Below are 56,848 nucleotides of genomic sequence, written 5' to 3'. Positions count from 1 at the left end.
GCTCGCCGGACGGCTCACCGGGTGCCCGCCGAGGGCCGAGGAGGCCGTCGCGGCGGCCGAGGAACTGCGCCGGGACCTGCCCGGCCGCCGGCTGGAGGAGCACCCGGAGCTGACCGCTCTGCTGCTGACCCACGTGGGTTCGGTCCGGCTGTGGGAGGGGCGCTTCGAGGACGCGCGTGCCGTGCTGACCCGCGCGGCGGGCGCGCCGGGCGGATCCGCCACCGTCCTGCCCCGGGTGGAGTCGATGGGGCACCTGGCCCTGCTCGACTACCTGAACGGCTGGCTGGGCCGGGCGGAGCGCAGGGCTCTGGCCGCGGTGGCGGAGGCGGAACGTGCGGGTCTGCCCCGGCCACCGGGCGCGGGCCTCGGCCGGCTGGTCCTGGCCGCGGTGGCCGTGGACCGGCAGGAACTGGGCCGGGCGCGGGTCCTGCTCGACGAGACGGCGCGGCTCCCGGCACGGGAACACGATCCGGTGCCGACGGCGGGGCGGGCCCTGGCCCTGTCGCGTCTGCTCCTCGACGACGGTGAACCGGACGCCGCCGCACGGGCGGCGGAGCCCTCCGTGGCCGCGGCGGTGGCCTCCCCGTGGGCGCGGAGTCACGCGGCGGTGGTCCGCTCCGCCGCGTGCCTCGCCGACGACCGTCCGGACGACGCCGCGCGCCTCCTCCGTGACGTCCGTGGCGACCAGTCGCTGTGCGCCGTGGAAGCGGCGGCGCTCCAGCTCGCGGCCGGGCGCCCCCGGGACGCGGCCGATCTGCTCGGCGCCGTCCGTGCCGAAGGGCGCCGGCGCACCGGTCCGGCGGTGGGCGTGGGGGCGGCACTGGTGCGGGCGCGGGTGGCGCAGGAGTCGGGGGACACGGCCACCGCCCGCCGACTCGTCGCCCGTGCGCTGCTCGACGCCCGGCGCGAGCGGCTGCGGCGACCGTTCCTCCGGGCGGGGGACTGGATCGAGCCGCTGCTCACCGCCGCCCCGCTGCGCGAACTCGCCGAGGGCTGGCTCCTGCCGGGACCGGGCCGTCCGGGTGCGCACGACGGGTCGGGGCGGGCCGGTCTCGGGTCCGGTCTCGAACCGGGTGCCGGTCGCGGGTCCGGTCTCGAACCGGGTGCCGGTCGCGGGTCCCATGCCGGTCTCGGGTCCGGCCTGGGCTCCGGTGCCGGTCTCGGGTCCGGTGCCGGCCGCGGGTCCCGCCTCGGCCCCGGTGCCGGTCTCGGGTCCGGTGCCGGCCCCCGGCCCGGCGGCGGCAGGCGGCCCGGTGCCGGAGCCGGTGCCGCACGTCGGTCCGGTGGCGCCGTGGCCGGTGCCGGTCCCCGGTCCCATGCCGCCGGGGCCGGTCCCGCGCCCCTGGTCCCGGTGGAGCTGAGCGGACGCGAACGGGACGTCCTGCGGCGGCTGGCCCGGATGATGTCCACGGAGGAGATCGCCGCCGACCTCTACGTGTCGGTCAACACGGTGAAGACCCACCTCAAGAGCGCCTACCGGAAGCTGGCGGTGAACCGGCGCGGTGACGCGGTGCGCCGGGCGCGGGAGCTCGGTCTCCTGTGACCTCCTCCCCCGGCCTCCCCCGCTCGGGGTGAGGCACGCGGCGCCGCCGCCGGGTGGGATGGGAACGACGTGCCGCAGCGCACCGGCCCGACTCGGTGAGGTGGGACGACGTGAAGCACTGGCGGGCGCTTGCCGTCCTGGCCACGGCCCAGTTCCTGATGGTCCTGGACACCTCGGTGATGAACGTGTCGATCAGCCGGCTGGTCGAGGACTTCGACACGGAGGTCACCGCCATCCAGGCCGTCATCACCCTGTACGCGCTGGTCATGGCCGCGTTCATGCTCATCGGCGGCCGGCTCGGGGACATCCTGGGACGGCGTCGCATGTTCCTCGCGGGACTGGCCGTCTACGGCGCCGGTTCCGCCGTGACCGCCGTGGCGCCCACCCTGTGGGTCCTCACCCTGGGCTGGTCCGTCGTCGAGGGGCTGGGGGCGGCCATGGTGCTGCCGGCCATGGCGGCGCTGGTCGCGGAGGCGTACCGCGGACGGGACCGGGCCGTCGCCTACGCGGTCGTCGGCGGCGTCGCCGGCGCCGGGATCGCGGTCGGGCCCCTGCTGGGCGGCTGGATGACGACCTACCTCACCTGGCGGCTGGTGTTCGCCGGCGAGGTCGTCGTCGTGGTGGCGGTGCTGCTGTGCCGGCGGGTGATCCCGATGCCCGCTCCGGCCGCGTGGCGCCCCCGGCTGGACGGGGTCGGCGCGGTGCTGTCCGCCGCCGGACTGGCTCTGGGCGTGCTCGGGGTGCTGCAGAGCAGCGCGTGGGGCTGGGTCGAGCCGCGCGACCCGCCCTTCACCGTCCTGGGCTTCGCCCCCACCCTCTTCGTGGTCGGCGCGGGCATCGCCGTACTGGCGCTGTTCCGGGCCTGGGAGCGGCGGCGGGAGGCCCGGGGCGCGGACCCTCTGGTGCATCTGGCCCTGCTGGGCAGGCCGGTGCTGCGGGCCGGGCTGACGACCCTGCTGAGCCAGAACCTCATCCTGCTCGGCCTGTTCTTCGCCATTCCGCTCTACCTCCAGGTGGTGCAGGGCTTCGACGCCTTCCAGACGGGGCTGCGGCTGCTGCCGGTGTCGGTCACCATGCTGGTGACGTCGCTGTGCGGGTCCGTGCTGGGACGCTGGGCGGGACCGCGCCGGGTGGTGCGGCTGGCCCTGGTGATCCTGGCGGTGGCCGTGGTGTGGCTGCTGGCCACGATCGACCCGGTCATCGACGACGCGCAGTTCGCCGGGGCGATGGCGGTGCTGGGCGTGGGCGTCGGTCTGCTCGCCTCGCAGCTCGGCAACGTCGTCCAGTCGGGCGTCGGCGAGGGGGCGCGCAGCGAGGCCGGCGGGCTTCAGTTCACCGCGCAGAACCTGGGCTCCGCCCTCGGGACCGCGCTCATCGGCTCGATCCTGGTCGGCGCGCTGGCCGGCGCCTTCACCACCCGGGTCGAGGACGACCCCCGGCTCTCCCCGGCGGTCCGGGACGAGGTCGGGGTCCGTCTGGAGGCCGGCGTCACCTTCGTCCCGACCGACCAGGTGCGTTCGGCGGCCGAGGCGGCCGGACTCCCGCCGTCCGAGGTCGACGCCGTGACGGACTCCTACGCCTCCGCCCAGCTGGGCGGGCTGAAGGCGGCGATCCTCGCCACCGGCGGCGTCGCGCTCGCGAGTCTGCTGGTCACCGCGCACCTGCCGACCGCCCGGACGGACCGCTCGCCCGGAACGGAACCCACATCCGGCCGCGGCGACGGACGCGGCGACGGACGCGACCCCGGCTCCGGCCCCGGGCCCGGCCCCGGGCCAGGCTCCAGGCCTGAGGTCGGCACGGAGGGCCGCACCACCGGGCCCCCGGAGGGGACCGGGCCCATGGAGCCCACGGAGTCCACGGAGCCCACTGAACCGACGGGGCCCACCGAACAGACGGGACCCACGGGACCCACGGAGGCCACGGGACCGGCGGGGTCCGCGCAACCCACGTGACCGACGGGGTTCAGGCCACCCACGAGCCCCGGGCCGGACGCGGAGAGGAGACGCAGGTGACGGCCGAGGAAACCGGCGAGAGCCGGCCCGCGAACCGGCGGAAACGGCCGGACCGGCAGGAACGGCCGGACCCGCGGGAACAGTCGCGCCCCCGGGAACGGCCGGGTCGGCGGGAGCGGCGGGCCGTGCACCGGGCCCACGCGGACTACACCGGGGGTGTCTACGGCTCCATGCTCGCCGCCTCCGTCGTACTCGGCGCCGGCACGCTGGGGTCGTTCCCCCGCGTCGAACTCGTGGTCCTGCTGCTGCTCACGAGCCTGGTGTTCTGGGTGGCCCACGTGCACGCCGAACTGTTCGGGGCACGTCTCGCGCGGCGCGCCCCGGACCGGCGGGTGATCCTGCGCGTGTGCCGCGAGGAGTGGCCGATCGTCAAGGCCGCCGCGCCTCCGGCCGCGGCGATCGCGGTCAGCCCCGTGCTGGGACTGGGCGTCCAGGGCGCCCTGTGGCTGGCGCTGTCCGTCGCCGTCGCCGGACAGGTCGGCTGGTCCGTGGCCGCGGCCCACCGCGCGGGCGCCTCGGGGCGGCTGACGGCCGTCACCGCGACGGTCAACGTCCTGCTCGGCCTGGTGATCGTCGTCATCAAGATCACCGTGGCGCACTGACCCGACGGCCTCCGCGAGCGACGGCACCGGCGAAGCGGCCGGGTCACCTGTACCGGGTGAGGGCGCTGGCGGCGACGGGGCGCAGGATCGTCCCAGAGAGGACCGTCCGCCCCGGAGCTCCGGACGGTGTCCCGAGCCCGTGGCCCGTCCGGCTGGAAGGACCGTTCGTGCGCTACGAGATCCGTATCGACGGCCGACTGTCGCAGACGCTGGCCGACGCGTTCCCGGAGTTGGACCACGTCGTCATGTCCGGCCAGACCGTCCTGTTCGGCACGGTGCTCGACGAGGCCCACCTGTACGGGCTGCTCACCCGCTGCCAGTCACTGGGCCTGCGCGTCCTGGAGATGCGGCAGCTGCCGGAGTGACGCCGGGGCCGGAGGTCAGGACGGCACGGGATGACGCCGGAGGGACACCGGAGTGACGACGGGGGGACGCAGGGGCGAGGACGGGGGGACGCAGGGGCGAGGACGGGGGACGGGGCGGCGGAAGTGGCTGACGGCGGCTCGCCGGTTCCGGCGCGCGTGGCGACTGCGCCCGCACGCACGTCTCCGCGTCACCCCCGCCTCCCGCGCGCGTCACCCCGGCCCTCGCTGCTCCCGCTCCCTCGTCGCGTCCGGGCAGCGGTCGGCCCGGTCGGCTCGGTCAGCTCGGTCAGCTCGGTCGGCTGAGTGGCTGGATCGGCGGGGTGACTGGGTCGGCTGGGTGGCTCGGTCGGCTCACGTCCCGGCGGCCGTGATCCGGCCCTCGCGGGAGGCCGCCGCCAGGGCTGCGTGATCGCGGCCGTTCTGGTCGGCGTAGGCCTGGGCGAACTCGGCGAGCGCGCGGTCGAAGCGGTCGCCGCGGCCCAGGTAGGCGGCGAGTGCGACCGGGTCGCCGGAACGGGCGTGGGCCCTCGCCAGGCAGGCCCCGCACAGCCGGGCGAAGAGGGCGAGCAGGTCCGGCCCCATGGTCTCCGGCCGGGCGATGCCCTTCCAGTCCCACAGCTGGCGCACGTAGAAGTCGCGGCCCTTCCCGTCGAGGCCGGTGACGTGGGTCCAGCCCAGGAAGATGTCACTGGTGGTCTGGATGAGGCGTTGGCCGGTCACGACCCTGCGCCCCTGGTTGTCGTGGCGTTCCCCGCCCGTGTGGGCGGCCAGCACCGACTCGGAGGCCTCCTTGGCCTGGAGCAGCAGGGGGTCGTCGTCGTCCCTGCCGAGCAGGAGCAGGACCCAGCAGCGGGTGCCGACGCTGCCGACGCCGACCACTTTGCGGGCCATGTCGACGAGCCGGTAGTGGCGCAGCAGGTGCCGGCGCTCGGGCGGCAGGGTGCGTGCGTAGCCGTCCACGACCGACCGCAGTTCCTCCTCCCGGCCCGCTTCGGCCGGGTCGGTGAGCAGATCGCGGAGCGGGGTGATCAGCGGCGGGTCGGCGGTGATGCGCCGGCCTTCGGCCGTGACCCGGGTGAGCTTCGCGAACGCCCTCGCGTGGGTCCTCGTGCGGGCCCTGGCGGCAGCGTCCCCGAGGCGGTGCTCCACGTCCCCCCGGCCCTGCGCCGCCAGCAGGTGCCGCAGGTGGTCGGCGTCCTCCTGGGCGTACCAGATGTCCAGGGTCCGCATGCCGGCGAACTCGCGCATCCGCTCCCGGTAGGCCCGCACGCAGGCCCGCACGGTGCGGTTCTGCTCGTCGAGCGTGAAGCCGTTGGCCCGGGCCGCGATGACGAATCCGGCCGCCAGCCGTTTGACGTCCCACTCGAAGGGCCCGGGCAGTGTCTCGTCGAAGTCGTTGATGTCGAAGACCAGGCGGCGCTCCGGTGAGGCCAGGAGCCGGAAGTTCAGCGGGTGCGCGTCCCCGCACAGCTGCACCTGGAGTCCGCTGGTGGGCAGGGGCGCCAGGTCCGCCGCCATGATCGCCGCCGCGCCCCGGTAGAAGCGGAACGGCGACTCCAGCATGCGGCCGTAGCGGATCGGCACCAGCTCGGGGACGCGTTCACCGGACTGGCGCTCCAGCAGGTCGACCGGGTCGGCCCGCCGGTCCGCCGCCCGGTACCGGCCGTGGCCCGAACGGGGCGCCCGCCGCCGGGCCTTCCTGCCGTACGCGGCACGCTCCGCCGGCGACAGGGCGGCGGTGAGAACGCTGGGTGTCGTCATGGTCCGGCCTCCGGTTCCGGCACAGCAGGCACCGGCACAGGCCGGGGGGCCTGGTGGGCCGCCGGTGGGCGCTGTGCACAGTGGGCCCCGGTGGGCCCCGGTGGAGCCGATGCCCGGGGGCCGCTGGGCCCGCATCCCACCTCATCGTCCCGCCGCCCCGCCGGGATCACCCGTGGCGGGTGACCCGGCCCGACGGGGCCGGCTCCGATCCTGGGACGGACAACGTACGGACGCTCACGGATACGCGCAGACACGTACAGATGTCTGCAGCCACGTGCAGATGCGCACGGATACGTGCGGCCACGTGACGTGTCCACCCGTCCTCCGGCGCTCCCCCGAACGCCCCCACCGGGCGGTCCGGCGGCGGCCCGGGCGGTCCACGAGGAGGCCCCATGACCGTGCCCCGTGAAACGACTGGAACGGCGGGGCCCGTCGACCGGCCGGAGGGGTCCGGCACGACGGGTCCGGGAGCGGTGGACGACCCCGCGCAGGTGCTCGGCAGGCTCGGCCGGTCCTGGACCTGGCTCATGGGTTCGGCCGTCGCCACGCTGGTCCCCGGCGTCCTGGTCCTCGTGTGGCCGGAGGCGACCCTGCACGTCGTGGCCGTTCTCATCGGTCTGTATCTGCTGCTGACCGGTGGGTTCCGGTTCGTCGCCGTCTTCGCGCGGGAGGGACACGAGCGGCTTCCCGGGCTGCTCCTGGCGGTGCTGTACGTGCTGGCCGGGGTGCTGTGCCTGCGCAATCCGCTGCAGACCGTGGCCGCGCTCTCGCTGATCGTCGGCATGGTGTGGCTGGTGTCCGGCGTCCTCACCCTCTACGCCGCCCTCGCCACCGGGACCCTGCCGCACCGCGGCCTCCTCATGGCCGTGGCGGTCCTCGCCGTCGTCGCGGGGATCGTCGTCCTCGCCCTGCCCGCGGAATCGGCCCGCGCCCTGACCCGGCTGCTCGGCCTGTGGCTGGTGCTGCTCGGCCTGGCCGAGGCGGTGGTCGCCGTGGGGGTGCGGTCCGCGGTGCGCGGGACACGCACCCCACGCCCGGGCAGGCCCGCCGCCACGGCTTGACCACCCCGGACCGTTCCCCCGGCCGGTGGGCGAGCGGCGTCCCTGCCGGTGAGCGGGAGGCGCGTCGCCATCGGTGATCGGGAGGCACGTCCCCCGCCTGTGCTCAAGGGGGTCCGGCCGTGCGCCGTCGTTCGGACGGCGTCGGAGCGCCGGGGCTCCGGGGCTCCGACGCCCGCCCGCGCGGCGGCCTCTCTCACCCGTGCCGGGTGATGCCGGACGGTGGGCCCCGGGACCACCCTGAGGTCCGTACGCGACGACGGCCGGGCACGCCCGGGACGGAGGACGGACATGAGCGCACAGACCTACCTGGCGTACGACTATCCGTTGCTGGGAGCTTTCTGGACCATGCTGATGATCTTCCTGTGGATCATGTGGTTCATCCTGCTCTTCCGCATCATCACCGACATCTTCCGGGACGACGGTCTGAGCGGCTGGGCGAAGACCGGCTGGCTGGTGTTCTGCATCCTCCTGCCCTTCCTGGGCGTGTTCGTCTACGTGATCGCCCGCGGCAAGGACATGGGGCGGCGCGAGACGAACCGGGCACGTGCGCAGCTGGACGAGTTCGACGCCTACGTCAGGAAGACGGCGGCCGGCGGGACGAGCAGCGTCGACGAACTGACCCGGCTCACCGAGATCCGGGACCGGGGTGCCCTCACGGACGAGGAGTTCAACAGGGCGAAGGAACTGGTGCTGTCGGGTCAGGGCTCCACCTCACCCGCGGGCACCGGCGCCGCCGCACGCTGACGCACCCGCTTCGTCCGGACCGCCCCCGAAGCCGGCCGAGCGAGCCCCGAACAGCGCACCACGAGCCTCGCCTTCCGGCCCCAGGCCCCATGCCCCGGCCCCGGCCCCATGCCGAGGCCCCGGCCCCCGCCCATCCTCTCTGCTCTGCCCTCCGACCCCCGCCCCCGCCGCCCCTCCCCACCCCCCACCCCCCACCTGCCACGAAACGAGACCCGAGATGACCGCGACACACACCCGGCCACACACCGCACGGCAGGACTGGGCGACCGGCCTGACCGCCTTCGCCGCCGTGATGCTGTTCCTCGCCGGGCTGCTCTCCCTCTTCCGGGGCATCATGGCCATCGCCGCGGACGACGTCTTCGTCACGACGCCCGACTACGTCTTCCAGTTCGACCTCACCGGCTGGGGCTGGATCCACCTCGCCCTGGGCGTGCTCGCCATGGCCGTCAGCCTCGGACTGTTCGTGACCGCGACATGGGCCCGGATCACCGGGATCGCCATCGCCGGCCTGGTGATCATCGCCAACTTCCTGTCCCTGCCGTACTACCCGGTGTGGTCCGTCGTCGTGCTCATCATCTCGGGCTTCATCATCTGGGCCCTGTGCGTGGTGCAGCGCGACGGCGACTCGTACGGCGGTGCCGGTTCCCGCTGACACGTCACCGATGGCCGGGGCCGGTCACCGGTGACCCCGGGGGAGCACCCGCGAGGGGGGCGAGAGGCACCGAGAGGCAACCCCATGACCCGGACCGACACGGACACGGCGCACGGTTCGTTCCTGTCCCGCCCCGTCGTCCGCCGCCTGACACCGTTCGTCCTGATCACCGCGGTCGCGCTGGTCTTCATCTTCGAGAACCGGACGAGCGTCGAGATCCGCCTGCTCGTCCCGATGGTGACGATGCCCCTGTGGGGGGCTCTCCTGATCGCCTGGGCCCTGGGCCTGCTCGCCTGCGTCTTCACGGTGCGCCGGCGGTCGAACCGGCTTTCACACCCTCGGAGTTGACGCCCCGGCGCCGCGCCCCGGCCCCGCGCCCCGGCCGGGCGACGCGACGGAACCGGCGGTCCGCCGACCCGCACGCCTGCCAACCCGCCTGCCAACCCGCCTGCGGGGCCGCTCGCCGGGAGGTGAGCGGCCCCGTCGCGGACCGGGCGCGTAGAGGACGGGTGCGGGCCTGCGGCCGTGGGGCCCTCATGGCCCGTGGCCAGCACACACGTATGGTGCTATCTTCATTAGCACCATGTTGCTGAAGCTGAACACCGCGGACACCCGCCCGCTGCACGAACAGGTGGCCGGAGCGATCCGGCGCGCCATCGCCGAAGGGGAGTGCGCGCCGGGCGACCGGCTGCCCCCGGCGCGCGACCTCTCCCAGGCGCTGGGAGTGAACGTGAACACCGTGCTGCGCGGACTCAGGGCGTTGCGCGACGAAGGACTACTGGAGTTCCGGCGGGGTCGGGGCGTGACCGTGGCTCAGGGTGCCGGGGCACGCTCGGCGCTCCTCGACCGCGTCCGGGACGTGGTGGCCGATGCCGCGCGCCTCGGCTACAGCAGGAACGACGTCATCGAGATGATCAGGGGGATTCCGTGACCGACACAGCGGGGCGCAGGAGTGCGGCGGTGTGGGCCGCCGGAGGCTGGATCGCGGGAGTCCTGGTGCTGCTGGTGACTCTGCCGCTCGCGGCAGGCGACCGACTGCCGGACCGGCTGGCGACGCACTGGAGTGCCGGATCCGGTGAGCCGGACTCGTCCATGCCCCTGTGGGCCGCGACGTTCTTCCCGGCGCTGGTCTGGGTGCTGTTGGCGGCCGTCGTCGTGCTGGCCCTGTGGAGGACCCGGGGCAGTGGCGGCGGGGCCGGCGGCTGGGTGGGCGCGACGCTGGGGTTCAGCGGCGTGACGCTCCTCGGCACGCAGGTGGCGATCGTGCAGGCGAACCTGGACCACGCCCACTGGCGCGAGGCCGACTCGGTGACGGGCTGGGTGATCGCGACCCTGGTGGCGGCGGTGGCCGTGGGCGTGGCCGCCCTGCTGGCCGGCGGCCGGGCACCCGCCCCGGTGCCGGCGGCGGCCGGGCCGACGATGGAGATCCCGGCGGGGCAGCGGTTCGTGTGGCTGTCGCGCACCTCCAACCGGTGGCTCCTGGCCACGGCCGCCGTCTCCGGTGTCGTCGCGGTGGCCGCGGTGGTGGCGGCGGTGGGGGGCCTGGTGGGGTCCGGGGCCGCTGGGATCGCCGCGCCGTTCGCCCTCACCTCCGTGCTGGTGCTCGGCTGCTCCTCGGTCCAGGCCCGCGTCACGGAGAAGGGCCTGGAAGTCGGCCTCGGTCCGTGGCGCTGGCCGGCCCGGCGGTGGTCGGCGGAGAGCCTCGACTCCGCCCGCGTCGAGACGCGGACGGCGGCCCAGGTCGGCGGCTGGGGGTACCGGCTGAGCGGGCTGGGCACGACGGTCATGCTGCGCGCCGGCGAGTGCCTGGTGATCCGCACCCGGAACGGCAAGGACTTCGCCGTGAGCGTGGACGACGCCGAGCGGGGGGCCGCCCTCCTGAACTCCCTGATCCGCGACTCCCTGACCCGCCAGAGCGCGTCGGGCTGAGCAGCGGGCGGGGCGGCCCGGTTTCGGCCGCCCCTGACCCGGCTGGCGGGGCGCCTGCCCTGTAGGCGGTCCGGATAAGGGCCATACGAAGCGCCGCCTCGGCGGAGTCACGGCCCTGTGGGCGGTCCGGCCGGGGGGCCGTACGGACGCGCCGCCTCGGCGAGGTCCCGGCCCGGGCGAGGCGGTCCGGCCTGCGCTCTCCCCGGCCGGGCCGCCTCGCCCTGCGCCCTACGGGCCTGCCGGCCCCTGGGCCGCCCGGTCGTCGCGGGCGGGGAGGGCGGCGCAGGCCGGGGTGCCGCCCGGCAGGCGGGTGCGGTTGTTCGCGACGATCCGGTAGACGCCGTGGGCGACCCAGCTGACGGGCGGGAGGGTGAGCAGTGCGCCGAGCACGGCCCACCCCCTGCCCGCCCGCAGCAGGAGCCGGGCGACCGCCTGGGCACCGCCGTACACGGTCCCGGCCGGGGTGATCCACAGGACCTCGGACTCGGCCCGCCGCCGGGTCGTCCCGAGGGCGGCCAGGTCGGCGAACTGCCACGGGGTGATCGAGCAGTCGGGGTGCAGCAGGCGCTGGAGGACGGTGACCGACGAGGTGCAGAACCCGCAGTCGCCGTCGTAGACCAGTACGGGTCGGGTCGGCATGCCCTCCAGCCTGCCTCACCCGGGGCCCGGAGCGGAGCCGGCGAGGGCGTGCGCGGCCCATGAGGGCCCACGAGAGCCCTGACACGCCCCCCGCGCGGCCGGGGGCGGCGCCGCCCCCGCCCCGGGGGTTGCCCCCGTCCCGAGGGTCGCCCCGGCCTCGGGCGACCCCGCTGTGCTGTGAGCCCTGCCCGGTGGGCCTGTCCGTCCGGGCCTGTCCTTCTGGGCCTGTCCGTCAACGGGGCGGACGGCGGCTCCTTCCCGCGTGTGTGACCTTCGTCGCCCGGGACGAGGAGCACACGCGGGCGGTGGCCGGACGGCCGACGGCGGTGCCCCGCGCAGGGTCCCGGGCGCTCCCGCGCCGGTCAGGGAGTCGCCGGCGGGCTCGCGCGGGAGCGACGGCGGGACGCACGGCGGGCGATATCTGTGTCCGCGGCACCAGAAAGAGGGTGGGGGCCAGGGCGGGTATTTCCCGGCCGTCCACAGGACCGGGTCAACGCCCGCCCGGGGCCGATCGCACCGTGCTACGGTCGGTGGAAGTTGCAGGTGGGGTTGGCCGGAAGGTTTTTCCGACGGGGTAATCATCACGGCGACCAGGAATGCACACTCGGTGAATTCCTGACACCGTCTCCGAAGGAGAAACAGAATATGGCTACTGGCACCGTGAAGTGGTTCAACTCGGAAAAGGGCTTCGGCTTCATCGAGCAGGACGGCGGCGGCCCCGACGTCTTCGCCCACTACTCGAACATCGCCGCCCAGGGCTTCCGCGAACTGCTGGAGGGCCAGAAGGTGTCCTTCGACATCGCCCAGGGCCAGAAGGGCCCGACGGCCGAGAACATCGTTCCGGCCTGACACCCGCGCTCACGCGTTCTCGCGACCGGGACCCGCACCTCCGGGTGCGGGTCCCGGCTCGCTGATTTCCGGGGCGTGTGACGGCAGGAGTTCCGTCACACCACCGTCCGGCGCACGTCGACACGTGCCCGGCCGGCCGTCCGCCCCCCTCATCGAATCCGGCTCGTCTCGAGATTCTCTGCGCTGCTCGTCTGCTGCGGGAATTCCTTGGTGCGCGCCGCATCAAGGAAGGTTTCACGTCCATGAACCGTACTCGCACGTCCCGCGCGAACGCCCGCTCCGGAGGGGCCTCCGGCGCCGGCCGCTCCGACGGCGGCTCCCCCACCGAGCGCTCCGGCGCACAGCGCGGCGGCGCCCAGCGCTCCGGTGCCAACCGTTCCGGCGGCGGCTCCGGTGCCAACCGCTCGGGTGCCGGCCGCTCCGGGGGCCCGCGTCGTTCGAAGGGCGGCGGCAAGCCGCAGGCGGGGCGCGCCGGCGGGGAGTTCGCGCTGCCGAAGACCGTCACCCCGGGTCTGCCCGCCGTCGCGTCGTTCGCCGACCTCGACATGCCCGCGCCGCTGGCCGCCACGCTCGGCCGTGAGGGCGTGACCGTGCCCTTCCCGATCCAGGCGGCGACCCTGCCGAACTCCCTGGCCGGCCGGGACGTGCTCGGCCGCGGGCGCACCGGTTCGGGCAAGACCCTGGCCTTCGGTCTCGCGCTCCTCGCCCGCACCGCGGGCCGGCGCGCCGAGTCCCGGCAGCCGCTCGCCCTGGTCCTCGTCCCCACCCGCGAACTCGCCCAGCAGGTCACCGACGCGCTCACCCCGTACGCCCGGGCCGTGAGCCTGCGGATGGCCACCGTCGTCGGCGGGATGTCCCTCGGCCGGCAGGCCGGCACGCTGCGGGCCGGGGCCGAGGTCGTCGTCGCCACGCCCGGGCGGCTGCGGGACCTCATCGACCGGGGTGACTGCCGGCTCGACGAGGTCGCCGTCACCGTCCTCGACGAGGCCGACCAGATGGCCGACATGGGCTTCATGCCGCAGGTCACCGCGCTGCTGGACCAGGTGCGTCCCGACGGGCAGCGGATGCTGTTCTCGGCCACCCTGGACCGCAACGTCGACCTGCTGGTCCGCCGCTACCTCACGGACCCCGTGGTCCACTCCGTCGATCCGTCGGCGGGCGCGGTGACCACGATGGAGCACCACCTGCTCCACGTCCACGACGAGGACAAGCGCCGGACGACGACCGAGATCGCGGCCCGGGACGGCCGGGTGATCATGTTCCTGGACACCAAGCACGCGGTGGACCGGCTGACCAAGCACCTGTTGAACAACGGTGTGCGCGCCGCGGCCCTGCACGGCGGCAAGTCCCAGCCCCAACGCACCCGCACGCTGACCCAGTTCAAGACCGGACTGGTCAACGTCCTGGTGGCGACCAACGTCGCCGCCCGCGGCATCCACGTCGACCAACTCGACCTGGTCGTCAACGTGGACCCGCCCACCGACCACAAGGACTACCTGCACCGCGGCGGTCGCACGGCCCGCGCCGGTGAGTCCGGCAGCGTGGTCACCCTGGTGACGCCCGACCAGCGCCGGGACATGAACCGCCTGATGAACGCGGCCGGCATCACCCCCCAGGTCGCCCAGGTGCGGTCCGGCGAGGCGGAGTTGAGCCGTATCACGGGCGCCCGGGTCCCCTCGGGCGTGCCGGTCGTCATCGCCGCGCCGCCCGCGGAGCGCCCCCGCGCCGCGTCGCCGTCCCGTCGCCGTCGCGGTCGCCGCGGCAGTGCCGGTCAGGGCCGCACCGCCGGCCAGGCCGCACGGCGCGGATCGTCGCCGCGAGACGGCCTGGGCTCGGCCGCGTAACCACGCGAGGACGGGGACGGGCGGAGCAGCCCGACCGGGGCGGACGGACCGGGATTCCCGGCCGCCGCCCCTCTCCCTCTCCCCGACTCCGCACCCCTCGCACACCGGACCCCCTCGCACACCGGACCCCCTCGCACCGGTGACGGCAGCGTGCGCGGTGCCGAGGCGCCGGGGCACCACTGCGCACCGCACACCTGCCGGTACTTCTGTAACGCACCTATGACACAAGCACCTTGAGCCGTGTCCCCGCCGACGGCGATCATGGAGCGCCGCTGGCGGACCGGGTACCGAACCGAGGCCGGACCGAGGTCGGGCAGAAGCCGGGCGGAAGCCGGGCCGGTGATGGCAGACCGGTGTTGGTGAACCGGTGTTGGTGAACCGCTGGTGCCGGACCGGTGGTGCCGGGCCGGTGGTGGTACGCCACGCGCGGAGCGACCGGCCGGGGTGAGGTCGGCTACAGGAGAAGAGCGGGGGCCCAGCGTGGGCAAGGGCGGGGAGTCCATACCGGACGAGGAGTGGGAGCGTTTCCTCCGGGAGGCGGAGACGGGGTCCGGGAGTGCGCCCAAGGAGCCGTCGGCACGCGCCCGGATGGTGGCGCGACGGCTGCGGGAGGAACCCGCCCCGCCGCCCTGGCGCAGTTACCAGGCGCCCCCGCCCCGGAGGCGCACGCGCACGGCCTGGTACGTGGGCGGTCTGGTGCTGGCGATCGCCCTGCTGGTCGTGGCCCTGGCGCCGGGCCGGATGGCCGAGTGGTTCGGGGTCGGCGGCGGCAGCGGGGACGGCACGCCTCTGGCCGCCGAGTCGCAGCGCCCGGACGGTCCCCCGCCGACGGAGCCGGCGTCCCGGCGCCCCACTCTGGACGAGCCGTTCCGGGGATCGCCGGCGGCCCGGTGGGCCGACGGGGCGGCCGGGATCACCGTCCCCGAGGCGCGGGCCACCGGCTGGATGAGCAAGGGCGAGGTCGCGAAGGCGCTGAAGAAGACCCGGGACTTCCTGGTCGCGTCCAGTCTGGACCCGGACGTGCTGCGCGGGGAGCGTCCGCGCGAGGCGATCGCGATGCTCAACCCCCACCAGAAGGACGTGCGGGAGTTCGTGACGGCCGCGTTCCGCGCACCGAGCCGGGAGAACGACCCGCTGCTGCTGTTCAGCCGGTTCGAGGGATCGAAGGTGCGGCTCGTCGGCGACGTGGTCAAGGCACGGGGGCGGATCACGTTCGAGGAGGGCGAGCGCGGTGCGGTCGAGGTGACCACCGACGTCACCTACGTGTACCCGGTCGCGCCTGCCGCCGGCGGGGGCGACGAGGTCGTACGCACCATCGTGCGCCGCGAGGTCGTGATGAGCTGGGACGACCCGGAGAAGGTGGTCATCGAACCGGGCACGTTCTCCCTCGTCTCGTACAAGGTGGACAGCACCAACGGCGGGTGCGACACCTTCACCGGTTATCTGACCCCGCCGTTCGGCGCCGAGCGCGCGGGCTCCCCGCCGCGTGACGGCGCGGTGGTCGACCCGTACGACCGCAGCACGTCGATGGACGCGCGCATGCGGGAGGGCGACGACGCGGGCTGCGGAACCGCCACGCGTTCGTGAGCGCGGCGGCGCTCCCCGCGCGGCGACCGGCCCTCGGGCGGGGGAGCACGCGCTGAGCGCGCGACCGCCCCGGACGAGCCCGAGTCCGGGGCGGTCGCGCGCTCACTCTCCCCTCAGCTCCGCTCCCGCCTCAGTTCTGCTCCCGCCTCAGTTCTGCTCCCGCCTCAGCTCCGCTCCTGCCTCAGCTCCGCTCCCACTCGACCGGCAGCCACAGTTCGGCGTCGGCCTCCGTGCCGTCCGGGGACAGGCGGGTGCGCAGGATCTCCGGGCCGGGGCGGGCCCGGTACGGGTTGGAGGGGAACCACTGAGCGTACACGTCCCGCCACAGCTCTTGGATCGCCCGGGGCGCCGGGCCGGAGGTGGTGAACACGGCCCAGGTGCCGGCCGGGACCGGCAGGACGGTGGTGCCCTCCGGGGGGTCCGCCGACGTGATCACCCCGTGGAGGTAGTCCAGTTCGGTGCCCTCGGCGCGACTCGGGTCCAGGTCGTCGCAGACCGCGACGATGCCCCGCGGCTCCTGGTCCGACAGTTTCTCCAGGCGCTCCGACACCTGCGGGTCGATGCCGCGGACGAAGTCGATGATCGCCTGGTTGGGTCCCGCGTGCACCAGGGGTACCCGGGCCTTGAGCCCGACCACGGTGAAGTCCGGCCGGTCCACTACGCGGTAGCGCATGCTGCTGCTCCCTTCGACGGTGAGGCGGAAGGACAGCCGGGGCTGCGAGACGAGCGGGGCGCCGGTGCGCCGGGCCTCGCCCGGGCCGACGCCGTGCATGGACCGGAACGCCCGGGCGAACGCCTCGCCCGAGCCGTAGCCGTAGCGCACCGCGATGTCCAGCAACGACTCCCGGCCCGCGAGCACTTCTGCCCCCGCGACCGTGAGCCTGCGGCGCCGTACGTACTCCGACAGCGGCATGCCGGCCAGCGCGGAGAACATCCGGCGCAGGTGGTACTCCGACGTCGCCGCCAGCCGGGCCAGCTCGGCCACGTCGACGGATCCGTCGAGCCGGTGCTCGATGTGCTCCAGGGTCTGGTTGAGACGGTCCAGCACGGTGGTGTCCTTCCTTGTGACGACCACCACGCTAGGGAGCGGAGCCGCCCTCGGACCCGACATGTGGTGCCCGATCCGGTCGGGTCGGGTGGAGCGGCGGGCCGGCCCTGTCCCGACCCGGAGGCCGCGCGGACGTCACGCGGTCCTGTCCTCCGCCAGGGTGTGGGCGACCAGGGCGTTGGCGTGGCCGTGACCGAGGCCGTGTTCCGTCTTGAGCCAGGTGACGAGCTCCATGTGCCGGGTGAGCGGAGACGTGCGGATGAGGTCCTTCCACTCGGCGATCGGGCGGCCGTACTTCTTCTCGATGGCGGGGAAGTAGCTGGCGGGGCCCTTCACGGCGTCGGTCATGGGGTGCCTCGTTTCCTGTGGACGGAGGAGCGGGGTCGGTCGCCCGGTGGGCGTCGTTCTCGGGGGGAAGACCCTTCGAGGCGGGAGAAGTGGTCGGTTCCGGAGCGTGACTCCGGTCACATTGGCAGGGGTCGCCCCTCGCGCCCGTCACGAGGGACGACTGGGCGGGGGTCGGCCGGGGTCGTCGCGGCATCGCCGGTTGCCCCGCGTCGCCTCGGGGCCACCGGTCGGATCGGCACCGCGGACGGGGTCGGAGGCCACAGCCGGCGTCCGCCTGCTCCACCAAGCGGACGGCGCCACCGGTACCGGGCTCGGCAGCGGGGAGGCTCGGACGCGCGTGGCTCGGCAGGGGGGACGGTCCGGCCGCACGGGGCTCGGGCGCGGGGCGGTTCGGCCGCACCGGCTCGGCAGCGGGGAGGCTCGGACGCACGGGCTCGGCCGCGCGTGGCTCGACAGGGGGGGACGGTCCGGCCGCGCGTGGCTCGGCCGCGGGATGAAAATGCATTGACGTGCGCCGAGAGGGCTTGGTTGGCTTGCGGCTCCTGGCTTCGCTTCGTTCCGCGTCCCGCGGAGACCCCGGAAAGGGTGTTTTATGACCCGGCTCGTGCCGAGTGCGCCTCGCCGCACCGCATAGTCGTCCGACGTCCCTGTCGGACCGTGCGGTGGCGCGTCCCCGTACTCGGTTCCGCGCACGTCCGCCGTTCCACGGCTCCCGCGGCTCCCACGAGCCGTCCTGAGTGCGCGGTCCCCGCTCGGCGAGGCCGCTCGGCCTGCTCTTGCTGTCGTGACCCATTCCCAGCAAGGAGCACTCCGGGTGTCCCACACCTCTCACACCAACCGTCCTGACCACCCCCACGGCACCACCGACGGCAGCACCCGCGGCGACGCCCACAACACGCTGAAGGTCTCCACCTTCGCGTGCGCGTGGTGCGGTCTGACCGTGTCCGTCGCCGCCTCCGACGGTCAGCGGCGCAACCACTGCCCGTCGTGCCTGCACTCCCGTCACGTCCTCGACCACGTCGAGGGCGGGGCGAGCGAGTGCCACGGGCGGATGTCACCGATCGCCATCGCCGTGCTGCGCACCGGCGACTGGCGCGTCGTGCACCGGTGCGTACGCTGCGACGAGCTGACCTCGAACCCCGTCTGTGCGGACGACAACCAGCTCATCCTGATGCGGATGGCGGTACGGCCGCTCGCCCAGCCGCCGTTCCCGCTCGAAGCGTTCGGCACCCTCTGACGGCGCGGGAAGAGGGACGACGACATGCCACGACGTACCCACTCCGGCACCCCGGACCGCGACCGGCGCCGCCCGCAGCGACCCAAGCGCCTCCCCCACCTTCGGGACGGGCAGGCCGGGCGGGAGGGCCGGCGCAAGGGCCGACCGGACGTCTTCCGCTGCGCGGGCTGCCGCCTGGACGTCCCCGGCGACGCGCCGGGCACCGCTCATCGCAACCACTGTCCGAGCTGCCTGGTCAGCCTCCACGTCGACCGCAGGGTGCCCGGTGACCGGGCGTCCGACTGCCGCGGCCGGATGGAGGCCCTGGGGATATCGACGCGGCCGGACGGTGAGTGGATGCTCGTCCACCAGTGCCGGTCCTGCGGTGAGCTGAGCGTCAACCGCATCGCCGGGGACGACAACGCGCTGGCCCTCGTCCGTCTGGCCCTCCGGCCGCTGGCGGACGCCGGGATGGCGCACCGGGCCCTGCTCACGCTGTGACCGAGCGCCCGACGCGGTGAGGGCTCCCGGGTGCCGGGCACTCGGGAGCCCTGACCGGCCGGGACGGCCGTTCCTCCGGCAGGGCCTGAGCCGTTCGCTCCCCGGCACGGCCTCCGCGGACGGCTGTGGGGGGACACGGGCTCGGAGGGACGGACCCGGGGGCGCCGGCACGGCCTTCGCCGACGGCCTCCGGACGGACGTCACCGAACCACCGGAAAAGTTCCGCGGGGATGTCGAGAACGCGTGGCCCGCTCCGTCCCAGGGGTGAACGCGCCCCACGCGACCCACAATGGGCGCACCGGAACGAGGAGAGACCCACCATGGCCAAGTACCTGCTGCTGAAGCACTACCGGGGAGCCCCGGCCGCGGCCAACGACGTGCCCATGGAGCAGTGGACGCCGGAGGAGATCTCGGCGCACGTCCAGTACATGAACGACTTCGCGGCCCGGCTGGAAGGGACCGGGGAGTTCGTCGACGGCCAGGCGCTGGCCCCCGAGGGCACCTGGGTCCGGTACGACGGCGAGGGACGTCCCCCGGTCACCGACGGACCGTTCCCCGAGACGAAGGACCTGATCGCCGGCTGGATGGTGATCGACGTCGACAGCTACGAGCGCGCCGTCGACCTGGCCGGGGAACTGTCGGCGGCCCCCGGCGCGGGCGGCAAGCCCCTCCACGAGTGGCTGGAGCTGCGCCCCTTCCTCACCGAGCCGCCCACCATCACGGAGTGACGCACCACGGGAGTGACGGTCACGGAGTCACGGACACGGCAGGGCGCACCACAGCGTGACGTGCAACGAAGTCGAAGTGACGTGACGTGACACGGAGTGAGGCAGGAAGGAGTGACGCCGTCCATGGACGAGTGGGACACGTTCCTGCTGCGCACCCTCACACCGGGCGTGCTCACCGTCCTCGTTCGCCGCGGAGCCGACTTCGCGGCGGCCGAGGACGCCGTGCAGGAGGCGCTGGTCGAGGCGGGGCGCGGGTGGCCGTCCGGCCCGCCGCGCGATCCGAAGGGCTGGCTGGTGACGGTGGCCTGGCGGAAGTTCCTCGACGCCACCCGCGCCGATGCCGCCCGTCGCCGGCGTGAGGACCGCGTCGAGGAGGAACCGGCGCCCGGCCCGGTGCCCGCCGCCGACGACACGCTCCACCTGTACTTCCTGTGCGCTCATCCGTCGCTGACCCCGTCGTCGGCGGTGGCGCTCACGCTGCGGGCCGTCGGCGGGCTCACCACCCGCCAGATCGCCCGCGCCTACCTGGTGCCCGAGGCGACGATGGCGCAGCGCATCAGCCGGGCCAAGCGCACGGTCTCCGGTGTGCGGTTCGACCGGCCCGGCGACGTCGCCACCGTGCTGCGGGTGCTGTACCTGGTGTTCAACGAGGGCTACTCCGGTGACGTCGACCTCGCGGCCGAGGCGATCCGCCTCACCCGGCAGCTCGCGGCCCAGGTGGACCACCCGGAGGTGGCGGGGCTGCTCGCCCTCATGCTGCTCCACCAGGCCCGGCGGGCCGCCCGGACCGCGCCCGACGGCAGCCTGGTGCCGCTCGCCGAACAGGACCGGGGCCGCTGGGACACCCGCATGATCGCCGAAGGGATCGGCATCCTGCGGGGAGCCCTGGCCCGCGACCGGCTGGGCGAGTTCCAGGCGCAGGCCGCCGTCGCCGCGCTGCACGCGGACGCGCCCCGCGCCGAGGAGACCGACTGGGTGCAGATCGTCGAGTGGTACGACGAACTCGTACGGCTGACCGACAACCCCGTCGCCCGGCTCAATCGCGCGGTCGCCGTCGGTGAGGCCGACGGGCCGCGCGCCGGGCTGGCGGCGCTGGCCGAACTGGACGACGCGCTGCCCCGGTACACCGCCGTGGCGGCCTACCTCCACGAGCGGGACGGCGACCTCCCGAGGGCCGCGCGGCTCTACGCGGAAGCCGCCCGCAAGGCCTCCGACCTGGCCGAACGCGACCACCTGACCCGCCGGGCCGCCCAGCTCAACACCCGTCTGCGCCGTTGAGCGCGGCCGGCGGCCGGACCCCGGCGCGGGGCCCGTCGTCCGTGGCCCGCCCGGCGGCAAGAAAGGGAACGGACGGTGTGCATGGGGCCGCGGTCACGGGGTATGTGACCAACCAGCAACCGGAACGACCTCACGAAGGTGACGTGTCCGGGCGCATACTGGTGTCAATGACTAAGCCAGGTGCATCGAAGCGATATCTGCCCACCAGCCCCTTCAAGGCGCCGGTCGCGCCGCCGCCCAAGGAGTTCACGGTGGGCGATCAGGTCACGCACGACATGTACGGTCTCGGCCGCGTCCTCGGCATCGAGGACGGCATCGCGGCGCTCGTGGACTTCGGCTCGCGACAGGAGCGGATCCTGAGCCCGTACCACAAGATGACCAAGCTGTAGCGCGTCCGACCAGGGCGACCGAACCGTCCCGCCGCGTCCGGATCCACACCCCCGGGCGGCGCCACCGCTGTGCCCGGTCACGGCACACCGGGTCCGCATAGCGGGCCCGCACCGAATGGGAGACCCTTCATCGACTCGACCCTGCTCTTCTCCGACCCGGAGGGGACGCCCCGCCATGCCGTCACGACCCGGCCGGCTCCGGCGACGGATCCCTTCCAGGCACCGGATCTGCCGGACTTCCCGGAAGGGGAGGACCTGGTGGACTTCTTCCCGGAGGACGAGGACCTGACGCCCCCGGCGTCGTCCCGCCCGCAGTCCGCCGGCCCGTCCCGCGGGCGGCCCAAGGACGGCCGGAGCGGTCGGAGCGACCGCGGCGACAGGAGCGGCCGGAGCAACAACCGGGGCAACCGGAGCGATCGACACGGCCGGCAGGGCCGACAGGGCCGGAACGGCTCCTGAGGCGACCGGACGGGCCGGGCGATCCGACCCGACGCGACTCGCGCCAGGGCCGGACCGGTCGACGCCCCCGCCCCCGCCCGCGCCTGCGGTGCCCCGCCCGAGGTGGCCGGACCGCAGCCCGCCCGGCCCGGGCACCGACGCCGAGGCCGAGGCCGAGGCCGACGCTAACGTGCGGGGACGGGCGAACGTCGCTATGACGGACGTCGGCGTAGCGAGCGTCGCCAAGGCGGACGTCGACCGGACGACCATCGACGGCCACCCGTTTGCGGCGAGCGCTCCTGCGCGTGTGCCTCGTCGCGCGCCCCCCGACGCCTTCCCCCCTCCCCGGCCCCCCTCCCCGGCCTCCCTCCCCCCGGCCCTCCTGCGCCGTCCCGTGGCACTGCCCGTCCCCCCGGCGCTGCCCGTCCCGTGGCACTGCCGACCCGCCCGGGCAGACCGCTCCGTGCGAGGAGCCGTGCGAGGAGTCTCCGAGGAGCCGTGGGAGTGCGCTCAACTGCGCCTCGAACCAGCCACTTTGACGTAGGTTGGTCGCACTGTTCGCTCACCGTGTAGGAGGCTCAGCCGTGTCGGAGGACATCGCCCAGGACAGTGCCGGTTTCGGGACACGTGCCCGGATCGATACCAGCAGGCCGCACTCGGCCCGTTTCTGGAACTACTTCGTCGGCGGCAAGGACAACTACAAGGTCGACCGGCAGATCGGGGAGCAGATCAAGGAGATCTTCCCGGGGCTGGTCGACGTCGCGCACTCCAGCCGGCTCTTTCTCGGGCGCGCCGTCCGCTATCTGGTCGCCGAGCAGGGCGTGCGGCAGTTCCTGGACATCGGCACGGGGCTGCCGACGGCCAACAACACCCACGAGGTGGCGCAGCGGGCCGCGCCCGACGCGCGGATCGTCTACGTCGACAACGACCCGATCGTCCTCGCCCACGCCAACGCCCTGCTGACCAGCACCCCCGAGGGCCGTACCGCGTACCTGGACGCCGACCTCTACGACCCCGAGTCGGTGCTGCGGGCCGCCGCCGAGACGCTGGACCTGTCCCAGCCGGTCGGCCTGATGATCCTCAACACGCTGGGCCACGTCCCGGAGTACGAGCAGGCACGTGATCTCGTCCAGCGCCTCGTGGCGGGGCTTCCGTCCGGCAGCCACCTGGTGATCTCCGACAGCACCGCGACCAGCGAGGGCATGATCGCGGCCTCCGACGCCTACAACGCCAGCGGTGCGGTGCCGTACCACGTGCGCAGCGTCGAGGAGATCACCGGACTGTTCGACGGGCTGGAGCTGGTGGAGCCGGGTGTCGTGCGGGTGCCGGAGTGGCGGCCCGAGGCCGACGGCGCCGAGGAGGAAAACAAGGCCGTCGACGCCTTCTGCGGGGTGGCGCGCAAGCCGTAGCCGGGGCACCCGTACCGCTGCTCACCCGTCCGCCCCCGCCGCCCGATCCGGTCGGCGGGGGCGGACGATAATCGGGCCATGGCCTCTCCGGTAGTCAGGACGAACCCCGTGCACGAGCGGCTGCGGGCCGATGTCCTGGCGGTCGGGGCACCGTACGCGCTGGTCCTGGCCGGCGGGGACGCGGTCCGGGCGCACGGGCTGGTGGACCGCCTCACCGGGGGCGTCGACGTGGCGACCGAGCACGCGGCCGGGATGCCGGAGATCGTCGCCGGGGTGCGGGCCGGGCTGGAGGAGCGCGGCTGGACGGTCACCGTGGTGGAGGCCGACCCCCTCGGCGCCCGCCTGCTGGCCGGGGACCCGGCAACCGGTACGGAGTGCCGGGCCGACCTCCGCAAGGAGGTGCTGTGGCGGCCCCCCGTGGAGACGGCGGCGGGGCCCACCCTGTCCCTGGAGGACCTCGTCGGCACGACGGTGCGTGCGCTGGCGGGCCGGGGCCTGCCGCGCGACCTCATCGACGTGCACGCCGCCGCCCGGCTGTGGAGCCGGCCGGACCTGGAGGAGCTGGGGCGCCGGCACGCCCCCGACACGTTCGACCTCGCCGACCTCCAGTCGCGCCTCTCCGGCACGGACTGGCTCGACGACGCCGAGTTCCGCGCCCACGGCATCGACCCGCCGACAGCCGACACCATCCGGCGCTGGGCCCAGGAATGGGCGGACGACATCGCGGAACGACTGCTGGAGGGCGGGGACCCACCGGAGGATCCGGCGGAAACGGACTGACTTCTCCTGATGAGCACACCGGCCCGACATAGGGCACGGTGGGAACGTTTTTGCAGGTCAGCGCGCCTTTCTTCCCGTCACCTGTCGTGATGAAGTGAGCGGTCAACCAAGAACCGGAAGGTGGGTCCAGGGGTTCTCCCCGGTGTTCCTGACGAAGACACCTGGAGGGGATCACCTTGGCCTTGACGCACGTCGCGCGTCTGACCACCGCGCTCGTAGCCGCGGCTGCACTCGTCATCACCGTGCCATCCACGGCGCAGGCAAGCGCTGTCGGCTCGACTCCGGTCCGCACTTTTGAGTACACCGTCGGCGGAATGACCATGAAGGTGCCGACCGGGTGCATGTTCACCCACATCATCCGGGGCGGAGGCCGAAAGATCACGTACCAGAACGCAGGGGTCGACTGTGCGTTCGTCGGCGCGCTCAGCAGTGGCTTCTGCAACTGGCGCATCGACTTCACCTACGCCGACACGCGCAACAAGACGTACCGCACGTCCCGCGGCAGGACACACAGCGAATGCAAGATCGACCCTATGCGCAGCAACTCCCCGCAGACGTTGCCTCGTTATGGAAAGGCGTGCGCGCACCTGGCGGTGAACGGAGTGCGACGCGTGAGTCAATGTCACCACATCACGAAGTGAGCCGGCATGAATGAACAGCAGGAGCGGCCCCCTGGATCCGCCCGTGGAGCGCGTCGGCAGCGTGGCGGGGTCGTTGCCTTTCTGGTGGGGCTGATGGCCGGGCTGGCGTTCTTCGGGTTCTTTCCCGGCCTGCCGCACGTCATCGACGCAGGCGCCATCCTTGTGTCACTGATCGTAGGGGCGCTGGCCCGGTGGGGCTGGCAAGCCTGGTACGACCGGTCCGCAGGCAAGACGCAGAGTCACCACGGCGACGCGGGGTAGCGCGGTTTGTCGGTCCCCGCCCTCTGCCGGCCCTCCCATCCCTGTTACTCGGGTTATGCCGCCGGGGACAAGCGGGGGTCGGCCACACCGCGAGCGGCACGGTGCACGTCATGCCCGATGATCTTCGATCGGAGGACTGACAGCGACGCCGCGACCGCAGATGTGCGTGGCCCGCACGTCTGCGAGTGATCCGAACAGCAGGCCATGACAGCGGCTTCCCCCTTGCTCACGCCCTCACCAGAGTGCTCGGCGGTCACGGACATTACGGCGCCCGGCCGGTGTCCGCGGCCGCTACAGGGTGAAGGCAAGGGGTGCTGGGCGGCTTGGTATGACGGGGACCCGGGCAGGCGGTGCCGGGGCATCGGGTGTCGGTGGGCGGGGCTAGCATCCGGGCATGACGACTGAATCGACGAACGGCAGCTCCCCCCTCGACGTGGAGATCGACGCGCTGAACGGCGGCTCCGCCGCGCTGGCGCAGTACAGCGGGCAGGCCGTGCTGGTGGTGAACGTGGCTTCGAAGTGCGGGCTGACCCCGCAGTACGCCGGGCTGGAGCGGCTGCAGGAGCGGTTCGCCGGGCAGGGCTTCACCGTGCTCGGGGTGCCCTGCAACCAGTTCCTCGGGCAGGAGCCCGGCACCGCCGAGGAGATCGCGGAGTTCTGCTCGGCCACCTACGGGGTGACCTTCCCGATGACGGAGAAGGTCGAGGTCAACGGCGAGGGACGGCACCCGCTGTACGAGCGGCTGGTCGGCTTCGCCGATGCCGAGGGCCACAGTGGCGACATCCGCTGGAACTTCGAGAAGTTTCTGATCGGCCGGGACGGCAAGGTCGTCGCCCGGTTCTCGCCGCAGACCGAGCCGGAGTCGGCGGAGGTCGTGGCGGCCGTGGAGGGCGCCCTCGCATGACCGCGAGGAGGTGACCGGGACCGACGTCCGGAACGGCTCCGGCCGACATCCGTCCGATGGCCCACGGGCCAGCCATCGCCACCGCCACCGCACAGCGGCAGGTGCGCCGCCCGACGGTGGTGTCCCCCGACGACGGCGGGTCACCGACGACGGTGGTGTCCCCCGCGGACGGTGGTTCACCGACGACGAGGTGACCGCCGGGGCCTGGTCGAGCCGGGGGCGGCCCGACCCCCGGCCGGGGCCTCCGTGCCGACGTGAGGGGCGCCCAGCCGCCCAGCCGCCCAGCCGCCAGCCGCCCACGCGCCGGTGACGCCTGCGGTCGGCCGCCGGTGGTCCCGGGGCCCGGGCGCGCGGTGGCGCCCCGCCCTGCGGGTGTCCTCCCCGGCGGCGTTGACCTTGCCCCTGGGGCAGGCCACAGCGTGCGGGGTGCCGGGCGGACGGACCGTCCGGTGACGGAGGGAACCGGTGGACGAGGATCTGCTGAGCATCGGGACGTTCGCGGCCCGGGCCCGGCTGTCGGCCAAGGCGCTGCGCCTGTACGACCGGCTGGGACTGCTGCCCCCGGCGCGGGTCGACGACCTGACCGGTTACCGGTACTACCGGGCCGGACAGGTGGAACGGGCCCGGCTGGTGGCGCTGCTGCGTCAGCTCGACATGCCGCTGGCACGGATCGCCGAGGTCGTCGACGCGGGCGACGGCGCCCGGGCGGCCGACCGGCTCGCCGCCTACTGGGCGGATGTCGAGACGCGGGTCGCCGGTCAGCGGACGCTCGCCGAGTACCTCCGTGGACGTTTGTCGGGGAGGAGCTCCGAGATGTACGGGAAGTTCGTGGTCGACACGGTGGACGTGCCCGAGCAGGTACTGATCACCGAGACGCGGCACACGCTGGCGGACGAGTTGCCGGCGTGGATCGGTGCCGCGCTGGACCGGCTGGTGGAGGCGGCCGGCGGCTGTGGGGGCGTGACCGGCGCACCGTTCGTCGCGTATCACGCCGAGGTGTCGGCGGAGAGCGACGGCCCCGCCGAGGCGTGCGTGCCGGTCGCCGACGAGGCGGCGGCCCGCCGGTGGGCGCAGGGCGCCGGTGCGGCCCGCGGGGCACGGGTGCGGGTGGAGCCCGCCCACCGGCTCGCCCGGACCCGGGTCACCAAGGCGCAGGTGGCGCACCCGCAGATCCTGGCCGCGTTCGAGGCGGTGGAGGAGTGGATGGCGGCCGAGGGGCTGTCGGCCGCGGGGCCGTGCAGGGAGGTGTACTTCGCGGACTGGGACGCGGCCGGTCCGCAGGATCCGGTGTGTGACGTCAGCTTTCCGGTGACGGGCCGCTGAGCGGCGGGCCCGGCCCGGTCACGGACGTCGGCCGACAGTGTCCCGTGACGGGCCGGGCCCTCTCGGCAAGGACGGCGGACTCGACGAGAGGGCTCCGTTCACCGGTGACGCGGACCGGACGCGATCGGTACCGGTGGAGAGGGCCGGTGCCGGTCGTGGTGGTGCCGGGTGCGCCGCTGGCGCCGGGTACGACGGTCGGGCGCGTACCCGTGGTGGGGGCGGGTGCGTGCGGACCTGATGCCGCGGGCGCCGCACCCCGGTGCTGTCACCGGCACTCCCGGTGCCTCCGCGGAGGCCGGTGCATCCTGTGGCTCCGGTGACGCGGACCGTGACTCCGGTGGCTCCGGTGTCCGGTCAGGGCTTCACCGAGGCGACGAAGGCGCTCCACGCGTCCGCCGGGAAGGCCAGCTTCGGACCCTCGGGGATCTTGGTGTCCCCGAGTTCCAGCGCCGCCTCGGTGGTGGACCGCACCATCACGCAGGCACCGTTGTTGTTGGTGTAGGAGGACGTCTTCCACGCTTCCGTGGCGCCCAGACGAATAGCCATGATCGCTCCGTAGCCAGTTGCTGAGTTGCTGTCACCGGCCTGCGCGTTCCGGCATGGACCCGCAGAACGGATTGCGCCAACCCGTGGTGCTGATTGGCGTGATCGACGCTACTCGCCACCATCCTCTTTCGGAGCAGCCGTTCACTCGACCGGATGGCATATTCCGGAGGAGCGGGACAGGCAGGGAGGTCAGGCATGTATGATTCCGCCCCGCGCTCCCCGCCACCGGCCCAGCCCCCGCCCAGCCCCGGATCGGCACCTGCCCACAGCACCGGCTGAGTAAAGGCCCGACACCGGCCCGGCCTCTGCCCAACAGCGCTCATCCGCCTGCCTCGTGGCTTCTCCGGCCCCGCCCGGTCGCCCGGCGGGCACTCACCGAGCGCTCAGCGGGCGTACTCCTTGGCGACGCGTTCCACCAGTTGACGGGACTGCTCGACGTTCAGCGACTGGGCCCGCAGGTGCTCGTACATCACGGTGTACTTCTGCACGTCGTGCGGCTTCTCCAGGTAGAGGTCGCTGGTCACGCCCTCGATGTAGACCACGCTGGAGTCGGCCGCGTCGGCGAACTCCAGGATGGAGTACTGGCCGTTGATGCCCGCGTGCGCGCCGACCTCGAAGGGGAGCACCTGCACGGTGACGTGCGGCAGCTGGCTCAACTCCATGACGTGCTCCAGCTGTTCCCGCATGATCTGGCGGCTGCCGACGACGCGGTGCAGCGACGCCTCGTCGAGCACCACCCACAGCCGCAGCGGCTCCGCGTCGGCGGTGATGCGGCTCTGCCGGCGCAGGCGCACCTCCACCCGCTTGTCGTTCTCCTGCTCGGTGGACTCGGGCGAACCGCCCTGGACGATCGCCTCCGCGTAGGCGCGGGTCTGCAACAGCCCGGTGATGATCTGGGGTTCGTAGACGCGCAGCGACTCGGCGTCCGTCTCCAGGCCGATGTACACGCTGTACGGGATGTCACCGAAGGCGTGCCACCAGCCCTGCTGGCGGGAGTCCTTGGCCATCTGCATCAGCGACTCGACGATGCGCTGGTCCTCCACCTCGTAGACCCCGCACAGGTCGCGGACGTCGCGCTGGCTGATGCTGCGCCGCCCGTTCTCCAGGCGGCTGATCTTCGACTGCGACACCAGCAGCCGCTCGGCCACCTCCTCCGCCGTCATGCCCTTGAGCTCGCGGAGCCTGCGCAACTCCTGGCCCAGCCGGCGTCGCCTGACGGTGGGATTGACATTGGACGCCACGGGACGTGCACCTCCGGCTGTGTGCCTCGTACTTGCTCGTACTTGCCACTATGCGTATCTGCTGTTCAGCAGATTGCCACCAAGGTGCTTCCCGCCGCTGGGAAACGGGCGGATGTGCGACGGCTCCACACCGGTCACCCCTCCGTAGGGGTGCCGCGCCGGACGTCGGGTGACGACGTGTTCGACACGGCCCGGGGCCGGTTTCCGGCACGCCGGGCGGGCGGAGGGGGCCCTCGCCCTCTCCGCCCGCCCGCCCGGACAGCGGCTCCCGTGACCGGGTCCGCGACGGCCGCGGACGGACGTGCGGCGCGGTGGCGAACCGTCGCCCGCACCTCGGAGCAGCCGACGCCGGTGCCTGCCGTTCGTGTCCTCCGTGCCGTTCGGGCCGTTCGTGCCGTTCGGGCCGTTCGCGCCCTCCGTGCCGTTCGTGCCGTCCCTGCCGCCGCGGCCCGCTGGACCGTGGCGTGATGCGGTGGCGTCACGTGCCTCGTGGCACCACCGGACGCGGTGGGGTCACGACGCCCGGTCGGGCCCCGACGCCCGGTGCGCGTCCGGGGTGCCGTGGACGGCTCGTTCGTATGCCGACGGCTCGTACCGTGCGTGGACGGCTCGTACGTGCGCGGACGCCTCGCTCGTGCGCGTGGACGTGGCGGGAGTGGCCCCCGGCGTCGGGACGCCGTTCGTCCGTTCGTCAGGGGCCACCGCACGTCGTCAGTGGGCCACCACGCGCGTCATCGAACCGCGGCGCGGTTGGGTCGGCACGCCTCGGGCGGGCTCCGCCGTGCCCCGGCCGCCCGCACCGGGCTGCCGTGCGGCCGCCGATGCCGGGCTCCGGCGCGGCTGCGCGGCCACGCCGTTCTGGACGTCCATCACGGCGTGCGCCACGAGGCCGCCCATCGGGTCGTGCCGGATCAGGTCCCGCAACCGGGAACGCGAGGACCGTCCCTCGTTCCCCGGGTACAGGTGCTTGCCGAGGCCGACCGCGTGCGCCAGTGCGGCGAGCGCGGCGGTCCGCGGGTCCGGCGGCACGCCGGTCCGGATCGCGGAGTCCAGCCGGGCCCTGATCTCCCGGCTGATCTCGGTGTCCGTCGCCTGGTAGCGAGTCGTCGGCAGCACCCCGCACATCTGTCCCGCCACGGCATGCACCATGCCGCACCGCTCCAGATGCGAGAGGTACGTCTGGCGGAGCCCGAGTCGGGGCCCGCCTATCCAGTGGACGGCCCGTACCGGAGCGCCGCGCCTGCGCAGCAACTCCAACGCGCTGTCCAGTGTCGGATCTCCAGTCGGCCGTGGTACCACCACGGCGATACGATCCCCGTCTGGGGCTATCCGTCCGGCCAGCGCCAGCTCCACTAGCTGTGCTCCGGCCAGACCGAGGTCGAGCGACTGCGGCTGCGCAGTGGTACCCGTGGTCGGGTCCAGTGCGAGCAACAGAAGCTCCTCCGGAAGTGTTCTGCGGCTCCTGCCCATCCATGCCTCCCCGCGTGGATGTCTGACAGGGTGACCCCTCTCACATTGGTCTGTCGAGGGCACGTGACCGGTTCGTAAGGGAACCGGTAGGTATGTCGTCCTCGTCTACCACGTGGGGCAGGCCCGCACACAGGACACTGGTACATGGTTCGGACAGCACGGTGGAGCGCTGTCGCGGGCGGCGGTTCACGGTTCGGTTGGCGCACGCACGGCGTGCGGCACATGGAGGAGGCATCGGTGGCGGGCGAGTCCCCCGACAGGTCGAAGCAGCGTGCGTCGTCGGAAGAACCGACGCCGGGGAGCGCGGGTCCGGTTCCCGAGGCCAGGAGTGAGGCGGACGGTTCCGCCGAGAAGCGCGATCCCCGGCTGGCGGTGACGCGGGAGTCGTCGTCGTCCGCGTCCGGCACCTCCGCCGAAGCGTCGGGTGCGTCGGGTGCGTCGGGACCGTCGGCACGGGGCGGGGTCGACACGGCCACCCGCGTGCTGTCGGTGGGCGAGGCGCGGGACGAGAAGGGCGACAAGGGCGAGAAGGACGAAACGCGGGCGCGGGCCGAGAAGACCGGCGAGGCCGAAGAGTCCGACACCGCGCGGAAGGCGTCGGACGCGGAGCCTGCGGCGAAGGTCGCGGACTCCCCCGACGACGCGGACGCCGCCGGCGAAGGGGGCGACGCCACTGCGGCCGGTGACGACCGGCTGCGCGAGGCCGTGGCCGCGTGGGTGCGTACGGCGGACGAGGGGCAGGACCGGGAGACCACCGGGAGCAGCGCCTCTTCCGAGGGCGACGACGAGGCCGACGCCGAAGGCGAAGCCGACGACAAGGACACTGCGGACACCGCAGGCGAGAAGGGCACCGCGGGCGAGGCGGACACCGCGCACGCCGAACGCACCGGCGCCGACGCCTCGGCACCGTCGAAGCCCTCGACGCCCTCGACAACCTCCGAGCGCCCCGCCCCGGCGGCCGAGTCCCTCGAGCCCGAGAAGCCCCTGGACGGCGCTGCCGCCGACGAGACCCACGCCGACGAGGTCTCGTCCCCCGAGGACATCCCGGAGGCCGCCACGACCGCCTCCACGGCCTCCACGCCCGAGAAGACCGCCGAGGGCGCGGCCGACGGCGGGGGCGAGTCCACCGCCGACGCGGACGCCGATGTTGACGCCGACGCCGCCGTCGCGACCGGTGACAGCGATGTCGCGCCGACGACACCCGGCGGCGGAAAGGCCGACAGCGGCAAGGACGACAGCGGCAGCAGCAGCAGCAGCGGCAAGGACGACAGCGGCAGCAGCAGCAGCGGCAAGGACGACGACGAGGGCGAGGGCGACGACGCTCCCGCCGACGAAGGGCGCGAGGCGCCCGCGGCCGAAGACACCGGCCGTGAGACCTCACGTCCCGTCGATCAGCCCACGGCCGTGTTCCGTACCCCCCGGCGCTCCACGCCCCGCGTCGACCAACCCACCACCATGCTCAAGCTGGGCGACGCGGCCACGGCACCCGCCGAGGACGGCGGAGACGGCAAGGACCCGAAGGACGGCCAGGACGGACAGGACGGCCAGGACGGCAAGTCCGGGAAGCCCGGAACGGCCGCCGGAGCCGGGCAGGCCCCCGAGGGCGAGCAGGGCCGGAAGGCCGACCGGGAGGCGGACCGCACCGCCGACCAGGACGCGTCCGACGCATCCGACGCGTCCCCCGCCGGCCCTCCCGCCGAATCGCCCGCGGAGCGCACCAGCAAGTTCGTCGCGCTCAAGTCGCTCGACGACCCCGGCACCCGCAAGCCGCCCGTCACGGACGCCACCACCGCCCTGCGGACCGTGACGCCGGCCGCGCCGCCCTCCGAGCCCACGTCCACGCTGCCGCAGGTCGGCCCGGAGCGGACCACGCAGCAGCCGCTGCCGCCGAAGCCGCCGCTGGACCTGCTGGCCGAGCTGACCAACACCCCGCCGCCGCCGGAGACGCCGCTGCGGACCGCGGTGCGGCGGGTCAAGATCTGGACGCCGCTGGTCCTGCTGCTGGTGATCGTCTTCGCAGTCGTGCAGAACATGCGTCCGCTGCCCGAGCCGACGCTCGAACTCACCGCGAAGGACGACTTCACCTTCGAGGGCGGCAAGGTCGACATCCCCTGGCCGGCCGACGGACAGGCGGCGCTGGACGTGCAGGGCATCGGCTCGTTCGGGTCCTCCGGCGAGCAGAAGCCGGTGCCGATCGCCAGTGTCGCCAAGGTCATGACGGCGTACGTGATCCTGCGCGACCACCCGCTCAAGAGCGGCGCGCAGGGCCCGATGATCACGATCGACGACGCGGCGGAGAAGCAGTCCGACGCCGGGCAGGAGTCCACCGTCGACGTCACCGCCGGGGACGAGATCTCCCAGCGGGAGGCGCTGGAGAGCATCCTGATCGCGTCCGCGAACAACGTGGCGCGTCTGCTGGCGCGGTGGGACGCGGGCTCGGAGAAGGCGTTCGTGGAGAAGATGAACGCCGCCGCCGAGGACCTCGGCATGACCAACACGACGTACACCGACCCCTCGGGCCTGAACAACACGACCGTCTCCACGGCCGTGGACCAGGTGAAGCTGGGCAAGGCCGCGATGAAGCAGCCCGCCTTCCGCGAGGTGGCGGCGATGATGTCGTACGACGACTACAAGGGTGTCAACCACTCCAACTGGAACCAGCTGGTCGGCCACAACAACGTCGTCGGCATCAAGACCGGCACCACCACCTCCGCCCTCGGCAACCTGCTGTTCGCCGCGAAGAAGGACGTCGACGGCGAGATGCGCACCATCGTGGGCGCCGTGGTGCGCCAGCCCGCCGGAGGGAAGGACAACACCATCCTGAGCGCGGCGCTGACCGCGGGCGACGAGCTGATCCGGGCCGCGCAGGGCGTGCTGGAGTCGGCGACCATCCTGAAGAAGGGCGAGGTCGTCGGGTACGTGGACGACGGGCTCGGCGGCCGGACGCCGGTCGCGGTGACCGAGGACGTGAAGGCCGTGGGCTGGGCCGGGCTGTCGGTGGAGCTGACGTTCGCCGCGGACGAGGTGCCGCACCAGGCGAAGGCGGGGACCAAGGTCGGCTCGCTGACCGTGGGGGACGGCACGAGCAGTGCCGTCAAGGTGCCCGTCGCCCTTCAGGACGATCTCGTGGAGCCCGGCTTCACGGCCAAGCTGACGCGTCTCGCCTGATCGACGGCGAGGCGCGGGCACGCCCCGCCCGCCGGCCCTCCTCCACCACGGAGGAGGGCCGGCGGGGTGCGTGCTAGCGTCACGAATCGGGCAGGTCGCCGGTCCCCGGACGCGGTCGTGGACACCGCGGCGGACGGACGGGAGGCCGCCGCGTACAGAGGACGGGACACGGGGAGTGCCTACAGGTGGCCACTGCGGAGCCGACACGCGCCGACGACGCCGATCCGGGCCCGGCCTCGGGTGCGCGAATACCCGCGCCCGGATCGCCTCACCGCCCGGCGGGCCGGAGCGCCCCCGGCCCTGAGACCGGCACCGGGCCCGGTGCCCCGACCGACGCCGCCGACGCCGCCACCGGCGCCTCCGCTGACGTCTCCGCCGGCGTCTCCACGACTACGGACCCGGATCCGAACCCGAACCCTGACCCGGCCCCGAACCCCGACCCGGACCCGGCTGCCCCTCCCGCGCGTCCCGACGGCTCCCGTCTGCCGCGGCCGGTGCGGGCCGTGCGCGCCCGGATGCTGCGGCATCCGGTGCTGTCCGTCATGGGGCTCGCCGGGGTGCTGCACGTCGTCTGGTTCTTCACCTTCGCCAACAGCGGCGGCGACCTGGCGGCCCAGGACGCCTGGGCCGAGTTCGTCGGCCGTCATCCGGACCAGGCGTACAACCTGGCCTGGTACGGCGGCATGCATCCGGTGTCGTACAGCGTGGTGTCCCCGTATCTGATGTCCCTCCTCGGGGTGCGGACGACGATGATGATCGCGGGGACGGTGTCGGCGGGGCTGCTGACGCTGGTGCTGATGCGCAGCAGGAGCGTGCGCAACCCGCTGTGGGCGGCGCTGGCCGGGGTTTTCGCGCTGCTGTGCAACGCGGCCTCGGGGCGGGTCACGTACGGGCTGGGCACGATGTTCGCGCTGGGCGCGGTCGCCGTCGTCTTCTGCTGGCCGTACCGCTGGCGCTACAAGCGCTGGGCCAAGGCGCTGTGCGCGGCGCCGCTGGCGGCGCTGGCGACCATGGCGTCGCCGGTCGCGGGCCTCTTCGTGGGGCTGGTGGCGGTGGCGCTGTTCCTGCAGAAGCGCCGGCCGGGGGCGTGGGCGCTGGGGCTGGCGCCGACCGCGGTGGTGGCACTGTCGGCCTGGCTGTTCCCGTTCTCCGGCACCCAGCCGATGGGGTTCGGCTCGGTGATCCTGCCGCTGGTGTACTCGGTCCTGGTGGTGTTCCTCGTGCCCCGGGAGTGGCGCACGGTGCGGATCACGGCCGGGGTCTACGGGCTGGGCGTGGTGCTGGTCTGGCTGATCAGTTCGCAGATCGGGTCCAACATGACGCGGCTGGCGATGCTGTTCGCGGGCGTGGTGCTGGTGGCGGCGCTGCCGTTCGCGGTGCCCCGGAGCCGTAAGTGGTACGCGATCGTCATCGCGTTCGTCGGCTTCACGGTGTGGATCGGGTTCAAGTCGGTCGACGACGTCGTGAACACCACCCCGGCGGCGTCCTGGGCGCGGGAGCTGGCCCCGCTGGTGAACGAGTTGCAGGAGGTCGGGGCCGAGCGCGGCCGGGTGGAGGTCGTCCCGGCCCGTTCGCACCGCGAGGCGTCCGCCCTCGCCCCGTACGTCAACCTGGCGCGGGGCTGGAACCGGCAGGCCGACATGGAGCGCAACCCGCTGTTCTACGACGACACCCTCAACTCGGCGAACTACCACGAGTGGCTGAAGCGCTGGGCCGTGCACTACGTGGTGCTGCCCAAGGACAAGCCGGACGGGGACGGCGGCGAGCGGGAGCGGGAGCTGGTGCAGCGCGGGCTGCCCTACCTGACGCAGGTGTGGGGCGACGCGAACTGGCAGCTGTTCGAGGTGGCCGACCCGACGCCGCTGGCCGGGCCGAACGCGGTCGTCGAGCGGGCCGAGCAGGGCGCGATGACGATCCGGGTGGAGAAGGCGGGGCGGGTGCTGATCCGCGTCCCGCACTCGCCGTGGCTGGGTCTGGTCGACGCCGAGGGCACGGCGCTGGAACCGCCCCGGGAGACCGAGGAGTCCGAGAACCGTCCGGAGGGCGAGCCGGCGACGTACGAGAACGTCAACGGCTGCCTGATGGAGACGGAGGAGGACGCCAACGGCGACGTGTGGACGGTGCTGCTGGCACCGGAGCCGGGCACCTACCGGCTGGCGGCGCCGTACAAGTGGTCGCGGGGCACGCCGTGCCCGGAGGAACTGCGCTGACCGCGGCCGGGGGTGGCGGGCGTTCCGCCGGCCGCACCCGGTGTTCCCGGTTCCGTTCGGCCGGTTCGGGCGGGGTCGGCCGTCCAGCGGGTCCAGTGGGTTCAGCGGGTCCGGCTCGGTTGGGCCCGTCAGGCTCTGTTCGGCCGTCCAGCCCCGCTCGGCCCGTCCAGCCGGTACGACGGGTCCGGTGGGTCCGGCGGGTCCGGCGGGTCCGGCGGGTCCGGCGGGTCCGGTGGGTCCCCGGTGCTCAGACCGCCCGCGGGTAGCGGGCCAGCCAGGCGGCGGAGGAGGCGGTGGGGCTGTGCAGGGCGGCGCCCTGGGTCATCTCCATGGCGAAGTCGTCGGCGAGTTCCAGGACCGTGGGGCGGCCCTCCAGCTCGGCGAGCCAGGCCGGGGGCAGGGCCGTCTCGCCGTGCAGGGCGCCCAGCAGGCCGCCGGTGAGGGCCCCGGTGACGGCGCTCGGCCCGTCCTGGTTGACCGCCAGGCACAGGCCGTGCCGCACGTCCTCCGCGACCAGGGCGCAGTAGACGGCGGCGGCGACCAGTTCCGCCGCCGTGCCGGTGCCGCTCAGCCGGGAGACCCGCTCCGGGGTGGGCAGGCCCTGCCGGACCGCGCCCAGGGCCTGCTGGAGGGCGTCCGAGACGGTGGCGTGGCCGGGCAGGGCCGACAGCAGGGCGAGGGCGCTCTGCACGGCCGCGTCCGGGTTCTCGCCCCGGGCCAGCGCGTGCACGGTCACCGCGTACGCGCCCGCCGCGAGGCAGGCGTCGGGGTGGCCGTGGGTCTGTGCCGCGCACTCGACGGCGAGCTGGGCGACCAGGTTCGGCTCCCAGCCGACGAGCAGCCCGAAGGGCGCGGACCGGGCGGCGGCCTCCGGGCCGGGGTCGCCGGGGTTCTTGGGCGCCTCGGGGGTGCCCATGGTGTCGTCGCCGAGTCCCAGCAGCAGGGCCCGGGAGGGGTCCCGGCGGGCGTACAGCCACTCCTCGCGGGCCAGCGAGCCGTCGTCCTTGCGGCGCTCGTCGGGGCCCCAGTCGCGCTGGGTGGTGGCCCAGCGCAGGTACGCCCGGTGCAGGTCGGTGGGCGGGTGCCAGGCGCCGGTGTCGCGGCGCACCTGGGCGCGGATCAGCCCGTCCACGGAGAACAGGGTGAGCTGCGTGAGGTGGGTGACGGCGCCGCGGCGGCCGTAGGCGGTACCGAGGTCGACGACGCCGGCGGCACCGTGCGCCTCGCGGATGGCGTCGGTGGTGAGGGCCGCCACGGGCGCGCCCAGCGCGTCGCCGAGGGCCACGCCGAGCAGGGTTCCGCGCACCCGGCTGCGGAAGTCCTGCTGCTCGCGGCGCCCCCACACGGGCCCGGTCGTCGCACCCACCCAGACCTCCCAGGAACCCGTGCACACGTACGACGCCAGCACTGTAATCGAACGGGGGCGGGCGGCTCACCGGCGGAACGGTAGGGCCCGGTCGGCCCGAGTGGCCCGGCCGGCCCGAGTGGTAGCGGCTGTGCCCGTCCGGCTGCTTCGCCGGCGTCCCGGACGTCCGGCGCCTCCGTCCGCCGGGCGGGCTGCCGGGCGCGGAGGCGCGAGCGGGCGGGCGCGGAAGTACGGCGAAAGTACGGCTATGCGGATGGGCGGAGGCACGGCGGTACGGCCGCACTGCGCCACGGCGTACTGCCGTGCGGCTATTCGACCACCCGCACGGTGGTCCCGGCCGTGCCGAAGGCCCACAGGGCGGTGCCGTCCTCCTTGGCGACGCGGATGCCGCCGGTCTTGGCACCCGGGTCCGCGGGTGGCGGGGACGAGCCGTCGACGGCGTTGGAGAAGGCTATGGAGACGCCGGCCTTGGCGGCGAAGTACATGATGTGCTCGACCTGGACCCCGTCGCTGCCGGTGGTGGCCTCGGTGCGGGTGCCGATCGTGTAGCTGCCGGGCTCCGGGTCGACCGTCCCCGGCCAGACGGGGAAGGTGCGGCGGGCGGCGTCACTGGCGTCGACCAGCCACACCCGCTTCAGGCCGAGGGAGTAGACGACGCGGCGTCCGGTGCCGGAGTCGGCCGGTACGGCCTCCGGGTTCCTCTTCTCCGGGGAGGCGGACGGCTTCGGGTCGTCGGCCGTCGCGGACGCGCTGGGGGCGCTCGTGGCGGCGGCGGGCCTCGGCTTGGGGCCCTGGTCCGCCTGCACCGCGAGGACGGCCACCACGGCCAGCGCACCCGCGGTCAGCCCGGTCACCCAGGCCCACGAGGGAAGACGGGCAGGCAACGGTACGCATCTCCTCGGTCGGCGGAGTTCCGGCCCCCGAAACCGGAGGTCGGATCATCCTACTGCCCGTTTCCGGACCCCTTCCGCCCGTCCCCTCCGGGTCTCTCGCCCCCTCCCCTACGGGCCTCCCGCCCGTCCCCTACGGGCCCCTCAACCCGCCCTCAGGGCCCCTCGACCCGCCCCTCCGGACCTCTCGCCTCGCCCCCTACGGGCCTGGCGCCTCGTCCCCACCGGCCCCTGCGGCCCATCTCCGGAGTCGCCCGGGGGACGGGCGGCCGCAGGCCGGAGGATGCCCCGGCCCGGAGGATGCCCCGGCGCGGAGGCGGCCCCGCTCGCGCTGCCCGCAGGTCCCGAGGCCGCCGCCACCTTCCCGCCCGGCCACCTTCCCGCCCGGCCGTCTGACCGCCCGGCCGTGAGACCGCCCGGCCGCCCGGCCGCCCCGCCGCCGGGCCCTCGCCCGCCGCTCAGTCCAGCACCGGCAGCAGTTCCGGCAGGTGCCCGTCGGAGGCCTCCGCCGCGCGCCGGCGCTCCTCGGGGACCTCCCCGTAGAGCGTGGTACGCGGCTTCGCGGGCCGGCCGGCCGCCTCGGCCACGGCGATCAGGTCCTTCACGGACTTGTACGAGCCGTAGGAGGAGCCCGCCATCCGGGAGATGGTCTCCTCCATCAGCGTGCCGCCGAGGTCGTTCGCGCCGGAGCGGAGCATCTCGGCCGCGCCCTCCGCGCCCAGCTTCACCCAGCTGGTCTGGATGTGGGGGATGTGCGGGTGCAGCAGCAGCCGGGCCATCGCGGTGACCGCGCGGTTGTCGCGGACGGTGGGGCCGGGCCGGGCGATGCCGGCCAGGTAGACCGGCGCGTTGGTGTGCACGAAGGGCAGGGTGACGAACTCGGTGAAGCCGCCCGTCTCCTGCTGGATGCGGGCCAGGGTGCGCAGGTGGCCGAGCCAGTGGCGGGGCTGGTCGACGTGGCCGTACATCATCGTCGAGGAGGAGCGGATGCCCAGCTCGTGGGCGGTGGTGACGACCTCGATCCAGGTCGCCGCGGGCAGCTTGCCCTTGGTCAGGATCCAGCGGACCTCGTCGTCGAGGATCTCGGCCGCGGTGCCCGGGATGGTGTCCAGGCCCGCTTCCTTCGCCGCGGTCAGCCACTCGCGGATCGACATCCCGGTGCGGGTCGCGCCGTTGACGACCTCCATCGGGGAGAAGGCGTGCACGTGCATGCCGGGGACGCGTGCGCGCACCGCCCGCGCGATGTCGAAGTAGGCGGTGCCGGGCAGGTCCGGGTGGATGCCGCCCTGCATGCAGACCTCGACCGCGCCGACGTCCCACGCCTGCTGGGCGCGGTCGGCGACCTGGTCCAGGGACAGCGTGTAGGCGTCGGCGTCGGTGCGGCGCTGGGCGAAGGCGCAGAAACGGCAGCCGGTGTAGCAGACGTTGGTGAAGTTGATGTTGCGGGTGACGATGTAGGTGACGTCGTCGCCGACCGCCGCCCGGCGCACGTCGTCCGCGATCCGGCACAGCGCGTCCAGGGCCGGGCCGTCGGCGTGCAGCAGGGCCAGCGCCTCGGCGTCGGTGAGCCGGGTCGGGTCGTCGGCGGCGGTGCTCAGCGCGGCCCGCACATCGGTGTCGACGCGTTCGGGCACCAGCCCGGGGGCGGCGGCCTCGCGCAGGGCCTCCCAGTCCCCGTACACCTCGTCGAAGTCCTCCCGGCGGTCGCCGGTGCGGCCCTCGGTGTCGATGGTGCGGTGCAGGTCGGTGCGGCCGGTGGCGGTGAACGCCTCGTCCGGCTCCTGCCAGGGCAGGCCCCGGGGTACCGCGTCCGGGCGGGCGAGGCCGGTGTCCGGGTCGGCGAGCGCGGCGACGTGCGGGCGCAGCCGGGGGTCCAGCCAGGGTTCCCCGCGGCGGACGAACTCCGGGTAGACGCATAGGCGTTCGCGCAGTTCGAACCCGGCCGCGCGGGACGTCTCGGCCAGTTCGTCGATCCGGGGCCAGGGCCGCTCGGGGTTGACGTGGTCGATGGTGAGCGGGGAGACCCCGCCCCAGTCGTCGATGCCGGCCGCGATGAGCCGCCCGTACTCGGAGTCCACCAGGTTCGGCGGGGCCTGGATGCAGGCGGACGGGCCGAGGACGTGCCGGGCCACGGCGACGGTGGCGACCAGTGCGTCGAGTTCCGCGTCCGGCATGCCGCGCATCGCGGTGTCCGGCTTGGCGCGGAAGTTCTGGATGATCAGTTCCTGGATGCCGTGGTGGGCCCGGGAGATCTTCCGCAGCGCGAACAGGGAGTCGGCGCGCTCCTCGTGGGTCTCGCCGATGCCGATCAGGATGCCGGAGGTGAAGGGGACCGAGGAGCGTCCCGCGTCCTCCAGCACCCGCAGCCGCACGGCCGGCTCCTTGTCGGGGGAGCCGTGGTGGGGGCCGCCGGGCTCGGACCACAGCCGGGTCGCGGTGGTCTCCAGCATCATGCCCATCGAGGGCGCCACCGGCTTCAGGCGCTGGAGATCGGTCCAGGTCAGCACGCCCGGGTTGAGGTGCGGCAGGAGGCCGGTCTCCTCCAGGATCCGCACCGACATGGCGCGGACGTAGGCGAGGGTGTCGTCGTAGCCGTGCGCGTCGAGCCACTCGCGCGCCTCGGGCCAGCGGTCCTCGGGCTTGTCACCCAGGGTGATGAGGGCTTCCTTGCAGCCGAGGGCGGCACCCTTGCGGGCGATGTCCAGCACCTCGTCCGGAGACATGAACATCCCGTGCCCGGCCCGCCGCAGCTTGCCGGGGACGGTGACGAACGTGCAGTAGTGGCACGTGTCCCGGCACAGCCGGGTCAGCGGCAGGAAGACGCTCTTGGAGTAGGTGATGACGCCGGGCCGCCCGGCCGCCTCCAGGCCGGCGTCGCGCACCCGGGCCGCCGAGGCGCACAGGTCCTCCAGGTCCGCGCCGCGCGCCTGCAGCAGCACGGCCGCTTCGGACACGTCCAGGGAGACGCCGTCCCGGGCCCGCTTCAGTGCGCGCCGCATGGAGTTCTCGGTCGGGCCGCCGGTTCCGGAGGTCACGGAAGTCGTCATCCTTTGAGCATACGTTCGGGGTGATCAGCCGCGGCGACGGCCGCTACGACCACGGCCCGGACCCGCCGGGCGCACGGCACCGCCACCCGGCCGTCCGGCACCCGCCGGGCCCGGCGGGCACCGCACGCGACCGTCCGCCCGGCCCGGAGGGCACCCGCCGGATCCCCGTACGGGGGCGCCCGCCGGTCCCGTAGGTGCCCACCCGCCGGTCCCCTGCGGAGTGCGCCCGCCATGGCCAAGGGCGCGGCCGGTCCCCGCGCTTCCCGGCAGGCCGCCCCGCTCCTCGCGCGCAGCCGTCACCCCGCGGTCCCGTCGACGAACGGCTGGACGGTGTCGAGGGCCCGCAGCACCTCCGTCTCGCCCTCGGACGGCAGTTGCACGACGGTCTCCTCGATGCCCAGGTCGGCGTAGTGCGCCAGCTTGCCCGGGGTCGGGTGGACGGCGTAGGGCACCACCTGGAGGGCTTCGGGGTCACGGCCCGCGTCGGCCCAGGCGGTCCGCAGGGCGGGCAGCGACTCGGACAGGCCGCGTCCGCCGATCGGCAGCCAGCCGTCGGCGTACTCGCAGATGTGCGCGAACAGCTTCGGCCCGGCGCCGCCCCCGACCAGGGTGCGCGGTCCCACCACCGGTCCCCGCTGCTTCTGCACCGGCTTGGGGTGCGCGAAGCTGGCCCGGACGCTGGCGAACGCGCCCTCGTAGGAGGTCGGTTCCTCGGACCACAGGGAGCGCATCAGACCCATCCGGTCGCGCACCAGCTCGCGCCGGGTGCGCCAGTCGACGCCGTGGTCGGCGGCCTCCTCCACGTTCCAGCCGAAGCCGACGCCGAGCGTGAACCGGCCGCCGGAGAGGTGGTCCAGGGTGGCGATCTGCTTGGCCAGGTCGATCGGGTCGTGCTGGGCGGCCAGCGTGATGCCCGTGCCGACGCCCAGCCGCTCGGTGACGGCCGCCGCCTGGCCGAGGGCGACGAAGGGGTCGAGGGTGCGGCCGTACTCCCGGGGCAGCTCGCCGCCCGCCGGGTAGGGGGTGGTCCGCTCGACGGGGATGTGGGTGTGCTCGGGCAGGTACAGCCCGGCGAATCCGCGCTGTTCCAGCTCGCGGGCGAGCCGGACGGGGTTGATCGTCTCGTCGGTGAGGAAGATCGTGACGGCGATGCGCATGGGCGGCCTTTCGTACGCGGACGACTCCCCATCCATACCGGGGGCCGGGCCGCGTTGTCCATACCGACCGGTCGGACGGTGCGTTTCCGGACCCGCTGCCCGCGCCGGCGCCCTGTGCGCGACCCGGCCCCCGTGGGAGGCCGCTGCGCGTGCCCCCGACTCCGTTGGACGGCCCCAGCAGCCGGCCCGGCCCCTCGTCGACGCTCCTGCGCGTGACCCGTCCCCTCGCCGAAGCCCCTGCGGGTGGTCCCGACTCCGTTGGACGCCGCAGCAGCCGGCCCGGCCCCTCGCCGGACGCCCCCGCGGGTGGCCCGGACCCGCCGGACGTCCCCGCGGTGGCGGGAACCCGCCGGTGCGCGTCCGCAGGGCGTGGGCCGTCGGTAACCTCGCCGGATGACGTCCCGAGTCGCCCGCAGGTACCGGATCGCCACCGCGTTCCAGCGCCGGATCAACCCCGTCATGCGCCGGTTGCCGTTCCAGACGCTGCTGGAGACCACCGGCCGGGTCTCCGGACTGCCCCGCACCACCCCGGTGGGCGGCCGGCGCACCGGGGACGCGTTCTGGCTGGTGTCGGAGTTCGGCGAGCGGTCCCAGTACGTGCGCAACATCAAGGCGGACCCCCGCGTGCGGGTACGCCTGCGGGGCCGCTGGCACACCGGCACCGCCGTGCTGCTGCCCGACGACGACCCCAGGGCACGGCTGCGCCGCCTGCCCCGCCTCAACGGCGTCGCCGTGCGGGTGTTCGGCGCGCAGCTGCTGACGGTGCGGATCGACCTGGACGACTGAGGCCGACGCACCCACCCGGGCGTGGCCCAGGGGTCGGGGACGGGCGGGTTCGGACGGCACGGGGCCTCCTCCCCGCCCGCGACCCTCACCTGAGGGGTCGTCACGCGCCCGCCGGGGCAACCGCATTCGGCCGCCCGGGGTGACACCACGGCGCGAGAGCACGCAGAAGGCTGTAAAGACCTTGTGAACCCGGACGCGCCGCCGTGTGATCGGCGTCTCCCACGGCTGACGCATCCGCCGTGTGCAAGGCAAACTGGCGTGGTGGCTCAGTGACATTGGGGGGACTGCATGGACGGTGTGCCGCGAGTGCCGGAGCAGCGGCGGCCCGGCTCCCCGGCGGAGTCCGCGGCGCTGCGGTTCTGCGTGCTCGGCCCGGTGCGCGCCCGGCGCGGTGACGAGCCCGTCGCCACCGGTTCGCCGCAGCAACGCGCCCTGCTCGCCGCCCTGTTGCTGCGCGAGGGCCGTACTGCCACGGCGGCCGAGCTGATCGACGCGCTGTGGGGCGAGGAACCGCCCTCCCAGGCACTGGCGGCGCTGCGCACCTACGCCTCCCGCCTGCGCAAGGTCCTGGACCCGGGGGTCCTGCTGAGCGAGTCCGGCGGGTACGCGGTGCGGCTGCCGTCCGACGGTGCGCTGGACCTCGTCGTCGCGCAGGAACTGGCGGCGGACGCGGAGAAGGCGCGGGCCGCCGGGGACCTGTGCGCGGCGCGCGCGGCCCTGGACCGGGCCCTCGGCCTGTGGGACGGCGAGGCGCTGGCCGGGGTGCCGGGCCCCCACGCGGAGGCGCAGCGGGCGCGGCTGGAGGAGTGGCGGCTCCAACTCCTGGAGACGCGGCTGGAAATGGACCTGGAGCAGGGCTGCCACGCGGAGGCCGTCTCGGAGTTGACGGCGCTGACCGCCGCCCACCCGCTGCGCGAACGGCTGCGGGAGCTGCTGATGCTGGCGCTGTACCGCAGCGGGCGCCAGGCGGAGGCACTGGCCGTGTACGCCGACACCCGGCGGCTGCTGGCCGAGGAACTGGGCGTGGACCCGCGGCCGGGCCTCCAGGATCTCCAGCAGCGCATCCTCCGCGCGGACCCGCACCTGGCGGAGCCGTCCTCCCCGGCGCCCGGGCCGACGGCCCCGGCGCCGGTGCGGCCGGCGCAACTCCCGGCGACCGTGCCCGACTTCACCGGCCGGGCGTCCTTCGTGCGCGAGCTCGGCGAGACCCTCGCCTCGGCCGAGGGCCGGGTGATGGCGGTCTCCGCGCTGGCCGGGATCGGGGGTGTCGGCAAGACGACCCTCGCCGTGCACGTGGCGCACCGGGCCCGCCCGGCCTTCCCGGACGGGCAGCTCTACGTCGACCTCCAGGGGGCGGGCGCGCGGGCCGCGGAGCCGGAGACGGTCCTCGGCTCGTTCCTGCGCGCGCTGGGCACCCCGGACTCGGCGATCCCCGACGCGCTGGAGGACCGGGCGGCGCTGTACCGCTCGGCGCTGGACGGCCGCCGGGTGCTGGTGCTGCTGGACAACGCCCGCGACGCCGCCCAGGTGCGTCCGCTGCTGCCGGGCACGGAGGGCTGCGCGGCCCTGGTCACCTCCCGGGTGCGGATGGTGGACCTGGCCGGGGCCCATCTGGTGGACCTGGACGTGATGTCGCCGGACGAGGCGCTGACCCTGTTCACCCGGATCGTCGGCGAGGAGCGGGTGGCGTCCGAGCGGGACGCCGCGCTGGACGTGGTGGCCGCGTGCGGTTTCCTGCCGCTGGCCATCCGGATCGCGGCCTCCCGGCTGGCGGCGCGCCGCACCTGGACGGTGTCGGTGCTGGCGGCCAAGCTGGCGGACGAGCGCCGCCGGCTGGACGAGTTGCAGGCCGGGGACCTGGCGGTGAAGGCGACCTTCGAGCTGGGCTACGGCCAGCTGGAGCCGGCCCAGGCCCGCGCCTTCCGGCTGCTGGGCCTGGCCGACGGGCCCGACCTGTCGCTGGCGGCGGCCGCGGCGGTGCTGGACCTCCCGGCGGACGACACGGAGGACCTGCTGGAGTCCCTGGTGGACACCTCCCTGGTGGAGTCGGCCGCGCCGGGCCGCTACCGCTTCCACGACCTGGTGCGGCTCTACGCGCGTGCCTGCGCGGAGCGCGACGAACTGCCGCCGAGCGAACGGGAGGGCGCGCTGTCCCGCCTGCTCGACTTCACGCTGGCGACGACGGCGGGGGTGTACGCGGCCGAGCGCCCGGGCGACCGGCTGGTGGACCACCTCGCGCCGACCGCCCACCCGGGGCTGACCTTCCCGGACCGCGAGCGGGCCCGGGACTGGCTGTACACGGAGGCGAACTGCCTGCTGGCGCTTGCCCGGCAGTCGGCGTCCCGCCCGGACACGCTCGACCGGGCGGCCGACCTGCTGTGGGCCGCGCTCGACATCTCGGAGTCGGGGGCCAACCCGCGCGAGTACGCGGCGACGGCCGAGGTGCTGCTGGAGGCGGCGCACCGGTTCGGCGGGCCCCGGGTGCGGGCGCGGGCCCTGATGACGCTGGCCCACGCGCACGTGGACGGCGGCCGGTTCGACCGGGCCGACGAGGAGGCCGGGCACGTGATCCGGCTGGCCGAGGAGGCCGACGACCTGCTCCCGGCGTCCTGGGCGCGCAACGCGCGCGGCATCATCGCGCTGTACCAGGGCCGCAACGAGGACGGCGAGGAGCACCTCTCGTACGCCATCGAGCACTTCCGCACCCTGGGCGACCGCCCCGGCGAGGCCAGCGCCCTGTGCAACCTCTCCCGGATCCACCTCGCCACCGGCCGCACCGACAGCGCGGTGGCCCTGGCCGAGCAGGGCATAGCGATCTACGACGCGATGGGCAACTCCATGCGGGGCGCGAACGGGCGGTACGCGCTCGGCATGGCGCTCACCCGCGGCGGCGGCCTCGACGAGGCGGCGGACCGGCTCGGGGAGGCCCTCGACGTGTTCCGGGAGAGCCGGCAGCGGCTGTGGGAGGGCATGACCCTGTTCCGGCTGGCCGAGGTGGACATCGCGGCCCGGCGGTTCGGCCAGGCCGCCAGCAACGCGGAGATGGCGCTGACGGTGCTGCGCGGCATCGGCGGGGAGTGGCGGCGCGGCAACGTGCTCACCGTGCTGGGGCACGCCCTGACGGGCGCGGGCCAGACCGGCCGCGCCGAGGTGTGCTGGCGCGACGCCCTGCGCATCTACGAGGAGCTGGGGGCGTCCGAGGCGGCAACGGTGCGCGAACTCCTGGAGCGTGTACCGGCCGTGTGACAAACCGGCTCGCCGTTCATCATTCGTTTATCGCCCGGCGCCATGCTGGGTTCCGGTCGATCCGGCGCGTCGGGGGGCAGGCGGGTCGGCCGGAGAGGGGCCGCGCGCCTTCCGGGGGGAAGGGGCGGCGGCCCGGTGGGCCCGCCCGGGCGTCCTCGGGGGAATGTCCGGACGGGCCCTCGCCGACCACCGCACGACACACAACGCAAGGGGAGCACCGCATGAGCGACGAGCAGGACATCAAGCCGCAGGACATGCACGCCACCGGGGGGACCGAGCCGACGCCCGTGGCCGGCGACAAGTCCGGCGGGGGGAAGGCCGGCACGGAGGACATGCACGCCACCTCCGAGCCCCTGGAGACCAAGGACATGCACGCCACGTCGGAGCCGTTCAGGCCGACCCGGTAGCCATCTCCGCACGGGGGCGGGCCGCGGCGGCGCGGAGGGGAGCCGCCGCGGCCCGCTGCGTGCCCGGGGCACGGACGAGGGGCGGCCGGTCCACGTGACCGGCCGCCCCGCGCGCGCCCGGCACCCGCCGGCCCGCCTCGCGCGCGGAGACCGACGGGGCCGGTGACGGCGCGTGACGGTCAAGTCCGAGGGGAGAAGCCCCTGTTGCACGCCCCGCGCTGCGAAGCCCCGGCTTCGAAGGCCCCGTTGACGCGCAGGCGCCCGCGCGTCCGCTCGCGCCGACGGCCCGCGCGACCCGCCGCCCACCGGCGTCCACCGGCGTCCACGGAGCGTCCACCGGGCGCTCCGACGGATCGCCGTACGGTCCGGCCGGCCGACGGCGGGCACGCGCGAACGCGTCCCGGACCCGGTGGTCCGGAACGCGCTCCCCTACGAAGGGTTGTGCCGCCGCGGTTCAGCGGGTGACCGGGTGCGCCTCGGGGTCGAGGTGGCACCGGGCGACGAGCTTCGCGCGCCGGTCGGCGGCGTCGATGAAGACCTTCGTGGTGACGCTCTCCTTGCCGGGCACGGCGACATCCTGCTCCACCATGGCGATGCCGGTGCCGTCGCGCTCCTGGAAGAGGAGGCGGACGGTGAAGCTTCCGTACTCGGGGTTGGGGTTGGTGACCCGGACCTTCGCGTACCGGACCTTCTTCGACGCGCAGCTCAGCAGGTCCGCCTCGGCCATGTCCAGGGGCTCGGAGTTGTAGCCGCCGCTGCTCGTACCGCTGGAGCCGGAATCGGCGCCCGTGTCGGAGCCGTAGTCGGAGCCGTAGTCGTAGTCGTCGTCATCGTCGTCGTCGTAGTCGCGGTGGTGGCTGCCGCCGGACGTCGAGGAGGAGTCGTGGTTCTGTGAGGAACTGCTGCAGCCTCCCCCGCCGCCGTCGCCACCGCCCCGGCCACGTCCCGTCGAGAACCCCGTCAGGGCGAGGACGACCAGGACGGACACGGCAGTGAGTCTGAGTGTGTTCCCCCGAAAACGCATGTGCCGCATCCTACTTGACACAGTGTCACGAGCATGTCACCAACCCGTGACCGTCCCGTCCTCGGCTCCGCTCCCCAGGAGAGGAACGGTCGGCGCCCCCGGGCGGGCGCCGACGACCGGCCGTGCCCGCCCGGCGGGGCGTCACGTCGTGCGGGCCGTGCCGGTGCCCTTCTCCGCGTCCAGCGCGTACACGCAGCGGTCCTTGCTACAGGCGTACACCACACCGTCCCGGACCACCGGGGAACCGGTGATCTCGCCGCCGGTGGCCAGCTTCCACCGCAGCCGGCCGTCGTCGGCCTTCAGCGTGTAGAGGAGGTGGTCGGTGGACCCGAAGTGGATGCGCCCCTCGGCCACGGCCGGGGCGCCCACGATGTCCCCGCCCGACTGGAAACGCCACTTGGGCGTGCCCGTGACGGCGTCCAGGGTGTAGAGGCCCTTGCCGCTGCCGACGTGGACGTGTCCGGCGGCGACCAGGACCGGCTCGACGGAGGTGCGGGCCTCGGTGGCGATGCGCCAGCGGTCGCGGCCGTCGGTGGCGTCGAGGGCGTAGACCGTGCCGAGGTAGTCGGCCAGGTAGACGCCGCCGCCCGTGACCGCCGGCCCGGGGACGAACGCGGGCGGGCAGAGGAAGACCGCCGGGGCCTCGAAGTGCCAGCGCACATGACCGCCCGCGACGTCCAGGGCGAGCACCCGCGTCCCGGCGGAGACGTAGACGTAGCCGTCGGGGGCCTGGGTGACGCGGACCGGGACACCGCCGCAGGAGGCCGCGTCGCCGATCGGGTAGGACCAGCGCTCCTCGCCGGTGCGGGCGTCCAGGGCGCGCAGCCGGGCGTCCTGCCAGACGTAGACCGTGCCGTCGTGCAGGTCGGGACCCGCCTCCGGGGTCTCGAAGTCGGTCTGACAGCCGGTGATCTCCCACAGCTTCTGCCCGGTGGACGCCTCCCAGCCCTGCGCGCCGCCGCCGCGGGTGCCGGTGACGACGGTGCCGCGCTCGGCCCGCAGCGAGTACACCCAGGCGTCGGTGGACAGCCGCCACAGGTCGCCGCCCTCACGGGCGTCGAGGGCGAAGAGGGTGGGGCCGTCGGAGGCGTGGATGCGGCCGTCGGCGACCGCCATGGACCAGGCGACGTCCCGGGTCTTGAAGCGGCGACGGCCGGTGGCCACGTCCAGGGCGTGCACCTCGAAGGAGGTGACGTAGACGAGGTCGCCGTCGACGGACGGGGTGCCCCACACGTCGTTGGACATCCGGAACCGCCACGGCCGCCAGCCGCTGGGCTGCTCCGGCGCCGCCGGGGCGGGCGGCACCGCGGGGTCGGCACCGTTGACGCCGGGGCGGGGCTTGGCCCAGGAGGCGGCGAGGGCGGCCTCGGGCGGGGGCGCCGTCACGGCGGCGGCCCGGACGTCGGCGACCCTCGGCCCGGGCCCGATGGGCACGGCCGCGCCCGCCAGCCGCACCGGTCCGGTGCCGGCGGCCGGTGCCCCCACCGGCGCGGGCCGGGACGGGGGCGGCGGCGGGACGACCGGGTCGTGCGGCGGCGGGGGCGGGGGCGGCGGCACCGCGGGCCGGGCGGCGCCGGCGCCGCGCCCGGTGCCGTGGGAGGGCCGGGGGGCCGGACGGCCGCCGCGCCGGGACTCGATCAGGTGGACGGCCCGCTCGGGCAGCCAGGCGGACGCCGTCCCACTGTCGTCGGAACCGGAGCCGAACAGGTGCGGGGCGAGCTGCGCCTGGAGGTCGGCGGGGTTGGGGCGGGCCGTGGCCTCCATCTGCATGCACGACTCGATCAGCGGGCGCAGCTCGTCCGGCAGGCCGTCGAGGTCGGGGCCCTCGCGCAGCAGCATGAAGACGGTCTCGACCGGGTTGGCGCCGTGGAAGGGCGGGTGCCCGGTGGCCGCGAACACCAGCATCGAGCCGAGCGAGAACACGTCGCTCGCCCCGGTGACGCTGCGGGAGTCCTTGGCCTGCTCGGGCGACATGTAGGCGGGGGTGCCGACGGCGACGTTGGTCATCGTCAGACGGGTGTTCGAAACGCCGGACGCGATACCGAAGTCGATCACCCTCGGGCCGTCCTCGACGACGAGGACGTTGGACGGCTTGAGGTCGCGGTGGACGAGTCCGGCGCCGTGGATGGACTGCAGCGCCTCGGCCACCCCGGCCGCCAGCCAGCGCACCGCCTGGGGCGGGAGGGGCCCGCACTCGTTCACTATCTCCTCGAGGGAGGGCGCGGGGACGTACGCGGTGGCCAGCCACGGCACGGCGGCCCGGGGGTCGGCGTCCACCACGGCCGCGGTGTAGAAGCCGGAGACCGCGCGGGCCGCCTCCACCTCGCGCGTGAAGCGGACCCGGAACAGCTGGTCCTCGGCCAGCTCGGTCCGGACCGTCTTGATCGCCACCCGCCGCCCGGACGCCGAGCGCGCGAGATAGACCAGCCCCATGCCACCGGCACCCAGCCGTCCCAGCACCTCGAACGGCCCGATACGCCGCGGATCGTGCTGCGTCAGCTGATCCACCACTTGCCTGCCACCTCCCCGTACGAGTCGCGCCACCGCCTGTGCGCGCGACCGAAGTGCAGCGTCTCACCACCGCACCGCCGCGGCGGCACGCCCCCCGATTCTTCCTGTCCGGCGCGCAGGTTGCGAACCCGGGGACAAAGGGGATGTCCAGTGATTTTCACGACAGGTACGACTCGGGCGGCACGTCGGGCGGGCAGTCCCGGGCTGGTTGCGTCTCGGGGGAGCCCCCCGGCGGGCCGCACCTCGGGCGGGCGACCCCCGGCGGGCCGCCCCTCGGGCCGGCGGCTCAGCGGCGCAGCAGCGCGAAGGACGCCCCCTGATTGTCGGTGACGACGGCCACCGTGCCGTAGGACGTCTCGAAGGGCGGGACCTGGACGCGTCCGCCGAGCCGGGTCACCTCCGCCATCGTGGCGGCCGGGTCCTCGGCGGCGAAGTGCACCAGGAAGTGGGGCGGCATCTCGGCGGGGAAGACGTCGGAGACGGGGGCGCGGCCGAAGTCGGGCTCGGCGTCCGGCCCGAACAGGGCGTCGTGGAAGAGGTCCCCGTAGAAGTCGTTGGCCGCCTCGGTGTCCCGCGTGTAGAGCTGCACCCACGCGAAGGTGCCCGGCTCCCGGCGGCGGCCGAAGCCGCGGTGCCCGTCCGGCTGCCACAGGCCGAACACGGCGCCCTCGGGGTCGGTGACGAGCGCCGCGGTGCCCAGTCCGTCGACCGGCAGCGGGGCGGAGACGATCTGCCCGCCCGCCGCGCGGATCCGCCGGCAGAGCGCCTCGGCGTCCGGAGTGGAGAAGGAGACCGTCCACACGGTGGGGAGCCGGCCGTCGGCCTTCCGCCCGAGGGAGGCGACGGGCTCCCCGTCCTTCAGCGCCCGCACCCGGCCCCCGGGACCCTCCTCGAAGGTCCACCCGAAGAGGTCGCCGTAGAACCGCCGGCCCGCCGCCACGTCCGGCAGCTGCACGTCGGCCCAGCACGGCGCGCCCTCCGCGTACTCCGGTCCCTCTGCGTGACGCGATGCACTGTTTTCGGCCATGCCGCCAACGTAACCACGTCGCCCGCACCCCGCAGACCAGGCACACCACGGTCCAGGGACCCCCACACCCCATTTGCAGTCGGCCGAATCGCGCTCCCCTGCCCCCTCGGTAAGCTGACGACATGACAGGACAAGTGCGTACCGTGGACGGCCGCGTGGCCGGACGACGTGGGCAGGCGACGCGGCAGAAGCTGCTCGACTGTCTCGGCGAGATGCTCAGCTCCTCCCCCTACCGGGACGTCAAAGTCATCGATGTCGCCAGGAAGGCCGGAACCTCACCGGCCACCTTCTACCAGTATTTTCCGGACGTCGAGGGCGCGGTTCTGGAGATCGCCGACCGGACGGCCGCCGAGGCCGCCGAACTGGCCGGACTGCTGGAGGGCCGCTCCTGGGCCGGCAAGGCCGGCTGGCAGACGGCACAGGAACTCGTCGACGGCTTCCTGGACTTCTGGCGGCGCAACGACGCGATCCTGCGGGTCGTCGACCTCGGGGCGGCCGAGGGCGACAAGCGCTTCTACAAGCTCCGGATGAAGATCCTCAACTCGGTGAACGGCTCCCTGGTGGACGCGGTCACCGAATTGCAGGCCAAGGGGCGGATCGACAAGGACGTGAACCCGGCGGCGATCGCCGGCTCCCTGGTCACCATGCTCGCGGCGGTCGCCTCGCACCAGAAGGGGTTCACCTCCTGGGGCGTCAAGCAGGCCGAGCTCAAGCCCAACCTGGCGCTGCTGGTGCACCTCGGGGTCACCGGCAGGAAGCCGACCCGGTAACCGACCCGGTCACCGCCCGGTCACCGCGCGGGGGGCCTGCGCCTCTCCCGCTTCCTGGGCCTCTCTCGCCTCCCTGCCTCTCGCTTCCCTGCCTCTCGCTTCCTCGCCTCTGGCTTCCTCGCCTCTCGGGCCTCTCGGGCCTCTCGGGCCTCCGGTGGCGGCTCGTGCGTCTCCCTCACCTCCTTCGCTCCCCCGCCTCCTCCGGCTGCGGCACTTCTCGCGTCATCCGCGCCGCTGTCGTCCTCCTCGGCTTCCGCGCCGCTGTCGTCCTCCTCGGCTTCCGCGCCGCTGTCGTCCTCCTCGGCTTCCGCAGCTTCTTCGCCGTCCTCGCCTTACTCGCCTTCCTCGCTCTTTCAGCGTTCCGCAAGTCCTGTCCGGCAGGCGGCGGTTCACTCCGGTGGACCGCCGCCTGTTCCGCTCCCGGGCCGCCCGGACGCCGCTGCTGCGGGCCGGCCCGCGCGATGGCAGTCCGGGCAGGTGCGGTCCTGGCGGGCGCGTTGCGGGCAAATGCGGTCCGGGCATGTGCGTCACGGGCACGTGCGGGTCGGTCGGGTGGATCCGGTGCGGCTCCGGAGGTGGCCGGGGACCGGCGGCCCGGGGCCTGGCCGCGTGGTGTGGAGACGGTGTCAGGCGGGCAGGGGGCGGTCCTTCACCAGGTGCTTCATCACCAGCGTGGACGTCAGCCGCTGCACGCCCGGCAGGGTCGTCAGCCGCTCGTCGTAGAGCCGCTGGTAGGCGGACAGGTCGGCGGCGACCACCCGCAGCAGGTAGTCGGGCTCCCCGAACAGCCGCTGGGCCTCCAGCACCTCGGGCACGTCGCTGACCGCCTGCTCGAACTCCCGGACCGTCTCCCGGTCCTCCTGCCGCATGGACACGAAGACCAGCGCCTCGAAGGTGAGCCCCACGGCCGCCGGGTCGACCACCGCCCGGTAGCCGCTGATCGCTCCCGACCGCTCCAGCTCCCGCAGCCGCCGGTGACAGGGCGAGACGCTCAGGCGTACGCGCGCCGCCAGCTCGGTCACGGTCAGCCGCCCGTCCAGCTGGAGCTCCGCAAGAATTTTCCGGTCCATGTCGTCCATGGGGGAAACCTTGCCCCAACCACCTCCTGAACGGGAAAAATACGGGAACACATACGGCCCGAACCCGCCTAATCTCGCCCTCATGGACACCGGGACCCTCCTCGCCTTCCTCGCCCTCGACCTGATGCTGGTGTGCGTCCCGGGTGCCGACTGGGCCTACGCGATCTCGGCGGGACTGCGCGGGCGGTCGGTGGCGGCCTCGGTCGGCGGTCTGGTCGCCGGGTACGCCCTGCACACGGTGCTGGCGGCCGCCGGGCTGGCGGTCCTCGTCGCCGGGTCCCCTGTGCTGCTCACGGCGCTCACCGTGGTGGGGGCGGCGTATCTGGTGTGGCTGGGCTGGAGCGTGCTGCGCCGCCCGGGCACGCCGGGCGCCGGCACCGGTGCTCCCGACGCGAGCGGGGTCCGCGCCTTCCGCCAGGGGGCGGTGATCAGCGGCCTCAACCCCAAGGGCCTGCTGCTCTACCTCTCCGTGCTCCCCCAGTTCCTGGTCACCGGGCCCGACGCCCACCTGCCGGTGGCGGCGCAGACCGTCGTCCTGGGGCTGGCGCACATGGCGTGCTGCGCGGCCGTCTACCTCGCGGTGGGCGTCGGCGCGCGTGCCGTCCTGGGCACCCGTCCGGCCGCGGCGCGGGCGGTGGTCCGCACCTCGGGGGCCGCGATGCTCGGCATCGGCGCCCTGCTGCTGGTGCAGCGGCTCGCGGTGCTCTGACGCGGGCCGCACGCGGGCCGCGGCGCGGCGGGTTTCCGCCATCCGGGGGACGGGTGGAACCCGGCGGTGTCCGGACCTCGTTGTGCTGCACGCGAGCGCACGGCACGCCCGCCGCCCTCGTGTACGGTCCGACGCTTCCCGTCCTCCGGAGGAACCCCCATGGCTGCCCTGAGCCGCGAAGAACGTGAGCAGTTCCTGGCCGAGCCCCTCGTCGCCGCCCTCTCCGTCACCGGGGAAGCCGGACGGGCGCCGCTGACGGTGCCGATCTGGTACCAGTACGCGCCGGGCGGGGACGCCTGGATCCTGACCGGTCTGCACAGCCGCAAGAACAAGCTGATCGGTGCGGCCGGCCGGTTCTCCCTCATGGTCGACCGCGTCGAACCCACGCTCCGTTACGTCTCCGTCGAGGGACCGGTCCTCGACACCGTCCCCGCCACCGTCGAGAAGCTCCGGGAGATCTCCGCGCGCTACCTCCCGGCCGACAAGGTCGACGGTTACGTCGACTACGCCTGGAAGAACCACGGCGAGCAGGTCGTCGTCCGCATGCGTCCCGAGCGCTGGGTGTCCTCGGACCTCGGCTCGTTCTGAACGGTCCGCTGCCGGCGGGCGGCCGGGGGCGCCCTGCCCCGTCGCCCCCGGGCCGTGCCGGGTCCGGGTGGTGCCCGGCACGGGTGCGCCGGCCCGGATGACCCGCGACGGACAGCGGCCCGCGACGGACAATGGGGCATGGCCGACGATCTGCACGAGTCGCACGAGTCGCACCAGCCGAACGAGCTGGACGAGCTGGACGAGCTGGACGAGCTGGACGAGCTGCTGAGGTCCCTGCGGGTGTGGGACCCGGAGGTCACCGAGCTGCCCCCGCTGGACCCGGACACCGCGCCGGACGAGCCGTTGCCGCTGTTCACGCGCTGGCTCGCCGAGGTGGCGGCGGCCGGGCAGCGCGAACCGCACACCCCCACTCTGGCCACCGCCGACGAGGCGGGGCGGCCGGACGCCCGGGTCGTGATGCTGCACGGCGCGGACGCCGACGGCTGGTCCTTCGCCACCCACGCCCACAGCCGCAAGGGCGCCCAGCTGGCTGCCCGCCCGTATGCCGCGCTGGTCTTCCACTGGCCGGTCCTGGGGCGCCAGGTACGGGTCCGCGGTCCCGTCGCCGCGGCCCCGGCCGAGGAGGCGCGGGCCGATCTGCGGGTGCGCTCCACCGGTGCGCTGGCCGCCGCCCTCACCGGGCGGCAGAGCGAGGTGCTGGACTCGGTGGAGGAGCTGGCCCGGGCCTCGGAAGCGGCCTGGGAACGGGCCACCGCCGAGCCGGACGCCCCCGTGCCGTCCTGGACGCTGTACCGGCTGCGCCCGGAGGAGGTGGAGTTCTTCCAGGGCGACGCCCGCCGCCGCCACGTCCGGCTGCGGTACCGGCGACGCGCCGTGGAGGGCGGCGGGGGCGACGACGGTGCCGGGCACCCGCACGGACCCGGGCACCCGCACGGACACGTCCCCGCGGACGAGAACGGACACGTCCCCGCGGACGAGAACGGGCACGGAGCCGGGCGCGAGGACGGGCACGGAGCCGGGCACAAGCACGCCCGTGCGGACGGGCACCTGGAGGGGCGCCGCGGGACGGCGGGGCCGTGGCTCCGCGAGCTGCTCTGGCCGTAGCCGCCCCTTCCCTCCCGGTGTGAGCCCGTCCCGGCCCCATACCGGGAGTCGGCCCGCGCCTCCACCGTGAGCCGACCCCCGCCCCCGCCATGAGCCGCTCCCCCGGCGGGCCGTCACGCCCCGGCGGGTGTGGCGGCGTCCCGCGCGGGTGTGGTGGCGTCCCGCGCGGGGGCCTCGAAGTCGTACACGGTGAAGTCGGCGATCGGGCGGTAACCGAGGCGCTGGTAGAGGCCGTTGCTGGTGGGGTTGGCCAGGTCGGTGAAGAGCAGGACCTCTTCGGCGCCCTCCGCCGCCACCGCCCGGCTCACCTCGGCCGTGGCCGCACCGGCGTACCCGCGCCCGCGCAGCTCCACGGGCGTGTACACGCCCACCACCCGGGACTGCCCGGCCACGATCGGGGAGCGGCAGGCCATGGCGACCGGGGTGCCGTCCGGGAGTTCCCAGAGGACGACCTCGCCGGCCTCGGCACGGGCGTCCGCCCAGCCGTCCGGGTCCTGCGGCGGGGCGTGACCCACGGCCGCGCAGAAGTCCCCGTACCAGGCGGCCAGTTGCCTCCGGTCCGCCGGGCCCGCGACCCGGGCGCGGCCGGGAGGTGCCGGTGCGGGCACGGTCAACTCGCCCAGCCGGTACAGGCGCTGGCGCTCGCGCAGGGTGGCGCGGGCTCCCGTGCGGAGGCACCAGGTGTCGGCGAAGGCGGCGGCCGTGTCCTGCTCGGCGTGCACGCCGGGCAGCGCCCGGCCGAGGTCCGAGAGACGGGCGGCCAGGGCGTCCGCCTCGGGGGCCGTCAGCGGGGTGACGTGCAGTCGGTGCGGGGGTGTGCGCAGGAAGGCGGCTCCGACGGTCCCGCCGCGTTCCAGCACACCGAACTCGGGGGCGCCGTCACCGTAGGCGTGCGGGCCTCGCGTGCTCAGGGTCCGGGTGATGGTGAGCAGCATCGTGTGCAGGGCGGCTCGCGCGTGGAGGAACGATCCGGCGCGGGTGAGGAAGGCGTCGGTGTCCGCGGGGAGGCACCAGTCGGCGGTGCTCGCGGGGCCTGTGGCGTCTGCGGTCTCCATGGCTCATGGTGCCCACCGGCCCCGGCCCGGCGCCTCCCCTTTTCCTCCGGCGCGGACGGTGCGCGTGCGGCTCCCGTCGTCCTCCGGGCCGGGCGGTGCCGGTGCGGCTCACGTCGGCGGAGCCGGTCCCGGCCCGGACAGTTGTGATCGATCCGCAACCAATTCCCGTCTTGACCGATACCCATCAAGGAGGTGCGCGCATACGCTCGCGTTCATGGCCGACTCCGACTCCACCAGATCCGCCCCGCCCACGGCTCCGCAGCCCGCGGACCGCCCCGTCTACGTGATCGGCGGCGGCCCGGGCGGACTCGCCGCCGCCCAGGCGCTCCGCGCCCGGGGGATACGCGCCGTCGTCCTGGAGCGGTCCGAGGCCGTGGGCGCCTCGTGGCGCCGGCACTACGACCGGCTGCGCCTGCACACCACCCGGCGCCTGTCCGCCCTGCCGGGCCTGCCGATGCCGCGCCGCTTCGGCCGCTGGGTGTCCCGGGACGACGTGGTGCGGTACCTGGAGAAGTACGCCGAGCACCACCGTCTGGAGATCGTCACCGGCGTCGAGGTCGACCGCGTCGAGCGCACCGACGACGGCACCGGCTGGCTGCTGCGCGCCACCGGCGGCCGGGAACTGACCGGTGCC

General features: G+C 74.3%; 49 protein-coding genes and 1 pseudogene (2 of these 50 only partly in view). 34 read left to right on the top strand and 16 right to left on the bottom strand.

Annotation, left to right across the window (positions count from 1 at the left end):
- From AC02VZ_RS06620 to AC02VZ_RS06605, 4 genes are all read left to right on the top strand, one after another.
- Positions 1-1,543 carry the 3' portion of a helix-turn-helix transcriptional regulator gene (locus AC02VZ_RS06620; protein WP_476474798.1) on the top strand. 1,427 nt of this gene lie to the left of the window's left edge, so 1,543 of the gene's 2,970 nt are visible here — the last part of the coding sequence; its start codon lies off the left edge, out of view; its stop codon occupies positions 1,541-1,543.
- A 110-nt stretch (positions 1,544-1,653) separates the two neighbouring features.
- Positions 1,654-3,495, top strand: coding sequence for an MFS transporter (locus tag AC02VZ_RS06615; RefSeq protein WP_476474797.1), 1,842 nt, complete (start codon positions 1,654-1,656; stop codon positions 3,493-3,495).
- Between the two features lie 185 nt (positions 3,496-3,680).
- Positions 3,681-4,157 (top strand): hypothetical protein, encoded by a 477-nt coding sequence (locus AC02VZ_RS06610; protein WP_432056900.1) that lies wholly within the window; start codon positions 3,681-3,683, stop codon positions 4,155-4,157.
- Between the two features lie 167 nt (positions 4,158-4,324).
- Complete coding sequence (locus tag AC02VZ_RS06605; RefSeq protein ID WP_432056872.1) at positions 4,325-4,522, top strand: hypothetical protein; 198 nt, start codon at positions 4,325-4,327, stop codon at positions 4,520-4,522.
- A 351-nt stretch (positions 4,523-4,873) separates the two neighbouring features.
- Here the strand turns inward: AC02VZ_RS06605 and AC02VZ_RS06600 are convergent, their stop codons facing one another.
- A complete protein-coding gene (locus tag AC02VZ_RS06600; RefSeq protein ID WP_476474796.1) occupies positions 4,874-6,283 on the bottom strand; it encodes a DUF2252 domain-containing protein in 1,410 nt (469 codons plus the stop codon).
- A gap of 392 nt (positions 6,284-6,675) precedes the next feature.
- Between AC02VZ_RS06600 and AC02VZ_RS06595 the strand changes: the two genes are divergently transcribed.
- From AC02VZ_RS06595 to AC02VZ_RS06570, 6 genes are all read left to right on the top strand, one after another.
- Positions 6,676-7,344, top strand: a complete 669-nt coding sequence (locus AC02VZ_RS06595; protein ID WP_432056870.1) for an HdeD family acid-resistance protein — start codon at positions 6,676-6,678, stop codon at positions 7,342-7,344.
- A 288-nt stretch (positions 7,345-7,632) separates the two neighbouring features.
- Positions 7,633-8,088 carry an SHOCT domain-containing protein gene (locus AC02VZ_RS06590; RefSeq protein WP_432056869.1) on the top strand — a complete coding sequence of 152 codons (456 nt, stop codon included), beginning with the start codon at positions 7,633-7,635 and terminating at the stop codon, positions 8,086-8,088.
- A gap of 217 nt (positions 8,089-8,305) precedes the next feature.
- Complete coding sequence (locus AC02VZ_RS06585; protein WP_432056868.1) at positions 8,306-8,740, top strand: DUF7144 family membrane protein; 435 nt, start codon at positions 8,306-8,308, stop codon at positions 8,738-8,740.
- A gap of 84 nt (positions 8,741-8,824) precedes the next feature.
- Positions 8,825-9,088, top strand: a complete 264-nt coding sequence (locus AC02VZ_RS06580; protein WP_476474795.1) for a LapA family protein — start codon at positions 8,825-8,827, stop codon at positions 9,086-9,088.
- Positions 9,089-9,323: 235 nt separating this feature from the next.
- On the top strand, positions 9,324-9,671 hold the full coding sequence (locus AC02VZ_RS06575; RefSeq protein ID WP_432056866.1) for a GntR family transcriptional regulator: 348 nt from the start codon (positions 9,324-9,326) through the stop codon (positions 9,669-9,671).
- Entirely contained in the window at positions 9,668-10,669 is a 1,002-nt protein-coding gene (locus tag AC02VZ_RS06570) for a DUF1648 domain-containing protein (protein ID WP_476474794.1), read from the top strand. The genes AC02VZ_RS06575 and AC02VZ_RS06570 overlap by 4 nt, the downstream gene beginning before the upstream one ends.
- 228 nt (positions 10,670-10,897) lie before the next feature.
- On the opposite strand, the gene AC02VZ_RS06565 is transcribed toward AC02VZ_RS06570, so the two are convergent.
- On the bottom strand, positions 10,898-11,308 hold the full coding sequence (locus AC02VZ_RS06565; protein WP_476474793.1) for a thiol-disulfide oxidoreductase DCC family protein: 411 nt from the start codon (positions 11,306-11,308) through the stop codon (positions 10,898-10,900).
- Positions 11,309-11,953: 645 nt separating this feature from the next.
- On the opposite strand from AC02VZ_RS06565, the gene AC02VZ_RS06560 reads away from it, so the two are divergent.
- From AC02VZ_RS06560 to AC02VZ_RS06550, 3 genes are all read left to right on the top strand, one after another.
- Positions 11,954-12,157 carry a cold-shock protein gene (locus tag AC02VZ_RS06560; protein ID WP_006143946.1) on the top strand — a complete coding sequence of 68 codons (204 nt, stop codon included), beginning with the start codon at positions 11,954-11,956 and terminating at the stop codon, positions 12,155-12,157.
- Between the two features lie 242 nt (positions 12,158-12,399).
- Complete coding sequence (locus AC02VZ_RS06555) at positions 12,400-14,001, top strand: DEAD/DEAH box helicase (protein WP_476474792.1); 1,602 nt, start codon at positions 12,400-12,402, stop codon at positions 13,999-14,001.
- Between the two features lie 480 nt (positions 14,002-14,481).
- The gene (locus AC02VZ_RS06550; RefSeq protein WP_476474791.1) at positions 14,482-15,588 is read left to right on the top strand and encodes a hypothetical protein; all 1,107 of its coding nucleotides are present in this window, start codon (positions 14,482-14,484) and stop codon (positions 15,586-15,588) included.
- A gap of 181 nt (positions 15,589-15,769) precedes the next feature.
- Here the strand turns inward: AC02VZ_RS06550 and AC02VZ_RS06545 are convergent, their stop codons facing one another.
- Positions 15,770-16,636: an AraC family transcriptional regulator gene (locus tag AC02VZ_RS06545; protein ID WP_476474905.1), complete on the bottom strand. Its 867-nt coding sequence runs from the start codon at positions 16,634-16,636 to the stop codon at positions 15,770-15,772.
- A 135-nt stretch (positions 16,637-16,771) separates the two neighbouring features.
- Positions 16,772-16,984, bottom strand: a complete 213-nt coding sequence (locus tag AC02VZ_RS06540) for a DUF4287 domain-containing protein (protein WP_362099519.1) — start codon at positions 16,982-16,984, stop codon at positions 16,772-16,774.
- Between the two features lie 898 nt (positions 16,985-17,882).
- Between AC02VZ_RS06540 and AC02VZ_RS06535 the strand changes: the two genes are divergently transcribed.
- The 11 genes from AC02VZ_RS06535 to AC02VZ_RS06485 all read left to right on the top strand — a co-directional run bounded on the left by AC02VZ_RS06535 (position 17,883) and on the right by AC02VZ_RS06485 (position 26,852).
- Positions 17,883-18,221, top strand: coding sequence for an RNHCP domain-containing protein (locus AC02VZ_RS06535; protein ID WP_476474904.1), 339 nt, complete (start codon positions 17,883-17,885; stop codon positions 18,219-18,221).
- A 24-nt stretch (positions 18,222-18,245) separates the two neighbouring features.
- A complete protein-coding gene (locus AC02VZ_RS06530; protein ID WP_476474790.1) occupies positions 18,246-18,701 on the top strand; it encodes an RNHCP domain-containing protein in 456 nt (151 codons plus the stop codon).
- Positions 18,702-19,021: 320 nt separating this feature from the next.
- Positions 19,022-19,429: a YciI family protein gene (locus tag AC02VZ_RS06525; protein WP_476474789.1), complete on the top strand. Its 408-nt coding sequence runs from the start codon at positions 19,022-19,024 to the stop codon at positions 19,427-19,429.
- Positions 19,430-19,552: 123 nt separating this feature from the next.
- Positions 19,553-20,707 (top strand): RNA polymerase sigma factor, encoded by a 1,155-nt coding sequence (locus AC02VZ_RS06520; protein WP_476474788.1) that lies wholly within the window; start codon positions 19,553-19,555, stop codon positions 20,705-20,707.
- 167 nt (positions 20,708-20,874) lie between these two features.
- Entirely contained in the window at positions 20,875-21,096 is a 222-nt protein-coding gene (locus AC02VZ_RS06515) for a CarD family transcriptional regulator (protein ID WP_362099531.1), read from the top strand.
- A gap of 1,022 nt (positions 21,097-22,118) precedes the next feature.
- Positions 22,119-22,943, top strand: a complete 825-nt coding sequence (locus tag AC02VZ_RS06510) for an SAM-dependent methyltransferase (protein ID WP_432056858.1) — start codon at positions 22,119-22,121, stop codon at positions 22,941-22,943.
- A 78-nt stretch (positions 22,944-23,021) separates the two neighbouring features.
- Complete coding sequence (locus AC02VZ_RS06505; protein ID WP_476474787.1) at positions 23,022-23,723, top strand: nucleotidyl transferase AbiEii/AbiGii toxin family protein; 702 nt, start codon at positions 23,022-23,024, stop codon at positions 23,721-23,723.
- A 182-nt stretch (positions 23,724-23,905) separates the two neighbouring features.
- Positions 23,906-24,364: a hypothetical protein gene (locus tag AC02VZ_RS06500; RefSeq protein ID WP_432056857.1), complete on the top strand. Its 459-nt coding sequence runs from the start codon at positions 23,906-23,908 to the stop codon at positions 24,362-24,364.
- A 6-nt stretch (positions 24,365-24,370) separates the two neighbouring features.
- Complete coding sequence (locus AC02VZ_RS06495; protein ID WP_432056856.1) at positions 24,371-24,625, top strand: hypothetical protein; 255 nt, start codon at positions 24,371-24,373, stop codon at positions 24,623-24,625.
- A gap of 394 nt (positions 24,626-25,019) precedes the next feature.
- Positions 25,020-25,529: a glutathione peroxidase gene (locus tag AC02VZ_RS06490; RefSeq protein WP_432056855.1), complete on the top strand. Its 510-nt coding sequence runs from the start codon at positions 25,020-25,022 to the stop codon at positions 25,527-25,529.
- Between the two features lie 465 nt (positions 25,530-25,994).
- The gene (locus AC02VZ_RS06485; protein WP_432056854.1) at positions 25,995-26,852 is read left to right on the top strand and encodes a MerR family transcriptional regulator; all 858 of its coding nucleotides are present in this window, start codon (positions 25,995-25,997) and stop codon (positions 26,850-26,852) included.
- A 354-nt stretch (positions 26,853-27,206) separates the two neighbouring features.
- Here AC02VZ_RS06485 and AC02VZ_RS06480 read toward each other — a convergent pair whose 3' ends face one another.
- The 3 genes from AC02VZ_RS06480 to AC02VZ_RS06470 all read right to left on the bottom strand — a co-directional run bounded on the left by AC02VZ_RS06480 (position 27,207) and on the right by AC02VZ_RS06470 (position 30,109).
- Entirely contained in the window at positions 27,207-27,398 is a 192-nt protein-coding gene (locus AC02VZ_RS06480; RefSeq protein ID WP_362099549.1) for a DUF397 domain-containing protein, read from the bottom strand.
- A 383-nt stretch (positions 27,399-27,781) separates the two neighbouring features.
- Positions 27,782-28,639, bottom strand: coding sequence for a helix-turn-helix domain-containing protein (locus AC02VZ_RS06475; RefSeq protein WP_432056853.1), 858 nt, complete (start codon positions 28,637-28,639; stop codon positions 27,782-27,784).
- 711 nt (positions 28,640-29,350) lie between these two features.
- Positions 29,351-30,109, bottom strand: coding sequence for a GOLPH3/VPS74 family protein (locus AC02VZ_RS06470; RefSeq protein WP_362099555.1), 759 nt, complete (start codon positions 30,107-30,109; stop codon positions 29,351-29,353).
- A gap of 237 nt (positions 30,110-30,346) precedes the next feature.
- Between AC02VZ_RS06470 and AC02VZ_RS06465 the strand changes: the two genes are divergently transcribed.
- Together AC02VZ_RS06465 and AC02VZ_RS06460 are read left to right on the top strand one after the other, a co-directional pair.
- Complete coding sequence (locus AC02VZ_RS06465) at positions 30,347-33,277, top strand: D-alanyl-D-alanine carboxypeptidase (protein WP_476474786.1); 2,931 nt, start codon at positions 30,347-30,349, stop codon at positions 33,275-33,277.
- Between the two features lie 185 nt (positions 33,278-33,462).
- Positions 33,463-35,487, top strand: coding sequence for an MFS transporter (locus AC02VZ_RS06460; RefSeq protein ID WP_476474785.1), 2,025 nt, complete (start codon positions 33,463-33,465; stop codon positions 35,485-35,487).
- 247 nt (positions 35,488-35,734) lie between these two features.
- Here the strand turns inward: AC02VZ_RS06460 and AC02VZ_RS06455 are convergent, their stop codons facing one another.
- The 4 genes from AC02VZ_RS06455 to AC02VZ_RS06440 all read right to left on the bottom strand — a co-directional run bounded on the left by AC02VZ_RS06455 (position 35,735) and on the right by AC02VZ_RS06440 (position 41,947).
- Positions 35,735-36,853: an ADP-ribosylglycohydrolase family protein gene (locus AC02VZ_RS06455; protein ID WP_476474784.1), complete on the bottom strand. Its 1,119-nt coding sequence runs from the start codon at positions 36,851-36,853 to the stop codon at positions 35,735-35,737.
- A gap of 308 nt (positions 36,854-37,161) precedes the next feature.
- On the bottom strand, positions 37,162-37,737 hold the full coding sequence (locus AC02VZ_RS06450) for a hypothetical protein (RefSeq protein WP_432056849.1): 576 nt from the start codon (positions 37,735-37,737) through the stop codon (positions 37,162-37,164).
- Positions 37,738-38,201: 464 nt separating this feature from the next.
- Positions 38,202-40,790, bottom strand: coding sequence for a bifunctional FO biosynthesis protein CofGH (locus AC02VZ_RS06445; RefSeq protein WP_476474783.1), 2,589 nt, complete (start codon positions 40,788-40,790; stop codon positions 38,202-38,204).
- A 296-nt stretch (positions 40,791-41,086) separates the two neighbouring features.
- Positions 41,087-41,947 carry an LLM class F420-dependent oxidoreductase gene (locus AC02VZ_RS06440; protein WP_476474782.1) on the bottom strand — a complete coding sequence of 287 codons (861 nt, stop codon included), beginning with the start codon at positions 41,945-41,947 and terminating at the stop codon, positions 41,087-41,089.
- A 393-nt stretch (positions 41,948-42,340) separates the two neighbouring features.
- Between AC02VZ_RS06440 and AC02VZ_RS06435 the strand changes: the two genes are divergently transcribed.
- The 3 genes from AC02VZ_RS06435 (at position 42,341) to AC02VZ_RS06425 (ending at position 46,386) form a co-directional block, all read left to right on the top strand.
- Positions 42,341-42,733 (top strand): nitroreductase/quinone reductase family protein, encoded by a 393-nt coding sequence (locus AC02VZ_RS06435; protein WP_476474781.1) that lies wholly within the window; start codon positions 42,341-42,343, stop codon positions 42,731-42,733.
- Between the two features lie 288 nt (positions 42,734-43,021).
- Entirely contained in the window at positions 43,022-45,979 is a 2,958-nt protein-coding gene (gene afsR / locus AC02VZ_RS06430; protein WP_476474780.1) for an SARP-family global regulator AfsR, read from the top strand.
- Positions 45,980-46,200: 221 nt separating this feature from the next.
- Entirely contained in the window at positions 46,201-46,386 is a 186-nt protein-coding gene (locus AC02VZ_RS06425) for a hypothetical protein (RefSeq protein WP_476474779.1), read from the top strand.
- 454 nt (positions 46,387-46,840) lie between these two features.
- Here the strand turns inward: AC02VZ_RS06425 and AC02VZ_RS06420 are convergent, their stop codons facing one another.
- The 3 genes from AC02VZ_RS06420 to kbpA form a co-directional block, all read right to left on the bottom strand.
- On the bottom strand, positions 46,841-47,374 hold the full coding sequence (locus AC02VZ_RS06420) for a hypothetical protein (RefSeq protein ID WP_476474778.1): 534 nt from the start codon (positions 47,372-47,374) through the stop codon (positions 46,841-46,843).
- A 177-nt stretch (positions 47,375-47,551) separates the two neighbouring features.
- On the bottom strand, positions 47,552-49,921 hold the full coding sequence (afsK, locus tag AC02VZ_RS06415; RefSeq protein ID WP_476474777.1) for a protein serine/threonine kinase AfsK: 2,370 nt from the start codon (positions 49,919-49,921) through the stop codon (positions 47,552-47,554).
- 286 nt (positions 49,922-50,207) lie between these two features.
- On the bottom strand, positions 50,208-50,948 hold the full coding sequence (gene kbpA / locus AC02VZ_RS06410) for an AfsK-binding protein KbpA (RefSeq protein WP_476474776.1): 741 nt from the start codon (positions 50,946-50,948) through the stop codon (positions 50,208-50,210).
- A 134-nt stretch (positions 50,949-51,082) separates the two neighbouring features.
- Here kbpA and AC02VZ_RS06405 point away from each other — a divergent pair, with 134 nt between their 5' ends.
- Complete coding sequence (locus AC02VZ_RS06405; protein WP_476474903.1) at positions 51,083-51,718, top strand: TetR family transcriptional regulator; 636 nt, start codon at positions 51,083-51,085, stop codon at positions 51,716-51,718.
- A gap of 626 nt (positions 51,719-52,344) precedes the next feature.
- Here the strand turns inward: AC02VZ_RS06405 and AC02VZ_RS06400 are convergent.
- Positions 52,345-52,797 carry an Lrp/AsnC family transcriptional regulator gene (locus AC02VZ_RS06400; RefSeq protein ID WP_432057267.1) on the bottom strand — a complete coding sequence of 151 codons (453 nt, stop codon included), beginning with the start codon at positions 52,795-52,797 and terminating at the stop codon, positions 52,345-52,347.
- Between the two features lie 82 nt (positions 52,798-52,879).
- Between AC02VZ_RS06400 and AC02VZ_RS06395 the strand changes: the two genes are divergently transcribed.
- The 3 genes and pseudogenes from AC02VZ_RS06395 to AC02VZ_RS06385 all read left to right on the top strand — a co-directional run.
- The gene (locus tag AC02VZ_RS06395) at positions 52,880-53,506 is read left to right on the top strand and encodes a LysE family translocator (RefSeq protein ID WP_476474775.1); all 627 of its coding nucleotides are present in this window, start codon (positions 52,880-52,882) and stop codon (positions 53,504-53,506) included.
- Positions 53,507-53,665: 159 nt separating this feature from the next.
- Entirely contained in the window at positions 53,666-54,094 is a 429-nt protein-coding gene (locus tag AC02VZ_RS06390; protein ID WP_362099593.1) for a pyridoxamine 5'-phosphate oxidase family protein, read from the top strand.
- A 150-nt stretch (positions 54,095-54,244) separates the two neighbouring features.
- Positions 54,245-54,937, top strand: a pseudogene (locus AC02VZ_RS06385) (pyridoxine/pyridoxamine 5'-phosphate oxidase); the annotation flags it as partial.
- A gap of 335 nt (positions 54,938-55,272) precedes the next feature.
- On the opposite strand, the gene AC02VZ_RS06380 reads toward AC02VZ_RS06385, so the two are convergent.
- A complete protein-coding gene (locus AC02VZ_RS06380; RefSeq protein WP_476474774.1) occupies positions 55,273-56,214 on the bottom strand; it encodes a GNAT family N-acetyltransferase in 942 nt (313 codons plus the stop codon).
- A 214-nt stretch (positions 56,215-56,428) separates the two neighbouring features.
- Here AC02VZ_RS06380 and AC02VZ_RS06375 point away from each other — a divergent pair, with 214 nt between their 5' ends.
- Positions 56,429-56,848: the start of a flavin-containing monooxygenase gene (locus tag AC02VZ_RS06375; RefSeq protein WP_476474773.1), read on the top strand. It continues 789 nt past the right edge of the window; only the first 420 of its 1,209 coding nucleotides appear in the window; the start codon lies at positions 56,429-56,431; the stop codon falls past the right edge of the window.

The organism is Streptomyces sp. 3-6 (assembly GCF_056323165.1).
Note: the sequence above shows the minus strand (reverse complement) of the source record. Positions and strands in the feature narration are given on the sequence as shown.

Excerpts from the sequence above, each read along its gene's own strand:
- AC02VZ_RS06600 (WP_476474796.1), bottom strand. The coding sequence starts at position 6,283 with ATGACGACACCCAGCGTTCTCACCGCCGCCCTGTCGCCGGCGGAGCGT.
- AC02VZ_RS06595 (WP_432056870.1), top strand. The coding sequence starts at position 6,676 with ATGACCGTGCCCCGTGAAACGACTGGAACGGCGGGGCCCGTCGACCGG.
- AC02VZ_RS06590 (WP_432056869.1), top strand. The coding sequence starts at position 7,633 with ATGAGCGCACAGACCTACCTGGCGTACGACTATCCGTTGCTGGGAGCT.
- AC02VZ_RS06585 (WP_432056868.1), top strand. The coding sequence starts at position 8,306 with ATGACCGCGACACACACCCGGCCACACACCGCACGGCAGGACTGGGCG.
- AC02VZ_RS06580 (WP_476474795.1), top strand. The coding sequence starts at position 8,825 with ATGACCCGGACCGACACGGACACGGCGCACGGTTCGTTCCTGTCCCGC.
- AC02VZ_RS06575 (WP_432056866.1), top strand. The coding sequence starts at position 9,324 with ATGTTGCTGAAGCTGAACACCGCGGACACCCGCCCGCTGCACGAACAG.
- AC02VZ_RS06565 (WP_476474793.1), bottom strand. The coding sequence starts at position 11,308 with ATGCCGACCCGACCCGTACTGGTCTACGACGGCGACTGCGGGTTCTGC.
- AC02VZ_RS06560 (WP_006143946.1), top strand. The coding sequence starts at position 11,954 with ATGGCTACTGGCACCGTGAAGTGGTTCAACTCGGAAAAGGGCTTCGGC.
- AC02VZ_RS06555 (WP_476474792.1), top strand. The coding sequence starts at position 12,400 with ATGAACCGTACTCGCACGTCCCGCGCGAACGCCCGCTCCGGAGGGGCC.
- AC02VZ_RS06540 (WP_362099519.1), bottom strand. The coding sequence starts at position 16,984 with ATGACCGACGCCGTGAAGGGCCCCGCCAGCTACTTCCCCGCCATCGAG.
- AC02VZ_RS06530 (WP_476474790.1), top strand. The coding sequence starts at position 18,246 with ATGCCACGACGTACCCACTCCGGCACCCCGGACCGCGACCGGCGCCGC.
- AC02VZ_RS06525 (WP_476474789.1), top strand. The coding sequence starts at position 19,022 with ATGGCCAAGTACCTGCTGCTGAAGCACTACCGGGGAGCCCCGGCCGCG.
- AC02VZ_RS06520 (WP_476474788.1), top strand. The coding sequence starts at position 19,553 with ATGGACGAGTGGGACACGTTCCTGCTGCGCACCCTCACACCGGGCGTG.
- AC02VZ_RS06515 (WP_362099531.1), top strand. The coding sequence starts at position 20,875 with ATGACTAAGCCAGGTGCATCGAAGCGATATCTGCCCACCAGCCCCTTC.
- AC02VZ_RS06505 (WP_476474787.1), top strand. The coding sequence starts at position 23,022 with ATGGCCTCTCCGGTAGTCAGGACGAACCCCGTGCACGAGCGGCTGCGG.
- AC02VZ_RS06495 (WP_432056856.1), top strand. The coding sequence starts at position 24,371 with ATGAATGAACAGCAGGAGCGGCCCCCTGGATCCGCCCGTGGAGCGCGT.
- AC02VZ_RS06490 (WP_432056855.1), top strand. The coding sequence starts at position 25,020 with ATGACGACTGAATCGACGAACGGCAGCTCCCCCCTCGACGTGGAGATC.
- AC02VZ_RS06480 (WP_362099549.1), bottom strand. The coding sequence starts at position 27,398 with ATGGCTATTCGTCTGGGCGCCACGGAAGCGTGGAAGACGTCCTCCTAC.
- AC02VZ_RS06470 (WP_362099555.1), bottom strand. The coding sequence starts at position 30,109 with ATGGGCAGGAGCCGCAGAACACTTCCGGAGGAGCTTCTGTTGCTCGCA.
- AC02VZ_RS06445 (WP_476474783.1), bottom strand. The coding sequence starts at position 40,790 with ATGACGACTTCCGTGACCTCCGGAACCGGCGGCCCGACCGAGAACTCC.
- AC02VZ_RS06440 (WP_476474782.1), bottom strand. The coding sequence starts at position 41,947 with ATGCGCATCGCCGTCACGATCTTCCTCACCGACGAGACGATCAACCCC.
- AC02VZ_RS06435 (WP_476474781.1), top strand. The coding sequence starts at position 42,341 with ATGACGTCCCGAGTCGCCCGCAGGTACCGGATCGCCACCGCGTTCCAG.
- afsR (WP_476474780.1), top strand. The coding sequence starts at position 43,022 with ATGGACGGTGTGCCGCGAGTGCCGGAGCAGCGGCGGCCCGGCTCCCCG.
- AC02VZ_RS06425 (WP_476474779.1), top strand. The coding sequence starts at position 46,201 with ATGAGCGACGAGCAGGACATCAAGCCGCAGGACATGCACGCCACCGGG.
- kbpA (WP_476474776.1), bottom strand. The coding sequence starts at position 50,948 with ATGGCCGAAAACAGTGCATCGCGTCACGCAGAGGGACCGGAGTACGCG.
- AC02VZ_RS06400 (WP_432057267.1), bottom strand. The coding sequence starts at position 52,797 with ATGGACGACATGGACCGGAAAATTCTTGCGGAGCTCCAGCTGGACGGG.
- AC02VZ_RS06395 (WP_476474775.1), top strand. The coding sequence starts at position 52,880 with ATGGACACCGGGACCCTCCTCGCCTTCCTCGCCCTCGACCTGATGCTG.
- AC02VZ_RS06390 (WP_362099593.1), top strand. The coding sequence starts at position 53,666 with ATGGCTGCCCTGAGCCGCGAAGAACGTGAGCAGTTCCTGGCCGAGCCC.
- AC02VZ_RS06380 (WP_476474774.1), bottom strand. The coding sequence starts at position 56,214 with ATGGAGACCGCAGACGCCACAGGCCCCGCGAGCACCGCCGACTGGTGC.